The sequence below is a fragment of the Rhizobium sp. USDA 4016 genome, assembly GCF_056279705.1.
The window spans coordinates 389172-446286 of the sequence record NZ_JBWCCY010000004.1; the positions used below are offsets into that span (position 1 = coordinate 389172).

A 57115-nucleotide genomic window follows, 5' to 3' on the forward strand; every position below is an offset into this window, starting at 1 on the left:
CGCCGCTTTCGACCCTGCAGGCCTTCTGCGCTATTGCGGAGACAGGAGGCTTTGGGCGTGCCGCGGGGCGGCTGGGGCTGACACAGACAGCCGTCAGCCATCAGATCGCACAACTGGAAGGCTGGATGGGCGGCCGGCTCTTCGATCGCGGGCGGCACGGCGCCCGGCTTTCACCGCTTGGTCTCAGGCTTCATCCCGAGATTGCGAGCGCGCTTGCTTTACTTGAAAGTGCTTTGCATCAGGCACGGGAGGCAAGCGCCAGTCCGTCGCTGACGATCGCGACGACACCTGAATTTTCAAGCCAATGGCTTGCTCCGCGTCTCGAGGCTTTCTGCCGCCGCTATCCGAAAATCGAAGTCCGCACCGCCGTCGGCTATCAGCGACCGGATTTTTCGAGTGTCGATTTGGCGATCTGGCTTGGTCATGGCGGCCCGGACCTTGTAACGGAGCCGCTTCTGCTCGACGAGGAATTCGTCGTCTGCGCGCCGACTCTCTCAAGCAGGCTTCCAAGGCGTGGTGCCATTCGCGCCGCGCCGTTGTTGATCTATCGCGGCATGCGGCACACTGTGCTCGACTGGCAGCGATGGTACGAACAGGTGACTGTCCGAGACGATCCGAACGTCGAGCCGCTTGCCGGGTTCGACATCGCAAGAGCGGTCGATGAAGCGCCGGTCTTCGATACCTTCGAGGAGATGCTGCAAGCTTGCGGCAGGGGACAGGGTTTTGCGCTGGTGCGCAGTTCTCTGGTTGCCGAGCATATTGCCGCCGGAAGACTTGCGCGCTGTTTCGTCGAACGCCAGCCTGCAGCCCTGAACTACGCGATGCTTTATCCCCCCGGCGCCCTGGAAAGGTCGTCGTTGGCGCTCTTTCGGAAATGGCTTGTCAGCGAGACGGAGCATTCTTAAGTAGCCGCATATCTTGAATTCAATTCACAAGTGCTGGGCCGCTCCACCGGATTATCGACGCGGTGCCGCGCATCCATATTTGGACCCGAACAATAACCTGCGCCCGAACTTTGGGCACATCATCACGGGTCATCTCATGCCACTTGCTCTTTTTGCCTTGACGATCGCCGCCTATGCGATCGGTACCACGGAATTCGTCATCGTCGGCCTGCTGCCGACCGTTGCCAATGATCTCCACATCACTTTGCCTCTCGCAGGTCTCATTGTCAGCGTCTATGCGCTCGGCGTGACTTTCGGCGCGCCGATCCTGACGGCGCTGACCGGCCGGATCGCCCGAAAACCGCTGCTGCTCGGGCTCATGACGCTCTTCATCATCGGCAATGCCATGGCGGCGTTCAGCCCCGGTTACACACCGCTCTTGGTTGCGCGCGTGCTCTCGGCTTTCGCCCATGGCGTATTTTTCTCCGTCGGTTCGACGATCGCCGCCGATCTCGTGCCGGAGAACCGCCGCGCCTCGGCCATTGCCATGATGTTCATGGGACTGACTGTCGCGATCGTGACCGGCGTGCCGCTTGGCACTTTCATCGGCCAGACATTCGGCTGGCGGGCGACCTTTGCCGCCGTCGCGGGGCTCGGCGTCGTGGCCTTTGCCGGTATTGCGCTCCTGCTTCCTTCCAACCTCGCGAAGGCGCCGCCCGCGAGCATCAAGGATCAGGTTCGCGTGCTTGGCAGCGGCCGGTTGCTGATCGTCTTTGCCACCACCGCGCTCGGTTATGGCGGCACGTTCGTCGCCTTCACCTTTCTTGCGTCGATCCTGCAGGAGATCACCGGCTTTTCAGCGTCTGCCGTCAGCCTGATCCTCGTGCTTTACGGTATCGCGATCGCCATCGGCAACATCATCGGCGGGCGGATTGCCAATCGTGATCCGGTGAGGGCGCTGACCGGGCTCTTCATCGCCCAGGCGATCGTGCTTGTTCTCTTCAGCTTCACGGCTGTTTCGCCATGGCTTGCGATCCCGACGCTGGCTGCGCTCGGTTTTCTCTCCTTTGCAAACGTGCCGGGCCTGCAGCTCTATGTCGTGCAACTGGCAAGGCAGGTCCGTCCGGCCGCCGTCGATGTTGCTTCGGCGCTCAACATTGCTGCCTTCAACCTCGGGATCGCGGCGGGCGCCTGGATCGGCGGGTTGGTCGTCGAATCCTCGCTCGGGCTCGCCGCCACGCCTTGGGTCGGCGCGATCCTCGTTGCCGCGGCTCTTGTCCTCACCCTCACGAGCGGTGCGCTCGACCGCCGCTCTGCGCCGCTTGCCGCGCCTTTGCGCAAGGCCGCTTGAACTGGTCCTTAACAAAACGGGCGCTTCGGCGCCCGTTTCGTTTTGAGTTTATCCCTCCAGATCGCCCTTCAGTCTGTCGAGTATCGATAGTGCATGCCCCGCATAAGTACTGATCCAGCGGTCGTAGATATGCTTGATCGGCAGGCTGTTGAGGTGGTTCCAGCGCTCGCGGCCCTCCTTCTTCGGGACAACGAGGTCGGCTTCTTCGAGAACCTTCAGATGCTGCATGACTGTGCAGCGATCCATGTCTGCGAAGGTTTCGCAGAGCATGCCGGTGGTGCGCGGACCGTCTTTCAGAATGTCGAGAATTTCACGGCGCCGAAAGTGGGCCAGTGCCTTGAAAACAGGGTCGTTATCCGATTCGCTTGACATGTTATGTTTTTATAACATAATGGCGTTTATCACAATCGAAAAGAGGAGGAAGTGCAATGTCCCTCAGTATTCGTGTCGGCGGACGGATCGGACGTCCGGTCGCAGAAGTTTTCGATGCGGTGGTCAATCCGAAGAAGCTCTCGAGCTATTTCACGACCATCGGCGGGGCGAGCGCACCGCTCGTCAAGGGTACGACGGTAACCTGGTGGAAGGATTCGCCGGTCGAAGTGGTCGATCTCGTTCCGGAGCGCCTGATCTTGCTGCGCTGGGACGGTGGCACGGACGAGAACAAGGTTCGCTACAAAACGACGGTCGAGATGAAATTCGATCCGCTGGAGGACGGCGGAACGATGGTGACGATCTCCGAGAATGGCTGGCAGGAAGACGAGGCCGGCCGGCGCGGCACCTACCTCAACTGCGAGGGCTGGGCCAACATGCTCTGCTGCATGAAGGCCTTCGTCGAATACGGCATCAATCTTCGCGAGGGCATGTTCCTCAGCGAGATGCGCGGCGAGCCTGCGGAGGCTCCAGACTACGAGGCGCTCAAATGACAATACCAGCCATCATGGGAGCCGGCTTCGCCTTAATGTGATGAGACTTCGCTTGCCTGCTGCACTGTGAGTGCTAGTTTCCGGACTTATTGTATTGAGTACATTCCAGGAGATTTCAGATGCAGCTTGGCATGGTGGGTTTGGGCCGTATGGGCAATTATATGGTCCAGCGCTTGATGCGCGACGGCCATGAATGCGTCGTCTATGACACGAAGCCGGCGAGCGTCGCCGATCTCGTCGCAAAAGGCGCGGTCGGCAGCGCCTCTCTCGAGGAGTTCGTCTCGAAGCTTTCCCGCCCGCGCGCCGTCTGGCTGATGCTGCCGGCGGCCATCACCGACAAGGTGATTGCGCAGCTCGTGCCGCTGCTGCACGACGACGATATCATCATCGATGGCGGCAATTCTTATTATCACGACGATATCCGCCGCGGCGCCGAGCTGATCACCAAGGGCATCCACTATGTCGATGTGGGCACCAGCGGCGGCGTCTTCGGTCTGGAGCGCGGCTATTGCCTGATGATCGGCGGCGAAAAGGGCATCGTGCAGAGCCTTTCGCCGATCTTCGCCTCGCTGGCCCCTGGCGCCGGCACCACGCCGCCGTCGGCAAACCGCGAGCCTGACCCGAACAGCACGGCGGAGCAGGGCTATCTGCATTGCGGTGCTCACGGCGCGGGCCATTTCGTCAAGATGGTTCACAACGGCATCGAATACGGCCTGATGGCCGCTTATGCAGAGGGGCTGAACATCCTCAAGCGCGCGAATATCGGTGCGGCGGCGCAAGAATCGGACGCCGAAACCGCGCCTCTCTCCCACCCGGAACACTACCGCTACGATTTCAACCTGCAGGATGTCGCCGAAGTATGGCGGCGCGGCAGCGTCATCACCTCGTGGCTGCTTGATTTGACCTCGGACGCGCTGCATGCCGATCCGGCGCTGATGGAATTTGCGGGCCGCGTTTCAGACTCCGGCGAGGGCCGCTGGACGATCATGGCAGCTATCGACGAAAGCGTGCCGACGCCGGTGCTGAGCGCTGCGCTTTATGGCCGTTTTTCCTCGCGCGACAATGATGAGTTCGCCAACAAGGTGCTTTCCGCCATGCGCGCCGGCTTCGGCGGCCATGTGGAAAAGCCGAAAGCCTGAGGCCCCAAGCCCCAAGCGTTACAAGCCTGCATCCCCGGTTGCGGGCGTTTTCATGGGCCATTGCCTATGGCCGTGCACGCGATATGGTTGTTGCGGGATCACACCAAAGGGGCGGCATCATGTCGGGTTCAAGGTTCGTGGGGCGCGGTCTTTGGGCGTTTCTTCTCTCTTTGGTGATTTTGACGGCCCTTTGCGGCGCGACGAGTGGGCAAACGCCAGCACCTGCTGCGGATCCGGCCGGGCCGCCGCCGGACAAAGTGCGCCAGATAATGGAACTGATGCAGGCCCCCGAAGTCCAGAAATGGATGTCGGCGCAGACGAATGCGGCACCATCTGCTCCAGCCGCCGCCGCGCCCGAAGAGCAGATGTCCGCGCTTTCGGATTTGCTCGGGCACGTACGCCGTCATGTCGAGATGGTGTCGCAAGCTCCAATGGCCCTGCCGGACGAGGTCTCAAGCGCATCCGATATTGTCGACCGGGAGGTGGAGCCCGTAGGCGTCGGCCGGATTCTGGTTCAGACGCTGGCTCTTTTCCTTGCAGGTCCCCTGGCTGAATTGCTTTTCCGTGCGGTTGCGCCGCGCCCGCGCATTCGGCGCGTGGATGCCGAGGAGCCGGCGGGGCTTTATCAGGCAGGGGTCAATCTGTTCTATCGCCTCGTACCTGCTATCGTCTTCATGATTGCAACTCTCATAGCGCTTCTTGTGTTGAACTGGCCGCCGGTCAGTCAGTCGATGGCGATCGCCGTGACGATTGCGCTGGTGGCCGCACGCTTTGTTATTTCGCTTGGACGGCTGCTGGTTGCTTTGGTGACGCTTCCAAGGGCCGATGGTGAACGCGAGGTCTCTCGCGCCGAAGCGCTTTTCTGGTTCCGGCGCTCGGCGGTTTTCGTCATCTATTTCGCCTTCGGATGGGCCGTCATCCAGGTATTGGCGCCGCTCGGCTTTTCCAGTGCATCGCGCTATTTCGTTGCCTATGTTCTTGGTATCGGATTGTTTCTGATTGCCACCGAGGCTGTTTGGTCGCGACCGGCAGACGGTGCACGCCGCAGTCCTACGACATCCTGGGCGTTGACGCTTTATTTCGTGTTGCTTTGGGTGCTGTGGGTCACCGGCTTCGCCGGGTTGCTTTGGCTCGGCATCTACGCGCTGATATTGCCGAAAGTGCTCGCCATCGCCACGATTTCTGTCCGTGCGCTGCATCAGGCTGAAGCGGGCTTCCTTGCAAAGCGCAGCATGGCAGCAGTGTTGCTTGACCGCGGCGTCAGGGCGGTCATCATCGCGTTGGCAGCTGTCTGGCTGGGGCGCATGATTGGCGTCGGAGCCGATACGATGGCCGCCGGGGAGACGATGGTGGATCGCATCGCTCGCGGCGTCATCGGCGGTGTCGTCATTCTACTTGCAGCCGATCTGCTCTGGCATCTCGTGAAGGCCTTTATCAACAGCAAGCTTGCCGATGCCCCGCTTGCCGATGGCGCCACGGATGAGGAAAAGGCGAGGCGCGCGCGGTTGCAGACCCTGCTGCCGATTTTTCGTAACATCCTTGCTGTCGTTATCGCCGTTATCGCCGTCTTGATGGTGCTCGCCGGTCTCAGCATCCAGATCGCGCCCTTGATCGCCGGTGCCGGCGTCGTCGGCGTTGCGGTGGGTTTTGGAGCGCAAGCGATCGTCAAGGATGTCATCAGTGGCATGTTCTATCTGTGGGACGATGCCTTCCGCATCGGCGAATATATCGAGAGCGGCAGCCACAAGGGCGTGGTCGAGGCCTTCAGCCTGCGCTCAGTGAAACTCCGCCATCACCGCGGACCGCTGACGACCGTGCCCTTCGGCGAGCTCGGCGCAGTCAAGAACCTCAACCGCGACTGGACGATCGACAAGATCAGTCTCAACGTGACCTACGATACTGACCTCGTGAAAGCGAAGAAGGTAATCAAGCAGATCGGACAGCAATTGCTCGAGAATCCCGAATTCGGGCCGCATATCATCGAGACGCTGAAGATGAAGGGCGTCGAGCAATTCGGCGAATTCGCGATTGAGCTCCGGCTGTCGATGATGACCAAGCCAGGCGAGCAATTCGTCATCCGCCGCAACGCACTGGCGATGATCCGCAATGCCTTCAAGGAGAACGGCATTGAATTCGCGGTGCCTACCGTACAGGTCGCCGGCGAGGGGCGCGAGGCCGAGGCGCGTGCGGCGGCGGCGCGCCATGTGACACAAAAGCCGGATACAGCGAGCGAGGCCGCGAGCTGAAAATTCCGAGGCTTGTGTCGGACAGTGCCGCACGAACGCAGGCCTTGGCTGATCTTGTTCTTGGATTGTCAAACCTTACGAAAATGCAATGTTCCATTGCGTTTGACGGCGCTAATTCTGCCCCAATTCAAGCCGAGTGAGACGCAAATGACGGCGGTGGGGTATCGTCCGGTATTAGCTCGCAGAGCTTGAATGCCGCGTATGCTTCGTCTACCGGAATGATCCGCCAGACGGCAAAGCGGCAGGTAGAGATGGCGAGTGACGGCAGCTTGGAAGAGATCGAAGTCGCGGAGAGCCGGGTTGCGCGCGGGTTCCTGCGGCGCTATCGGCCCCACCTGGTGGCGCTCGCCACGCTTCTTGTTTTCTGCATCGTCGGATATGCCGTCGTCCAGCTAACCGATGAGGTGCGCTACGAGGACGTCGTCGCAGCGCTCTCCAATACGCGCCCCAGCGCCATCCTGCTTGCGCTTCTCTTTACCGGATTGAGCTTCCTGGCGCTCATCGTTTACGATCTCAATGCCATCGACTACATCGGCAAGAGGCTGCCATTTCCGCATGTAGCCCTGACGGCTTTCAGCGCTTATGCGGTCGGCAACACGGCGGGCTTCGGCGCGTTGAGCGGCGGGGCGATCCGCTATCGCGCCTATTCGCGTCTCGGCCTGACGCCGGAAGATATCGGCCGCGTCATTGCGTTCGTCACGCTGTCCTTCGGGCTTGGCCTGGCAGGGGTCGCATCGATCGCACTGATGATCATCGCGAATGAAATCGCACCTCTGGTGGGAACGAGCGCATTGCTGCTCCGGCTGGCCGCGGGCGTGATCATCGCGGCTCTTGGCGCGCTTCTCGTGCTTGGACGCGACGGTCGGGCGATGCACATCGGTCCGATCGCAATCCGCCTGCCGGATTCGCGCACATGGTCGCGCCAGTTCCTGGTGACCGCCTTCGACATCGCGGCTTCAGCCACGGTTCTTTATGTTCTGCTGCCGCAAACGGCGATCGCTTGGCCGGTGTTCCTTGCCGTCTATGCGATTGCTGTCGGGCTCGGGGTGCTGAGCCATGTTCCGGCGGGTCTCGGTGTTTTCGAGACGGTCATCATCGCTTCGCTCGGCAGCGCGGTGAATATCGACGCGGTTCTCGGCTCGCTGGTCCTTTACCGGCTGATCTATCATGTGCTGCCGCTTCTGATCGCCGTGCTCGCAGTGTCGGCAACCGAATTTCGGCGCTTCGTCGATCATCCGGCGGCTTCCAGCATCCGGCGCATCGGCGCACGGCTGACGCCGCAGTTGCTTTCGGCGTTGACGCTGCTGCTCGGCGTCATGCTGATCTTTTCGAGCGTCACGCCGACGCCGGACCAGAACCTGGAATTCCTCGCCAGCTATCTGCCGCTGCCGATCGTTGAAGGAGCGCATTTCCTCTCCAGCCTGATGGGTCTGGCGCTACTCGTTGCCGCGCGCGGTCTTGGCCAGCGGCTCGATGGCGCCTGGCTGGTGGCGGTTATCGCTGCTGTTGCTGCGCTAGCGCTTTCGCTGCTCAAGGCCGTAGCGCTTGTCGAAGCGGTGTTCCTTGCCTTCCTTATCTCCAGCCTCTTTGTCAGCCGCCGGCTCTTCACCCGTCATGCCTCACTGCTTAACCAAACGCTGACGGCATCATGGATGACGGCGATTGCAGTGATCTGCGTGGGCGCGGTCGTCATCCTGCTCTTCGTCTACCGCGATGTGGAATACAGCAACGAGCTCTGGTGGCAGTTCGAATTCGCCGGCGAGGCGCCGCGCGGGCTGCGTGCCGTTCTCGGCCTCACGATCATTTCGTCGGCAATCGCGATCTTCAGCCTGCTGCGCCCCGCCGCGTTCAAGCCGGAGCCTGCGACGGAGGAGGCGCTCCGGCGCGCGGTCGAGATCGTCAGGACGCAGAATGATGCCGATGCCAATCTCGTGCGCATGGGCGACAAGAGCATCATGTTTTCCGAGGAGGGCGATGCCTTCATCATGTATGGCCGGCAGGGGCGATCCTGGATCGCACTCTTTGATCCCATCGGGGCAAAGCACGCGAGGCCGGAACTCGTGTGGCGCTTCGTCGAGGCGGCGCGCGCTGCCGGTTGCCGGGCCGTGTTCTATCAGATTTCTCCAGCACTTCTCTCCCACTGCGCCGATGCGGGCCTGCGTGCGTTCAAGCTCGGCGAACTGGCCGTTGCCGATCTGACGGATTTCGAAATGAAGGGCGGCAAATGGGCAAACCTGCGGCAGACGGCGGCGCGCGCGCAGCGCGACGGGCTGGAATTCGAAGTCATCCCGCGCCCGAAGAGGTAACGGGTGTCATCGACGAGCTCTCTGCGGTTTCCAACGCCTGGCTCGAACATCACAACGCCAAGGAGAAAGGCTTCTCGCTCGGCGCCTTCGAGGCGGATTACGTCAGCGTCCAGCCTGTCGGCGTTTTGAAGAAGGACGGTAGGATCGTTGCCTTTGCCAATATCCTCGTCACCGAAACGAAGTCGGAAGCTACGATTGACCTCATGCGCTTTTCGCCGGAGGCGCCCAAGGGATCGATGGACTTCCTCTTCGTGCGGATCATGGAATATCTGCGAGGCGAAGGCTATACGCACTTCAACCTTGGCATGGCGCCGCTTTCCGGCATGTCCAAGCGCGAGACGGCACCGGTCTGGGACCGGATCGGCAGCACGGTCTTCGAACACGGCGAGCGCTTTTACAATTTCAAAGGCCTTCGGGCATTCAAATCAAAGTTTCATCCGCACTGGCAGCCGCGCTATCTTGCGGTTTCAGGAGGGGGCAATCCGATGATCGCGTTGATGGACGCAACACTTCTCATCGGCGGCGGATTGAAGGGAGTTGTCAGGAAATGATCAGAAGATATCTCCTCTCGGCCGTGTGCGCTTTCGCGCTGACGGCCCCGGCCGTCGCTGCCGAGGAAACCACGCAACGCTTTGAAACCGGGCTTATTCCTTCACCGCACATCTTTTTGCCGGACGGCGATGTCAAGGGCGCGGTGATGCTGATTTCGGATGGCGCTGGCTGGGGTGACAAGGAAAAGGCGGAGGCCGACAGATTGGTGCAGGAGGGAGCCGTCGTAATCGGTGTCGACTTCCCGACCTATATGGATGCCCTGCGCAAATATGACGTCAGCGAGAATGACGGCTGCATCTATCTGGTTTCCGACATCGAGTCGCTCAGCCAGCAGGTGCAGCGGGCTGCCGGCAACAGCGCCTATCATCTGCCGATCATCGCCGGTATCAGCGAGGGCGGCGCATTGGCGCTGGCGATTGCTGCGCAGACGCCGGATGCGACGATCGGCCAAACGCTGGTCGTGGATCCGGTTGCCGGCATTCCGCTGACCCAACAGCTCTGCACACCGGCATCGAAAAAGACGGTGGACGACCGGATGGTCTACGGCCTCGCCGATGGCAGCCTTCCGAACCCCATCACTGCTGCCTTCACGTCCGCTGCAACAAATGATGGGCGTGCGCATGCCGAGGCGCTGAAGAAGGATCATCCGGAAATTGAGATCCGCGATGTCGGGGATGATGCCGAAACGGCGCTTTCTGACACTCTGGACGACCTGATCGCCGCTTCTGGAAGCGCGGACAATCCGCTCGGATTGCCGCTTGCCGTGCTCGAGGCCAAGCCGTCCATGAACACCATGGCCATCATCTATTCCGGCGACGGCGGCTGGCGCGATATCGACAAAGAAGTCGGTGCGGCGCTGCAGAAAGAGGGCATTCCCGTCATCGGTGTCGACTCACTTCACTATTTCTGGTCAGAGCGCCAGCCCCAGGAGACGGCCGACGACCTGGCGAAGATTATCGAATTCTATCGCAAGCAATGGAAGGTGAAGCACGTTCTTCTGATCGGGTACTCTTTCGGTGCCGATATCGTGCCCGCCACCTACAACAGGCTCAAAGCCGCAGACAAAGCGGCGATCGCCCAGGTGTCGCTGCTCTCGCTTTCCCACGAGGTGGACTATGTGATTTCCGTCATGGGCTGGCTCGGCCAGAAGACGGAGGGTGCTGCCGGCGACCCGGTCGATGATCTGAAAGCCATCGACCCCAAGCTTGTGCAATGCATCTACGGCAAGGACGACGACGACGAGGTTGCCTGCCCCGCATTGAAGAATAGCGCCGCCGACGTCGTCGAGCTGCCAGGCGATCACCATTTCGACGAGAACTACGATCTGCTGACGAAGACGATCGTCGACCGGCTGAAGGCGCAGCTTGCCGATTAACGCATCAGCGTCTCTTCGCTCCAGCCGAGGGCGGCAATCTCAACACTGCGGAACTTCGCGTCGTCATCGACGATAAACTCGTCGAGCTGCGGCGGCTTTACGCAGGTTCCAGCGAGCATCGCATGCACCTGGCCGCGATGATGCGTCTGATGCTGGAAGAGGTGGCTCAGCACGTCGTCCACCCGCTCTTTCTGGAGGCGGCCAGCGCGCTGGAGATCGATCACCGCTGCAAGCCCTTCGGGGCTCAGGGCTTCGCAAAACGCCACGAGGCGCTGATCGACCTTGCGCTGCTCGACAGCAAGCGAGGCGACCGTATCGAAGGGCTCTTCGACCTCCCAGGCTTTCGGACCGAGCGTGCCGCCCTCGAGCGCGTCGACATAGAACCAGTCAACGGTGATGATGTGGTTGAGCGTCGACTTGATCGAGGGAAAGAAGCTCACGCGCTTCGCCTCGAACTCCCCCGGATGCAGGGACGCGCAGGCAGCCAGTAGGCGATGGTTCGCAAGCGCGTTGTTATAGGAAAGCTTGCGGAACACCCGGCACGGATCGAAACTCGGCATGGCGCATCCTCCTCATTGCGAATGGGGCGTAGCTAAGGCGCCGATCTACGTGGCGTCAATGTTTGCGGTCGGCCCAATCGTTGCCAGCTAGGTTCCCATCGCGCCAGGCAAGATGGCGCAGCGAGGCTGGCAAGGTCTCGATTTCTTCAGCGATGAAATAGGCGGAATATCCCGCGCGGACAGGGCTCGGCGTGTCGCAGGCACCCATTTTGAACTCGAGCTAATTGCCGCCATCCTCGATCCGGTGGATGATCTCGCCGGACTTGAACGGGAACTCGGGCGGGATTTCCATCAGGTCACAAATGCCCAGCTCGTGCCAGGCGCGTTTACCGCAGACAAGAAGTTCTCGACGTTCCAGAGAAGACGCTGAATTTTCAACTCGACGCAGAGATCCTCGATTATCTCGCGCTTCAGCGTCTCGGATGAGGGGTTGCTCGGACATTCCCTGTCTATCCAAGATCGACCACGACAATCTCCGGCGGGACGCCGAAGCGGATTGGCGCAATCGAACAGCCAAGGCCGCCGGAGATAATAATATTTCGTCCCTCCTCGACAACGTGGCCATAAGCGTAACGATTGCCGAAACGGGAGGGAACGACCGGCGAGTGGCCAAAAAGACGGATCTGCCCGCCGTGTGTATGACCCGAAAGCGTCAGCGATACACGCTGCGGCACTCGCGGAAAAAGATCAGGCTCATGGGCAAGCAGGATGATAGGCGCATCGTCGGAAACCTGAGCCAGCGTGCCGTCCAGATCGTCCAGGCCGAGCATGTGCGTGCGGCCCCACCTCTTGCCGGGCAAAAGCGCCAATTGGTCTTCCAGGCCCGCCAGCCAGAAGCCATAGCCATCTTTTTCGAGCCGGACGGCACGGTTGCTGTAAACCGGAATTCCGACATCGGCCAAGGCGCGATGTCCGAACGGTTCCCTGCCGTCGTTCTCCTGAGCGTCCTTGTCTTCCCACCAGTCGTGATTGCCCATGATCGCGTGAACGCCGAGCGGAGCGCGCAAGGTGGCGAGTGCCTCCGACCACTCGCTCGAATGCATGCAACGGGTCACCATGTTCATGCCGGAGGCATAGTCGCCGAGCAAGACAGGTCTCCGCTGAGTGCGTTCGCCGTAGCGCAGATCGCGGCAATACGGCTGGCGGACATCCACGGTTCGCAGGCATGCAAATCGGCAAGCGCGACGACCCTGAGTTTCAAGCCCGGCGTCCACCCTGGCGGCGTCAGTGCATAGATGTTCAGCCGCGCGAGAGGCTCATAGGCGAAGGCATAACCACCAAGCGCCACGACGCCCGCGACACTGCCGCCGAGAATCTTCAGAAATCCGCGTCGCGCGATCACTCAATCCTCTTCCTGAAACAGCCGGAACTGCGCGGCTTCCAGGTCCTTCGGTGGCTGCAGGCCGAGATGCTTCCAGGCGGTTGCCGTCAACACGCGGCCACGCGGCGTGCGCTGGATGAAGCCCTGCTGGATCATGTAGGGCTCGATGATGTCCTCGATCGCGTCGCGCGGTTCGGAAAGGCCCGCGGCGATCGTCTCGATGCCGACGGGGCCGCCGCCGAAATTGACGGCGATCATGTTGAGATAGCGCTTGTCGAGCTGGTCGAGGCCGACACTGTCGACAAGCAGACGGGTGAGCGCTTCGTCGGCTATCTCGCGGGTAACGGCTTCGGCCTTGGCGACTTCGGCGAAATCGCGCACGCGGCGAAGCAGGCGGCCGGCGATGCGCGGCGTGCCGCGGGCGCGCCGCGCAATTTCGCGGGCGCCGTCGTCGACGATCGGCAGGTTCATGAGACGGGCGCCGCGGCGCACGATCAGTTCCAGTTCTTCCACCGTATAGAAACTCAGCCGCACCGGAATGCCGAAGCGGTCGCGGAGCGGCGTGGTCAAGAGGCCTAGACGCGTGGTCGCGGCGACGAGGGTGAATTTCGAGAGATCGATCTTCACCGAGCGGGCGGCCGGGCCTTCGCCGATGATGAGATCCAGCTGGAAGTCTTCCATCGCCGGATAGAGGATTTCCTCGACGGCCGGATTCAGGCGGTGGATTTCATCGATGAAGAGGACGTCGCGCTCTTCGAGATTCGTCAGCAGCGCGGCAAGGTCACCTGCCTTGGCGATGACCGGACCCGAGGTGGAGCGGAAGTTGACGCCGAGCTCCTTGGCCATGATCTGCGCGAGCGTCGTCTTGCCGAGGCCCGGCGGTCCCACGAAGAGGACATGGTCCAGCGCCTCGCCGCGGTTCTTGGCCGCCTCGATGAAGACCTTCAGGTTCGCACGCGCCTCCGCCTGGCCGGTGAACTCGTCCAGCGACTGCGGGCGTAGCGTCACATCCAGGTCTTCGCCCCGCTTTTCCGGCGATATCAGGCGCGCGGGTTCACTCATCTTGGCAATCTTCCAGTTTGATAGGGATTCAACCCATACATGACGCAGTCCGCTTTTGCATCAAATCGCGGCGGATTTAACGCGCGAGCTCCTTGAGACCCAACCTGATCAGCTTGGCACTGTCAGCACCTTCGCCTGCCGCCTTCATGGCCGCAGCGACGGCGTTGGCGGCCTGATCACGTGAATAGCCGAGGTTCGTCAGCGCCGAGACGGCATCGGAGACCGGGGCCGAAGCAACACCTTCACCGAGTTCCTGCTTGAGGCCGATATTGATCGCCTCACCGGCAAAGGCGGGTGCCTTGTTCTTCAATTCGGTGACGATACGGACCGCAACCTTCGGGCCGACCCCCTGTGCGCGGGAGACGGCCGTTTTGTCCTGCAGTGCGATCGCATTGGCCAGTTCGCTTGGCGTCAGGATGGAGAGAACGGCGAGCGCGACCTTCGCGCCGACACCTTGGACGCTTTGCAGCAGGTTGAACCACTCGCGCTCCAGCGCGGTCATGAAGCCGAAGAGCTTCAGCTGGTCTTCGCGCACATAGGTCTCGATGAAGAGCACGCAGGCCTCTCCCGGCGAGCCGAGTCTCGATAGGGTACGGCCGGAGCAATAGGCGGCGTAGCAGACGCCGTGCACGTCGACGAGCACATGGTCGTCGCCGATTTCGTCGATGGTGCCTTTGAGCTTGCCGATCATGAAGAGGTCCGTCAGGGATGGGTTTCGGGGGTGATGAGATCGAGCGATGGGAAATAGGAACGATAGCGGACAGCGTCACGCGTCAGCAGCCGATGCCGGCGCCAATCAGCATGAGCCCCGACCAGAAAATCGGGAAGTATCCTTTCGCGCTGACCGCCGGCTCGCCGATATAGGCGGTGTGCTTTGCCGGCACGAAAGGCCGCCTCGAAAGGTACGGCTTCACGCTTCACATCGAGCCAGGACAAAGCAGACGTCAACTGCTCCTCGGACAGAGGCGAGGCGGCGAGTTCCGACCAGATAACGACGTTCGTTACCAGATCGCCGTCAATCACGCATTGCTTCAGGGACTTCAGCGACCATTGCCGTTCGGCGGTATCAGGCCCCAGGATGTCGATAAGGATATTGGTGTCAACGAGGGTCGAGATCGTCACGTGGGCCCCTCAACCATTCGATATACTCATCCGTCGTCATTCCGCCGAGATCAACCGTTCCTTGGACGCGGCGCGCCCAATCATCGAAATTGCGAATCGGATCAGCTCCGCCCTTCTCGATCTTGACGAGTACGGCGCCCGCTCCGGAGGCGATGAAATCCACTTCCGATCCAGGGCCGATCCCCAGTCGGTCGCGAATCTCCTTCGGGATCGTCACTTGGCCCTTTTCGGTGACACGCATGGTAATACCTCCTTTGTATTACCTAGCTGCAGAAAGAGAACAAGTCAAGAACGCATGTCAGCCGGCCAGTGCTGCCTGGCGCATCCGGCTGCTGCCGCGGTTATGGGCGTGGCAGATGGCGATGGCGAGCGCGTCAGCGGCGTCGTTGCCCTTGAATTCGACTTTCGGCATCAGGATTTTCAGCATCAAGTGGATTTGCTGCTTCTCGCCGTGGCCGACGCCGATGACGGCTTTCTTGACGGCGTTGGGTGCATACTCCGATACCTGGAGCCCGGCGCGTGCCGGCACGAGCATCGCGATGCCGCGGGCCTGACCGAGCTTCAGCGTTGCAACCGCATCCTTGTTGACGAAGGTCTGCTCGACCGCTGCCTCATCCGGCTTGTAGCCATGCACGATTTCGGCAAGCCCGTCATGCAGCTGGCAGAGGCGAGAGGCGAGGTCCATCTCGCCGTCCGAGGTCACCGTTCCGGAGGCCACGAAGCGCAGCGAATTGCCGAGTGTGTCGATAATTCCCCAGCCGGTGCGGCGAAGGCCCGGGTCGATGCCGATGATGCGAATCGTATTTTGCATGGCTCACCTTATTGCGGTTGCAAAATAACTGCCACCGATATGTGAACAAAACAAAAACATTACGTCCCTTTATAAGGCGCCGTTTACCACGAATTAAATCCAATGCCTGAAAGCTACCCCTTCAAATGTGAGAGGAGCTGCCTTTTTGCAAAAGGTTAAGGCTCCCCGTGTTCTGTTTTCGGTCAAGGTGGCAGGTTTTGCTGCCGGCAAGCCGCTCCGGAAGGGTTCGTTGTCATGGCTCAGAGATTTCAGTCCCTGTCCTTTAAGGTTATCGCGACATTTATCCTGCTCACGGCACTGGCTGTGAGCACGATCAGTGTTCTTGGTTACTTCACCAGCAGCCGCATTTCAGATGCGCAGGCGCTGAAGGCCAAGGAAAGCGTTCTCATCTTCCGCGGCGACATGCTGCAGGATCAACTGGGGCAGCTCGAAAATCAGGCGAGTTCCATTGCGCGCATCGAGGCGCTGCAGATGTCGATCACCAGCCTGAAGAGCGGCTGGAAGACGATCGAAAAATCGTCGGGCGACGCGCGCGGCGAACTCAAGAAGGTGTTCATCACCAACAATCCGAACCCGGCCGATCAGCGTGAAAAGCTGATGAAGCCGGAAGGACCGAGCGGCTTCTACTACTCCAACCACGAAAAGACGCAGGGCGAAGTTGCGCGCGACCTGGAAAATACCGCCTTCAGCGACCTGCTGATCGCCGATCTCGATGGCTCGGTTCTCTATTCCTACAAGAAGGACGACAATTTTGCCGAAAACCTGAAGGCTGATGCATGGAAGGCGACAGGTGCGGGTATTGCGTTTGCAAAGGCGATCGAGAACACGGCCAAGGCGACGGACGATTCCGCGCCGACCGCATTTTCGGGCCTGCGCGTTGATGCCTCCAACGGCAAGTCGGCGATCTTCTACGCAGTGCCGATCATCAAGCTCGGACAGCCGAAGGGCATCATCCTCTTCAAGGTTCGCGACGATATCATCACCAGCATCCTGGCAAAGGGGATCGTTTCCGGCAGCACGGCTCAGGCGGCCATCATTTCCACTGACGGTTCTGCCGTGGGGCTCAATGCCGAAGGCCGGCTTGCGACGCTCGACACGGCGCCGTTCACCTTCATGAAGGATGCGCTTGCAAGCAGCAACGGCATGACGGTCGACAACTTTGCGCGCCCCGACGGCACCGCCCGGGCCTATGTCCGCTCTATCACCTATCAGGGCGAGCGGTTCCTCGTCGTCGAAAGCGTGCTCGTCAGCGAGCTCAATGCTGGTTCGATCGAGATCGCGACGCTGCTGACCATGATCGGCCTTGCAGCGCTTGTCGTCATGGCGATCGCCACCGGCCTCATCACCAAGCTGCTCTTCTCGCCGCTCGCTCGCCTCGCTGGAAATACCCGCGATGTGGCCGACGGCAAGCTGGATGTCGAGATCGGCAGCCAGACCCGCCAGGACGAAATCGGCACGATGGCCAAGGCGCTCGCCCGCTTCAGGCAATCACTGATCGAAAGCCGCGAGCTGGAAGCGGCAAGCGCCGAAACCCGCGCCCGCGCCGAGCGCGACCGTCAGGAAAACCTTGCTCTGCGCGAAGCGGAAGCGAGAACCTTGCAGGATGTCGTCCAGGCACTGGACGAGGGTCTGGACCATCTGGCGAACGGCGATCTTGCCTATCAGATCGAAACGCGCTTCCCCAACGAACTTGAAAGCCTGCGCGTCAACTTCAACGAGGCGCTCGCCACGCTCAGCGAAACGATGACGGCGATCGGCGGCAACTCTATGGCTGTACGGTCGGGCTCGGAAGAGATGCGGACCGGAGCCGACGACCTTGCCGGACGTACCGAGCGCCAGGCTGCATCGATCACCGAAACGGCCAATGCGATCGACGCGATCACCCAGTCCGTTCGCGTCCAGATCCAACGCGCCGAACAGGCGGAGCGCATTGCCCGTGACGCGAAGAAGGAGACCACCGGCTCCAGCCAGATCATGCGCGAGACAATCGCAGCGATGGAAGCAATCCAATCCTCCTCGCGGCAGATCAATACGATCATCTCCGTCATCGACGACATCGCCTTCCAGACCAACCTGCTGGCGCTTAATGCCGGCGTCGAAGCCGCCCGCGCCGGGGAATCCGGCAAGGGGTTTGCGGTTGTGGCAATGGAAGTGCGCGAGCTGGCGCAGCGCTCATCGAGCGCAGCCAAGGAAATCGCGAGCCTGCTGCAGAAGTCGACCCGCGAAGTCGAGACCGGCGTGGCGCTTGTCGAGCGGGCAGGGGTGGCTCTGACCGGCATAGGCAGCCATGTGGAAGCGATCAACGGCCAAATCAACGAGATCATGGAATCGACCCGCGAAGAGGCGGATACGCTCCGCCAGATCAACACGTCCGTTTCCGAGCTCGATTCGATGACGCAGCAGAATGCCGCCATGGTCGAGGAAACGACAGCCGCGATCCACCGCCTTGCGGCCGAGGCTATGGAGATGGACCGTCAGCTCGGCAATTTCACGCTGCCTCACGACCATTACCATCACAGCGCCGAGGTTCATGTTCTGAGGCAACGCCGATAAACGGAGCAAACGAAGCGAAGAGATCGGGGGTCGGGAAACCGGCCCTTTTCTTCGTTCGCGGGATTTGGAATGAGCGATTCCAGAACCTACATAGACCTGTCCTTCCAATCACCGGCAGGTTTTCCTATGGTTCCCTTTTCCATTCTCGATCTTTCGCCCGTTGCCGAAGGCACGACGATCCAGCAATCCTTCGAAGGCTCGGCGCGCATGGCGCAGAAGGCGGAAGAGTGCGGCTACAAGCGCTTCTGGCTGGCGGAGCATCACGGCATGCCGGGGGTTGCAAGTGCCGCAACCGCGGTGGTCATCGGCCATGTCGGTGCCGCAACGAAACGGATCCGCATCGGCTCGGGCGGAATCATGCTGCCCAATCACTCACCGTTGGTGATCGCCGAGCAGTTCGGCACATTGGCGGCGCTTTTCCCGGGCCGGGTCGACCTCGGGCTTGGCCGCGCGCCGGGTACGGATATGCGCACGGCACAGGCGCTCCGCCGCAATCTGGAGACAGGCGCCCACAACTTCCCGAACGATATCGTCGAGCTGCAGCAGCTATTAGGCGCGCCGGTCGAGAACCAGGCGATCCTTGCCGTTCCGGGCCACAATTCGCATGTGCCGATCTGGCTTCTCGGCTCCAGTCTTTATAGCGCCCAGCTCGCGGCGATGCTCGGCCTTCCCTATGCCTTCGCCTCGCATTTCGCGCCGGATTCGCTGCTCGATGCGATCGATATCTACCGCAGCAAGTTCCAACCCTCGGCCTCGCTCGACCAGCCCTACGTCATGGCCGGCGTCATGGGTTCCGTCGCGCAGACGGACGAGGAGGCGCAATATCATTTCACCTCTGCCCAGCAGCAGTTCGTCAATCTGCGCCGTAACGTCCGTGGCCCGTTCCCGCGGCCGGTCGAGGACATGGAGGGCTTCTGGTCACCGATGGAGAAACTGAATGTCGAGCACACGCTGCGCTATGCGGTCGTGGGCTCGCCGAAGACGTCAGAGGCGAAGCTCACTGAATTCCTGAAGGAGACCGGGGCCGACGAACTCATCATCTCGATGCCGATCCACGACATCGAGGCGCGGCTGAAGTCGGTCGAGCTGTTTGCGGGACTGGGGAATTTCATGCGTGTTGCGGCTTAAGGTCCTGGAGCTGCAAAGCGCTCCGCGGCTTCTTCCCTCATTGCTGTGAAAAGTCTTCCGCGACCAAGGACGTGGGCGTGCTGGACCCCCTGTGACAAGCACAGGAGTGAGGGAGCCCAAGAGGTAGCGGGTGGTTCGCATATAGGCTGCGTCGCTCTGCGCCCAACATCACTCCTGAAAACAAAAGACCCGGTAGCGTTTCCGCAGCCGGGTCTTTTCTTCGTTCGTTCGAATGCTCAGGCCGAAAGCTTGGCGAGCACTTCCTCGGAAACCTCGAAGTTCGAATAGACGTTCTGCACGTCGTCATCGTCTTCCAGGCTGTCGATAAGCTTCATCAGCGACTGGGCCCTTTCCTCGTCCACCGGCACGTTGTTCTGGGAGCGCCAGACGGCCTTGACGGTTTCAGCTTCGCCAAGCGCGCCTTCCAGGGCCTTGGCGACCTCGCCGAGGGATTCGAAGGCGCAGGTGATGGTGTGGCCTTCCTCGTCAGTCTCGACGTCATCGGCGCCGGCTTCGATCGCGGCTTCCATGACCGTGTCGGCATCGCCGGCGGATGGCTTGTAGGTGATCTCACCGACGTGGTCGAAGGAGAAGGAAACCGAGCCGGTTTCGCCGAGCGCGCCGCCGGCCTTCGTGAAGATCGAGCGGACGTTGGATGCGGTGCGGTTGCGGTTGTCGGTCAGCGCTTCGACGATGATCGCCGTGCCTCCCGGACCGTAACCCTCGTAGCGGACTTCGTCGTAATTCTCGCTATCGGCGCCTGCGGCCTTCTTGATGGCGCGGTCGATGTTGTCCCTCGGCATGGACTGTGCCTTGGCGTTCTGGATTGCCAGGCGCAGGCGGGCGTTCATCGTCGGGTCGGGCAGGCCGGCCTTGGCGGCAACGGTGATTTCGCGCGCAAGCTTGGAGAACATTTTCGACCGCACGGCATCCTGACGGCCTTTGCGATGCATGATGTTTTTAAACTGTGAATGGCCAGCCATGGCACCCCTGTTCACGTCTCATTGTTCGGAATGGACGGCCTTATAAGAGCGAAGCGGGCTGCATTCAAGAAGAAAGCAGCTTGTCTCTGTGTCCCGAGGAAGGCGAAAAGCTACGGAACAAAGCGGCAGACGTGACGTTTGAAGGCTTGAAAAGCCCGAACGGAAGGGGAAGGCCATGGCAAGCTTTAGTGAAGCGCGCGATCATCCGGCACGGCAGCTTTGGGATCAGGTGAACGATGTTTCGGCAGGGATGCTCGGCATCGATGGTGCCGACATGCACATGCAGCCGATGGCTCCGCATGCCGATCCGAAGACCAATACCATCTGGTTCTATACCAAATCGGATGCCGACATCGTACGCGCCGTCAAACCGGGAATGCGGGCGCATTTCTGCGTCGTCGGCAAGGATCACGACTACCACGCGTGCCTGGCAGGCAAGATCGAGGTCCGGCCGGATCCTTCGAGGATCGAGCAATATTGGAATTCGGTGGTTGCTGCCTGGTACGAGGAGGGCAAGAAAGATCCGAACCTGACGATGCTTGTCATGCATGTGGACGACGCCGAAATCTGGGTTTCGACCGGCAGCAAGCTGAAGTTCGGCTGGGAGATCGCGAAGGCCAATCTCAGCGATGACAAGATGCCGGAAGTGGGCATCAAGCGGCATCTGCAATTTGCCTGATACGGGCAGAACCCGGAGGTCTCAGACTTTCGGGTCTTCTCTATTGAGCGCCCTTCATCACATAAATGAGCGGCTTCTTGGGGAGGGAGCGCATGGAAACGGTGATCGTGTCGTCGGGCGCGTAGCTGATATCGAAATCCTTGCCGAACATCGACACGAAGCGCGCGACCGGCGGACCGCGGCGGTGCATCGGCAGTATCAGCGACGAGCGAAGCCGCTTGATGATGCGGCTCATGCTGTCGGCGCCCATGGTCAGGCCGCCATCGACCGGCACCATGACGATGTCCAGGCGGCCGATCTCGGTGTAGTGGGCATCGGTCAGCTCATAGTGCAGATGGCCGAGATGGCCGATGCAGAGCCCGGCGCTCTCGAAGACGAAGATCGAATTTCCATCCTGCTGCGCAGCACCGTAGCCGCCGCGGATATCCGTCGTGACGTTGCGGATGTAGGTGTCGCCGACCATCAGGTCGATGTCGGCCTTTTCGCCGGGCACATCGCTCCAGCCGTGCAGCACGTGCTTGATCGCCGGATCCGGGGTCAGCGTGTAATGCGTGGAGTGCGCCCGGTTCATCGTCACCACGTCGGGTGTCACGACCGGCCGGTACCAGCCGTTGAAATCCGTTGCGATGACGATGCCGCCCGGCGTTTCGATTTCGAAGGTGGAATGTCCTAGGAAGGTCAGCTTGACATCCTCGCCTTCCGAAACCGCGGTCACGATGGGCATCTCACCGGAAAAGCTTGCGAATTTGGCCTTGGGGATTGCCTGTGCGATCGCCTGGCATTGGCTAACGGGCTTCCGTTCCTCTTGTGCGGCGGCTGCACGGGGCAGGGCAAGAGGCACAAGGCATGCGATAGCGAGGATAAGCAATTGCGGCTTCATGCCACCCTCCGGCGCTTTCACGGTGCGGCGAGGATGCGACAAGGGGACGCATCGGTCCAGCCGAAATCAGGCAGGGCCGCTCACAATTGCGTGTTGCCGGCGGGTGTTCTCAGCGCCAGAAATCCGGGATGGTTTCGGAAAGCCGCGGGCCAATCCGCAGCGGCGCGATCTTTTCGGCAAGCCCCGTGGAGTCGGAAATCTCCACGCCAACACCGCAGATCGTGGCAGGTCCAGTGGCGGCTTCCATACGTCCCTTCGGCATCTTGGATATGAAGCGGTTTAGCGGCTCTTCCTTGTCCATGCCAAGCGAGGAGTCGTAGTCGCCGCACATGCCGGCATCCGACATATAGGCCGTGCCTCCGTTGAGGATCTGGTGGTCGGCGGTCGGCACATGGGTATGCGTGCCGATGACGAAGCTGGCGCGTCCATCGACGAAATGGCCAAAGCACTGCTTCTCGCTGGTGGCCTCCGCATGGAAATCGAAGATGATCGCATCGGCTTGTTCCTTCAGCGGGCAGGCATCGAGGATCGCTTCGGCGGATTTGAAGGGATCGTCGAGCTCGGGATGCATGAAGACGCGGCCCATGATGTTTGCCACGAGCACGCGTGCTCCGCTTCGCGCATAAAAGAGCCCTGAGCCGCGGCCGGGCGTTCCCTGCGGATAGTTCGCCGGGCGCAGGAACTGGTCGTGGCGGCCCGCGAAGGCGACCGCTTCCTTCTGGTCCCAGACGTGGTTTCCGGTTGTGACGACGTCGGCGCCGGCGTTGATCGTCTCGAGGAAGATGTCCTCCGTGATGCCGAAACCGCCGGCAGCATTTTCGCCGTTGACGATCACGAAGTCGAGTTTCAGGTCTGAAACCAAGCCGGGCAGGCGATCCCATACAGCCGTGCGCCCCGTCTTGCCGACCATGTCACCCAGAAAAAGCAGACGCATTCCTTATCCGATCCAAGAAGCAAAAAAGCGAAGGCCGCTTTCTGTCAGGATGGCATCCAGGCTTATGTCATGCGGCTCGTCGGGCACATGTGCCACTTCCTGGCAGTCGAATGCAATGCCCATCAGCTTCGGATGCATGCCTTTTTGCCGCAAACGGCCGATCGCGCGGTCGTAGTGGCCGGCGCCATAGCCGATGCGATGGCCGCGATCGTCAAAGGCCGACAGCGGCACGAGCATGATTTCCGGATCGAGAACGGTGGCCTCTTGTCCCGGTCCGGCAGTGCCGAAGCCCGTTGCAACCAGCGGCGCGCTGCGCAGGAGTTCACGGAAGACGATCGTCTGCCTGTCGAGGATGGCGGGAACGCAGAGGCGGGCGCCGCGTGCCTCAAAGCGCGCCATCAACGGCCGGATATCGGCCTCCGAGCGGATGGGCATGAAGCCCGAAATGATCGTGCCGGGATCGAAAGCCACGGCCTCGCCGGCGTGCTCGGCCATTGCCAGGCTTTTTTCGATCCGCGTCTCTGGCGGGATTGCGTCGCGCAGCGCAAGCCGTTCGGCGCGCATCTGGGCTTTCAGTTCTTTGGATATCGTCTGCTGCATAATGCGAACCATAAACGGCTGGGGGGCCATTGCAATCCCGTGAAGCAGCTGGAGTTTACTGTCGCAAGTGCTGCAATGGGGCCACCAGTTGCCGGACCGTCTGTTCGAACAGGGCCTTGCCGCCCGGAAGCCAGCCGAGCGCTTGCAACTTTTCGGTGCTCATCCGATTGATGGCAGACTTGTCTGCCGAGGCAGGCAGAGGATTGGGACAGCCGGTTTGCTGTTGCACGACCGACAAGATATCGCGGGTATCGGCGAGAAGATCGGAAACATTGAAGACCTCGCCGGATATGCGGGCGCTTTCCGTCTCCAGCATCAGCCGCACGGCGCGGCCGAGGTCGCGGCCGTGAACTTCCGTTCCGGCTCGAACGGGCGTCGGCCTACCGCTCAGGTAATCCTCGATGAGACCCGTCCATTTGTTCGGGAGCAAGTCGCCGTAGACCCCCGTGGCGCGCAAGCTGGCCGCTGCAAAGCCCGGTCCGGCCAGATGGGCGAGCGCTCGCTCGCCGGCGAGCTTCGCCTCTCCGTAAAGCGTATCGGGCTCCGGCAGCATGTCTTCGGTGAGAACAGTGCCGGGCGCTGCATCCTGATAGGCGGCGCGGCTGGAGATGAAGATGCAGCGGCGGGTACCGGCGCGCCTGGCGGTGTCGAAGAGCTTCACAGTGCCGTCGAGGTTTAGGCGACGGAAGCCGCCCGGATCATCGCCTTCGCCGCCACGATATTGACCGGGTAGGTGGCTGAGCGCGGCATGCACGAAGAAATAGGCATCGTCGAAGGCCTCGATATGGTCCTTGTCGGGATCGAGCGAAAGCGGTGCGAATTCGACGGGACGGGAGAAGAGGCGTGGCAATGGCGCGCGGCGTCCGCCAATGATGACCGAATATCCGGCGGCAAGCAGCTCCTCGACGATATAGCGACCCACCAAGCCCGTCCCGCCGGATACCAGTACCTTCATTTCGCCTCCGGGTTCATCATGGACGCAAGGTCCGGCAGGTCGTTGCCGGCATGGACGGAGTGCCAGAGATCGATCAGCGGCTTGAGCCTGGCCGCCTTCGGATGATCCTTCTCCCATGGCTTTTCATATTGGTAATGCAGGACCGAAATGCTCTTCCAGTCCCAAAGCGCGGGCATGGTGAACCATACATATTGCAGCATGTTGAAATAGACGGGTAGGCCGTGCCAATCCGGGAAGAAGGCTTCGAGGAAGGTCTGGTCTGTCCGTCGCCAGAAGGCATCCGGCTGGTCGAGCATGGCAAGTATCCGGCCAAAGGTTTCCTCGGAAGGTCTTGCGACGAAGACGCCGGAATTCATGCGGCGGAAGTCGGCAAGCGTTTCATAGACATTCGGTGCTGCGGAAAATTCGGGGTAGCCGAAGAGTTTGTCGATATTCTTCAAGACGATAGCATCGGCATCGATGAAGACGGTGCGCTCGTATTCGGTCAGCTGCCAGAGGCGAAGCTTGCAGAAATTGTCGAGCGGCGAATGAAAATCAGGCTTGCGGCCCTTAGTGAAGGGGGCGGCGGAATGAAGCTGGCCGCGGGCATGACGCTCGTTGAAGGCGCCGGAAAGCGGCAGGTGCGCGACTGCGATGAGGCGGCAGCCAAGATCGGCAAGCGGGGCAAGCGCGATCCCATCCACGCCGCCGGTATGCAGCACGACGATATTGGCCGCCGTTTTCGTAAGCCGAAGGGAGCGCACAAGCGCGGTCGCACCCTTGGCATAGTCGGCATTCGTGACGAGGGTGATGTAGGCGTAACGCTGAGGCGACTCTGCTAGTGAGATGGCCGCTCCGGTCTCCGTCACATCCATGCTCATGACACCGATTTCAGCCGCTTGCCTTCCGGGTCGCGGTCGATCGTGGCGGCGATGTCCTTCGTCCAGGCGGAGACGGCGGGAACGCGGGAGCGGTCGACGCGGTAAGCGAATTTCATGGCGACGTCGACGATCTCGCTGAGCAAGCCCGCCTCGAGCGTGATTGGATCGAGCCCCAGATCGCGGAATTTCTCGTTCCTGACGATCAGATCGTTTTCCGGCGCTTCCTTGCGCGGGTTGGGAAGCCAGGCGATCTTCGCGCCGCTCATCCTGGCGATCATCTCGGCAAGATTGCGCACCCGATGCGTCTCGGTCATCTGGTTGAAGATCTCGACACGGGAGCCGCGCGCAGGCGGGTTCTTCAGCGCAAGCTCGATGCAGCGAACCGAATCCTGGATATGGATGAAGGCGCGCGTCTGGCCGCCTGTGCCGTGCACAGTCAGCGGGTAGCCGATCGCGGCCTGGATGAGAAAGCGGTTCAGTACGGTGCCGTAGTCGCCGTCATAGTCGAAACGGTTGATCAGTTGGGGATGGCGGCAGGTCTGCTCCGTATGTGTGCCCCATACGATGCCCTGGTGCAGGTCGGTGATGCGCAGCGCATCGTTTTTCGCATAGAACTGCAGGAGCAGTTGATCCAGGCACTTGGTCATATGGTAGATCGAGCCGGGATTGGACGGATAGAGGATTTCCTGTTGCGCCATGTCGCCATCCGCCGTTTCGACGCCGACGGTCAGGTAGCCCTCGGGGATCGCCGCGCCGACAGTCGAATAGCCGTAGACGCCCATCGTGCCGAGGTGGATCAGATGAGCGTCGAGCTGTAATTCGACGAGCGCATTCAAAAGGTTATGCGTAGCGCTGACATTGTTGTTGACGGTGTAGTTCTTGTGCCGGTCACTCTTCATCGAATAGGGTGCCGCGCGCTGCTCGGCGAAATGGACGATGGCGTCCGGCCGGTTTTCGGCAAGCCAATTCTTGAGAAGCTCGTAATCCTTGGCGAGGTCGATCAGATTGAAATGGATGCGCCGCCCGGTTTCGGCATGCCAGATGCGGGTTCGCTCCTGAATGGAATCCATCGGCGTCAGCGATTGCACGCCGAGTTCGGTGTCGATCCAGCGCCGCGAGAGATTGTCGAGAATGTGGACGTCGTGCCCCGCGTCTGAGAGATGCAGCGATGTCGGCCAGCCAATGAACCCATCTCCGCCCATCACCGCAATCTTCATCGCATTGCCTCCTGCATGTTCATCCACTATCGGGAATACTCAAGTACTGTGACGATTGTTCAAAGCTAGGGCATTGCTGCGCCTCGCCAACAGGCATGCGAGTTTGGAGAAAATTATGGCGGATAACGGCTTTTCGATTTCTGGCGCGCTGACGCAGACGGGGCACCAACTGATCCAGCGCGTCTATTACGAAGACACCGATTTCTCCGGTCTCGTCTATCACGCGCGCTATCTGCATTTCCTCGAGCGCGGCCGCACCGACTATCTTCGCTGCCTGGGCGTCGAGCAGCGCGAGCTGATCACCGCCGACGAGGAAGGGCTCGTTTTCGTCGTTCACCGCATGGAGATCGACTTCAGGAATCCGGCGCGCATGGATGATGTTCTCACCATCGTCACGCGCACCGAGAAGGCAGGCGGCGCGAAGATGGTGCTGCAACAGGACATCCGCCGTGGCGAGACGCCGCTTATCGCCGCCAAGGTCATCATTGCCGTCATCAACGCGAAGGGAAGACCGCGGCGGTTGCCCGAGGCGCTGGCAAAGCAGATGCAAATCGAGACGCAGGAGGGCTGAAAGTGCATCCCAGACATGCCAAAATGACCAAACGCAAGTCTTGCAAAAACATGACTTCGTGTGAAGGAATCCGGCGCTGCAAGGATTGCGCGGTACTCCGTCGTCGGATTTCGGTCTCTTCGTGCCAAGCCGGGAAGAAAAATTCAGCTGGTAAAGCTTTGCCGTCATACTCTGGCACTAACGATCTATTAACCATAATAGTGTCTTACTCTGAAAGTCAGAGATTGTGCGGTGCACGCCTTCCTTTGACCAAATTTGACGGCAAGGAAGGCGGAAGAAGAGCTTTAAGCTTGACCAGGGCTTTGGGCGACGGTCGCCAGGCAATTCTTGCGAGATCACTTTCTGTGCCGCCCGGTCAAGCACCGGGCGTTTGGATTCGGGGATTTTGATAAATGGAACAAGTAGGATTGGCAGCAGCAACGGCCGACGTCAGCCTCTGGTCGCTGTTCATGCAGGCAGGCATCGTCGTCAAGCTGGTCATGCTCGGGCTGATCGCAGCCTCCGTCTGGACCTGGGCAATCGTCATCGACAAATATCTGGCCTATGGGCGCGCCCGGCGCCAGTTCGACAAGTTCGAACAGGTTTTCTGGTCGGGTCAGTCGCTGGAAGAGCTCTACAGGACACTTTCCGAACGCAACAATACCGGGCTTGCTTCGATCTTCGTCGCAGCCATGCGCGAGTGGAAGAAGTCCTTCGAGCGCGGCGCACGCTCGCCGATCGGCCTGCAGATGCGTATCGACCGGGCAATGGATGTGACGCTCGCCCGTGAAACCGAATATCTTTCCGCCCGCCTCGGGTCGCTCGCGACGATCGGTTCGGCCGGTCCGTTCATCGGTCTCTTCGGTACGGTCGTCGGTATCATGACTTCGTTCCAGGCAATCGCCGGATCGAAGTCGACCAATCTCGCGGTCGTTGCACCCGGTATCGCCGAGGCGCTTCTCGCCACTGCGATCGGCCTCGTTGCCGCTATCCCGGCGGTTATCGCCTACAACAAGTTCTCCGCGGATGCCGGCAAACTCTCTGGCCGCATGGAAGGCTTTGCGGACGAATTCTCCGCCATACTTTCGCGCCAGATCGACGAGAAGCTGCAGCCGCGTCAGGCCGCACAGTAAACCAACGGAGTACACGACCATGGGTATGGCTGTTGGAGGCAATAACGGCGGAGGCGGAGGACGCCGCCGCCGTGGTGGCCGGAACAAGGGTGTTATTTCCGAGATCAACGTGACGCCGCTCGTCGACGTCATGCTCGTGCTGCTCATCATCTTCATGGTGGCGGCCCCGATGATGACCGTCGGCGTGCCGATCGACCTGCCGGAAACGCAGGCCAAGGCGCTCAATTCCGAAACGCAGCCGATCACCATTTCCGTCAAGAACGACGGTGCGGTGTTCCTGCAGGAAACGCCGATCCCGGCCGAAGAGATCGCCGCCAAGCTCGAAGCGATCGCGACCACCGGCTACAATGAACGCATCTTTGTGCGTGGCGATGCGACGGCGCCCTACGGCGTGATCGCCGACGTCATGGCGCGCATCCAGGGCGCGGGCTTCAAGAATATCGGTCTCGTCACGCAGCAGAAGAAGGACCAGTAGAAAGCAAGATGAAGACCAGTGTCGTCACATCTGCTGTTCTGCACGGCTTGGTGCTCGCCGCGGCTCTGGTGACCATTGGTTCGCCGGAATCGTTCAAGGTCGATGATTTCGAAGCGATGCCGGTCGATCTGGTGCCGGTCGAATCCATCACCCAGATGCAGCAGGGTGACAAGACGGCAAAGCCCAACGACAAGCCGGCGCCGAAGCCGACGACAAAACCCGCTGATGTTGCAGACGCCGAAAACCTCGGCGACAACAAGATCGATTTGAAGACGCCGCCGATCCCGAACGCCAAGCCCAACAACAACGAAAGCACTGCCGCGCCGAAAGCCGCCGAGAAGCCGCTTCCCCAGAATGATCCCGTCCCCAACGAGGTGAAGGAGATCATGAAGGAGGACACGGTGGTCGATGAGCCGAAGGAAGTCGCATCGATTCCAGAAACCAAGCCGGAAATTGCGCCGACGCCGCCGAAGCCGGAAGAAATGCCTGCCGAACAGGCCGAGCCGCCGAAGCCGGAAGCCGAAGCGCTGCCGGACAATGTTCCGACTCCGGTGGCCAAGCCGCAGGTGAAGCCGCCCGAGCAGAAACCCGCTGAAAAGCCGCCGGAAAAAACGCAGGACCAGCAGAAGACGGCTGACAAGCAGCCGGACAAGAAGAAAGCCGACAAGGCCCAGGAAAAGGCGAAGGCCTCGTCCTCGAAGCAGAGCGATTTCAACGCCGACGACATCGCGGCACTGCTGAACAAGCAGGAGCCTTCCAACGGCGGCGCCAAGCGCTCGACCGAAGTCGCTTCTCTGGGTGCCAAGAAGTCGAATAACACCGGCGCCAAGCTCAGCATGAGCGAGATGGATGCGCTGCGTAATGCGATTGCCGGCAACTGGCAGATCATTCCCGGTCTTGCGGACATGGACCAGGTCCGTATCACCGTCCACATGAAGCTGGACGAGAATGGCGAGATCATCGGAGATCCCGAGGTCGAAGCGACCGGCGGCAACGAATCCACACGCCGTGCACTTGCAGGCGGTGCCTATCGTGCCGTCAAACGGTCTGCGCCGTTCACCAACCTTCCGAAAGACAAATATGACGCGTGGAGCGAAGTCATCGTGAACTTCGATCCCAGTCAGATGGCCCTTTAAATGCTGAAAGGCTTGCTCCTCATGACCAAGTGTTCCCTCATCCGCGCCTTCATGGTGGCTCTCGGCATGGCTGTGACGGCGGCTATCGCGACGCCTGCGCACGCGCTTGTCGAGATCAACATCAACAAGGGTAACGTCGAGCCGCTGCCGATCGCCATTACCGATTTCCTGCAGGGCGACATGGGCGCGCAGGTCTCTCAGGTGATCGCCGCCGATCTGCAGCGCTCCGGCCTCTTTGCGCCGATCAACAAGAACGCCTTCATCGAGAAGATTTCCAACCCCGATGCCGCTCCGCGTTTCGAGGACTGGAAGGTCATCAACGCGCAGGCGCTCGTCACCGGCCGCGTCACGCAGGAAGGCGATGGCCGACTTCGCGCCGAGTTCCGTCTCTGGGATTCCTTCGCCGGTCAGCAAATGACCGGCCAGCAATTCTACACGCAGCCGGAAAACTGGCGCCGCGTTGCCCACATCATTGCCGACGCGATCTATAAGCAGATCACCGGCGAAGAGGGCTATTTCGATACCCGCGTCGTCTTTGTCTCCGAGTCTGGCACGAAGCAGCAGCGCAAACGCCAACTCGCGATCATGGACCAGGACGGCTTCAACGTGCGCACGCTGACGGATGGCAGCGACCTCGTTCTGACGCCGCGCTTCTCGCCGAACCGGCAGGAAGTGACCTACATGTCCTTCGCCAACCAGCAGCCGCGCGTCTACCTGCTGCAGCTCGAAACCGGACAGCGTGAAGTTGTCGGCAACTTCCCGGGCATGACCTTTTCGCCGCGCTTTTCGCCGGATGGCCAAAAAGTGGTGATGAGCCTTCAGCAGGAAGGTAACGCCAATATCTACACGATGGATCTGCGGTCGCGCACGACGACGCGCCTGACGTCGACAGCCGCGATCGATACCTCGCCATCCTATTCGCCGGATGGCGGCCGGATCGTTTTCGAAAGCGACCGCGGCGGCAAGCAGCAGATTTACGTGATGAATGCCGACGGCTCCGGCCAGACGCGTATCTCCTTCGGCGACGGCAACTATTCGACGCCGGTCTGGTCGCCACGCGGCGACCTGATCGCCTTCACCAAGCAATCGGGCGGGAAATTCTCGATCGGCGTGATGAAGCCGGACGGTTCGGGCGAGCGCATCCTGACGACGGGTTTCCACAACGAAGGCCCGACCTGGGCGCCGAACGGGCGTGTGCTGATGTTCTTCCGCCAGCCCGCCGGTGCAGGCGGCCCGCAGCTCTATTCGATCGATCTGACGGGTTACAACGAGCAGGTCATCAAGACGCCGACCTACGCATCCGACCCGGCCTGGTCGCCGCTGCTTGAGTAGTGGATGAGCCGGATTTCGCCTTCTTGTCGCCGCAAAGTGCTGGAATTGGCCGATGTAGGGACAATCAACAAATTATTAACCATACTTCTTGAGCGCCGATTAACCCAGTACGGTTACAGTCCGGCAACCCTGATAAATCGCAAGGAGACCCGGCCATGAGCCGAATTCACACCCCGGCAATGAGCCGCATGCAGAATTTCGCCCGCAACCCTGTCATGATCGCACTCGTTGCCGGTCTGGCGCTTGCTGGCTGCGCCAACAAGAAGACGCCGAACAGCGCTGGCGAGCTCGGCCTCGGTGCAGGTGCCGCAACGCCGGGTTCGGCTCAGGACTTCACCGTCAACGTCGGCGACCGCATCTTCTTCGACACTGACTCGACCTCGATCCGTGCCGACGCTGCCCAGACACTCGACCGCCAGGCACAGTGGCTGGCTCGCTACCCGAACTATGCGATCACCGTCGAAGGCCATGCCGACGAGCGCGGCACGCGCGAATACAACCTCGCTCTCGGCGCCCGCCGTGCTGCCGCCACCAAGGATTACCTTTCTTCGCGCGGCGTTCCGGCTCAGCGCATGAAGACGATCTCCTACGGCAAGGAACGTCCGGTCGCCGTCTGCGACGATATTTCCTGCTGGTCGCAGAACCGCCGTGCAGTCACTGTTCTCGGCGGCGCCGGTATGTAATCCTTTCAAATATATTGTGTTGCGAAAAGGCGGCTCCTTCGCGGGCCGCCTTTTCTTTTTGAACACACTTTGGCCAGACTCCGTTGCTTTTTGAAGGTAATTGGAAAAATCTCCTGTTCGTGCCATCCAGGCGCGAAGAATCACTGGGACAGGACGAAACCTATGAAGAAACTTGTCGTGGCAGGCTTGCTCTGCCTCGCGGCCGTTACCGGAACCGAGCGAGCGGCTTATTCCGCTTCGTTTCTCGGCATGAACTTTGGCGGCAAGCCTGCGCAGAGCCAGACGCAGACGCCGCCGGCCGTCAACGTGCAGAGCAGCAGCGCGGAAATGCGCGTGCAGCAACTCGAAGAGCAGCTGCGCCAGCTGAACGGCCGCATCGAGGAAATGAGCTTCCAGATCCTGCAGATGCAGGAATCGCTGCGCAAGACGCAGGAAGACAACGAATTCCGCTTCCAGGATCTGGAAAAGAGCGGCGGTGCCGCTGGATCGAAGGGCAACACGAAGAAGAGCGAGGCCGATCTGCAGCCTCCGGCTTCCGGGCAGGCCGATGCACGTCCCCAGCGCCAGAACGACGATGTCGCGACGATCATCGAAACACCACAGGGAGCCGAAAGGGCTCCCTCCAACGACGTTCCGTCGGACAGCGGTTTCGGTCGGCCGCCGCAGCAGCTGGGCTCGATCCAGTTCGATCAGAACGGCAATCCGATCGGCGGCAGCGTGAATGAGAACGCGGAGGTCGGTTCAGCGCCGCTTCCCGACGTAAATGCCGGGACGTCGCCGCAGCAGACCGCATCTCTCGGCAGCGAGACCGATCAGTACAAGGCCGCTTACGGTCACGTCCTTTCCGGCGACTACGCGATTGCTGAAGAGCAGTTCACCCGGTATATCGCGCAGTATCCGGGAAGCGCTCGGGCTGCCGATGCCAACTTCTGGCTGGGCGAAGCGCTCTATTCCCAGGGCAAGTTCAATGAGGCCGCCAAGACCTTCCTGAATGCCCACAAGAAATACGGCTCGTCCGAAAAGGCGCCCGAAATGCTGCTGAAGCTCGGCATGTCGCTGGCAGCACTCGACAATAACGACACCGCCTGTGCGACGCTCAAGGAAGTCACCAAGCGTTACCCGAAGGCTTCGCGCGCTGTCATAAGCAAGGTCGCGAGCGAACAGAAGCGCCTCTCCTGCTGAGGCTTCCGGTTTGTCTCCGGAAACCGTGCTTTCGCCCGAGGCAGCGGCCCGCCGCTTTCTCCGTTCGCTTGCCAGCCCGACGCGTATTCTCGTCGCGATCTCCGGCGGCAGCGATTCGACCGGTCTGCTTCTTGCATTTTTTGAAGCGCTGAAGGCCGAACCCAATTCCCAAATTTCCCTATGCGCCGCCACGATCGACCACGATCTGCGCGCAGAATCGGCAGATGAGGCGCGCCATGTCGCAGCCTTATGCAAATCGTTCGGCATTGCCCACGGGATCCGTGTCTGGCGCGATCCCAAACCAAAAACCGGCATCATGGCGGCCGCCCGCGAGGCACGTTACGAACTGCTCGCAGATGCCGCGGCGGAACTTGGCGCTAATCTCATCGTGACGGCGCATACGCTGGACGATCAGCGGGAGACGCGAGCGATGCGCGGCGCGCGCAGCGACAATTCCTCCACCGGAATCGCCGATGCCGTTCTCTTTGAGCGCCGGGTCTGGATCGCCCGGCCGTTTCTTTCGTGCCTGCGCGCCGATATCCGCGCATTTCTCTCGGCCCGCGCCGTGCCTTGGCTCGATGATCCAAGCAATGAGGATCTTAAATATGAGCGCGTACGGACGCGCGCGGCATTGGCCGGTGAGGGCGCCCCGGAGGCAGAAGCTTACGGCGCCGACGTCCGCTTGGAGCTTTCACGGCAGGCGGCCCTATGGCTCGGCCGTCATTTTACCCTTGCGTGCGAAGGGCTGGGCTGCGTGGAGAGAGATGGACTTGAGGCGCCCCTGGACGTGCTCGGTTATGCGCTCGGCCGTCTTGCGGCCGTTTTCGGCGGACAGCGCTTTGCGCCAGGCCGCATGCAGATGGATCGCATTCTCGGTTTCGTAACCGCCGGCACGCCCGGACGCATGACCGCAAGCCGAGTGGTTTTCGATCTAAGACGCGACGGCCTTTACCTTGCCCGCGAAAGCCGCGGCATCTTGCCACTGCTCGTTGCGCCCGGACAGCGCGGCATTTGGGATGGCCGGTTTGTTGTCGAGAATAGCTCATCGTTCGATCTGACGATTATCGCACGGCCCGCCAACCCCTCCCTCATTCCCGTGCTTGGCACGGCAATCCAGCCACGGCGGGTGGCGCATTTGCCCAAAGCTGCGCTCAAGCGGGCCTTGGCAGCTCAGCCACGCATTTCAGTCGCCGCTGACGCGAACTCGTGCATGAATTCTCATCCGGATGTCACTCTCACGCGGTATTTTGCGCTGTTCGACCGCTTTTTGACACGATTTGATCTCATCTTTGCTGAAAGCCTCGCGGCGGCTTTTGGAATGCGCCCCTATCCAAGCCCGCCTTTAGGTCTTATTGACGGAAAAGCCATCTGACAGAGTGTATCGCCTTGGCAACGGCACAGCGGCAACCCTATGTTAGAAGCCAAATAAGACGGCTGCCATGAGGCGGTTGTTGCAGTGCTGGGGAGTTCAATGAACCCTAACTTACGTAATTTCGCCTTGTGGGCAATCATAGCGCTTCTGCTGATTGCCCTTTTCAGCATGTTCCAGACGACGCCGGCGCAGACCGGCTCGCGCGACATACCCTATTCGCAGTTCTTGCGTGAGGTCGATGCGGGCCGCGTCAAGGAAGTCGTCGTCACGGGCAACCGTGTGTCGGGAAGCTATGTTGAAAACGGCACCACCTTCCAGACCTATTCTCCTGTCATAGATGACAACCTGCTCGAGCGCCTGCAGTCGAAGAACGTCCTGGTTTCGGCCCGGCCTGAAACCGATGGTTCGTCAGGCTTCCTGAGCTATCTCGGCACGCTGCTGCCGATGTTGCTCATTCTCGGCGTCTGGCTGTTCTTCATGCGGCAGATGCAAGGCGGCTCGCGCGGCGCGATGGGCTTCGGCAAATCGAAGGCCAAGCTGCTCACGGAGGCGCATGGCCGCGTCACCTTCGATGACGTTGCAGGCGTCGACGAAGCCAAGCAGGACTTGGAAGAAATCGTCGAATTCCTCCGCGATCCGCAGAAGTTCCAGCGCCTCGGCGGCAAGATCCCGCGCGGCGTGCTGCTTGTCGGCCCACCGGGTACCGGTAAGACGCTGCTCGCCCGCTCCGTTGCCGGCGAAGCCAACGTTCCGTTCTTCACCATCTCGGGTTCCGACTTCGTCGAAATGTTCGTCGGCGTCGGCGCAAGTCGCGTCCGCGACATGTTCGAGCAGGCGAAGAAGAATGCGCCATGCATCATCTTCATCGACGAAATCGACGCCGTCGGCCGCCATCGTGGCGCCGGTCTCGGCGGTGGTAACGACGAACGCGAACAGACGCTCAATCAGTTGCTGGTCGAGATGGACGGCTTCGAGGCCAATGAAGGCATCATCCTGATCGCCGCGACCAACCGCCCTGACGTTCTCGACCCCGCGCTGCTGCGTCCGGGCCGTTTCGACCGTCAGGTTGTCGTTCCGAACCCGGATATCGTCGGCCGCGAGCGCATCCTCAAGGTACATGCCCGCAACGTTCCGCTGGCGCCGAATGTCGACCTCAAGGTTCTAGCCCGCGGTACGCCCGGCTTCTCCGGTGCTGACCTGATGAACCTCGTCAACGAAGCCGCCCTGATGGCCGCACGCCGCAACAAGCGCGTCGTCACCATGCAGGAGTTCGAAGACGCCAAGGACAAGATCATGATGGGCGCCGAGCGCCGCTCTTCGGCGATGACCGAAGCGGAAAAGAAGCTCACGGCCTATCACGAAGCCGGCCATGCGATCACGGCGCTCAACGTCGCCGTCGCCGATCCGCTGCACAAGGCAACGATCATTCCGCGCGGCCGTTCACTCGGCATGGTCATGCAGCTGCCCGAAGGCGACCGCTACTCGATGAGCTATAAGTGGATGGTCTCGCGCCTCTGCATCATGATGGGCGGCCGCGTTGCGGAAGAACTCACCTTCGGCAAGGAGAACATCACCTCCGGTGCGTCTTCGGATATCGAGCAGGCCACCAAGCTTGCCCGCGCCATGGTCACGCAGTGGGGCTTTTCCGACCAGCTCGGTCAGGTTGCCTATGGCGAAAACCAGCAGGAGGTCTTCCTCGGCCATTCCGTATCGCAATCGAAGAACGTTTCGGAGGCCACGGCTCAAAAGATCGACAACGAAGTGCGTCGGCTTATTGACGAGGCATACACGCAGGCGCGCGATATCCTCACCGAAAAGCACGACGATTTCGTCGCGCTTGCCGAAGGCTTGCTTGAGTACGAAACGCTGACCGGCGAGGAAATCAAGGCGCTGCTGCGCGGTGAAAAGCCGGCTCGCGACCTTGGCGACGATTCGCCGCCGAGCCGCGGCTCGGCCGTGCCGAAAGCCGGCGCACGCCCGGCTTCCAAGGGCGACGAGCCGGAAGCAGGGCTCGAACCCCAGCCGCATTGACGGAAAGCAACTCGAACGAACAAGGCCGGATTTTCCAGCAGAAGATCCGGCCTTTTTTCCGTCGGTAACGGGATATAATAAATTTTCTTGGTAATTTACGTGATGGCGCCTAGGATTTGTGGCATGCCGCTATCATGAAGAGGCCGCAATGAGGCTTTGTATTGGGGCGAGTCGTCTCTGCGGCCTGAATTGCTTGGCGCAACGCGCTGCCTTCTTGGCGCGCTGAAAGCATAGGGGAGCATATGAAAAGACGTTACTTCGGCACAGACGGCATTCGCGGGCAGTCGAATATCTTCCCGATGACGCCGGATCTGGCGATGCGGGTCGGCATTGCAGTCGGTACGATCTTCCGCCGCGGCAATCACCGCCATCGCGTGGTCATCGGCAAAGACACGCGTCTCTCCGGCTATATGCTGGAAAATGCCATGGTGGCGGGCTTCACGGCCGCAGGTCTCGATGCATTCGTTCTTGGCCCGATTCCGACGCCCGCCGTCGCCATGCTGACACGTTCGCTGCGTGCCGATATCGGCGTCATGATTTCCGCCTCGCACAATCCATACGAGGACAATGGCATCAAGCTCTTCGGCCCCGACGGCTACAAGCTTTCCGACGATATCGAAATACAGATCGAAGACTTGATGGAGAAGGATCTCCACACGCAACTTGCCAAATCTGACGACATCGGCCGTGCCAAGCGCATCGATGGCGTGCATGACCGCTACATCGAGCATGCGAAGCGTACGCTGCCGCGCGATGTCACGCTGCAGGGCCTGAGGATTGCGATCGACTGCGCCAATGGTGCCGCCTATAAAGTGGCACCGGCCGTGCTTTGGGAACTCGGCGCCGATGTCGTTACGATCGGCAACGAGCCGAACGGCATCAACATCAATCTCAACTGCGGTTCCACCAGCCCCGTCGCTCTGCAGAAGAAGGTCGACGAAGTGCGGGCCGATATCGGTATCGCGCTCGATGGCGACGCCGATCGCGTCATCATCGTGGATGAAAACGGCACGATGATCGACGGCGACCAGCTGATGGCGGTGATCGCCGAAACCTGGGCGGAGAACCAGCAGCTTCGCGGCAACGGCATCGTTGCGACCGTGATGTCGAACCTCGGCCTCGAACGCTTTCTCGAAGGCAAGGGGATGGGTCTTGCCCGCACCAAGGTCGGCGACCGCTATGTCGTCGAGCACATGCGCCAGCACAATTTCAACGTCGGCGGCGAACAGTCCGGACATATCGTGCTCTCGGACTACGGCACGACCGGCGATGGCCTTGTTGCCGCGCTGCAGATTCTTGCTGCCGTCAAGCGCACTGGCAAGACCGTCAGCGAAGTCTGCCGCCGCTTCGAGCCGGTGCCGCAGCTTCTGCGCAATGTCCGAATTTCCGGCGGCAAGCCGCTGGAAGACCTGCAGGTGCAGCAGGCAATCGCCGATGCGGAAGCCGAGCTTTCCAAGAACGGCCGCCTCGTCATCCGCCCCTCCGGCACCGAACCGCTGATCCGCGTCATGGCGGAAGGCGACGACCGGGCGCAGATCGAGCGCATTGTCAACGAGCTGATCGGCACGATCTCGGGCGTCCGTACCGCCGCTTAGTTCTGCCTTCGATGATCGATCACAGCCGGCGCCAATGCGCCGGCTTTTTTTATGCCCGCGTCATTCGCTTCAGCACAATCTTATTGGATGAATTGACTTATCGGCGTGGAGGCATAGCTTTTTCTTGATCGCACAAGTGTCACCCGCCTGCAGCGGCGACAACACGGCAAGCCATATTGCGATAGAAAGATGGCGCCGGCCGTCGTTTCAGGCAACCTGGGAGGATTGGGTTGTCATGCGGTATCGCGTTCTTTTAGCCGGCTTATGTGTTGCCATGCTTCCTGCTTTTGGCGTGAATGCCCAGGAGGGCGATGCCACGGCGGGCGCTACTGTTTTCAAAAAATGCGCCATATGTCATGTAGCCGATACGGACAAGAACAAGGTCGGTCCGTCGCTGAACCGGATTCTTGGCAGGAAGGCGGCGACGCATCCGAATTTCAGCTATTCTCCGGCAATGAAGAAAGCAGGCGAGGGCGGGCTCGTTTGGGACGAGGCAACACTGCGCGACTATCTCCATGATCCCAAGGGGAAGATAAAGGGAACGAAGATGGTGTTTGCCGGGCTGAAGAACGACAGCGAGATCAACAATCTCATCGCTTACCTCAAGCAGTTTTCCCAATAGATGTGATGCGAATGCCTGACGGTCACCGCAGCGTCGCTTTCGCCGTCATCATTGTCCACACGACTTGTTCGTGAGATAATGCTAAAAATACACCGACGGATTGCGGATTTCGCCCTGTGGCAAGTCACGGTTCAAGGAGCAGGCAATGGCTATCGTGCTGGTTCTGGTTCTGCTGGTCGTGGGATCCGTCGTGTTCCATTTGCTGAGCCCGTGGTGGTGGACGCCGATCGCCTCCAACTGGAGCTACATCGACGACACCCTGCTGATCACCTTTGCGATCACCGGTCTGGTGTTCGTGGCGGTGGGTTCCTTCATGGCCTATTGCGTATTCCGGTTCCGGCACAAACCCGGAAACCGGGCCGCCTATGAGCCGGAAAACAGGCGGCTGGAGATATGGCTTGCGGTGGTGACCTCCGTCGGGGTTGCCGCGATGCTTGCGCCCGGGCTCGTCGTGTGGAACCAGTTCATCACCGTGCCCGCCGATGCGCACCAGATCGAGGTCGTCGCTCAACAGTGGCAGTGGAGTTTCCGGATGCCGGGCGCAGACGGACGGCTGGGGAAAGCCGATACCCGTGAGGTCAGTCCGGAAAATCCCCTTGGCCTGAACAAGAACGACACCGCAGGGCTCGATGACGTGATCGTCGAGGGAGGTGAATTGCACCTGCCGATCGGCAAACCGGTCAAGGTCCTGCTTCGTTCGATCGACGTCCTTCATGATTTCTACGTGCCTGAGTTCCGGGCAAAGATGGATATGATCCCCGGCATGGTGACCTATTTCTGGTTTACGCCGACGCGCACGGGAACGTTCGAAATCCTTTGCGCCGAGCTGTGCGGCGTCGGGCATTCGCAAATGCGCGGAACGGTCATGATCGATGAGGAGGTCGCCTACCAGGCCTGGCTGGCGGAGCAGACGACATTCACGCAGATGCTGGCATCGGGGGAAGCGCAGCCGGCAGAACAGGCGCAGTAACTATCGGAGGAACAGGGAGGACGGACATATCATGGTCGATATTCGATCGGGCGCCGAGGAGGTCATCCCGCCTGCAGAAGTCGAAGATGTGGAACTTTACCATCCGAAGAGCTGGTGGACAAAATATGTCTTCAGCCAGGATGCCAAGATCATTGCCGTCCAATACTCGGTGACGGCGATGGCGATCGGTTTCGTGGCGCTCGTCCTGTCCTGGTTGATGCGCCTGCAGCTCGCCTTTCCCGGTTACTTCGCTTTCATCGACGCGGAGCACTATTACCAGTTCATCACCATGCATGGCATGATCATGGTGATCTATCTTCTCACCGCACTGTTTCTCGGCGGTTTCGGCAACTACCTCATTCCCCTGATGCTCGGCGCCAGGGACATGGTGTTTCCCTATGCCAACATGCTGAGTTACTGGATTTATCTGCTCGCCGTGCTGGTGCTCGTCGCCGGATTTTTCGCGCCCGGCGGACCAACCGGGGCCGGCTGGACGCTCTATCCGCCGCAAGCCATTCTTTCGGGCACGCCGGGGGGACAGGACTGGGGCATCATTCTCATGCTGTCGTCGCTGATCCTGTTCATCATCGGCTTCACGATGGGCGGCCTGAATTATGTCGTGACCGTGCTGCAGGGACGCGCGCGCGGCATGACGCTGATGCGCATGCCGCTGACGGTCTGGGGAATTTTCACCGCGACGGTCATGGCGCTGCTTGCCTTTCCCGCACTTTTCGTTGCCGCCGTGATGATGCTGTTCGACCGGCTGCTCGGGACGAGCTTCTTCATGCCTGCCATCGTGGAGATGGGCACGCAGCTGCAGCAGGGCGGCGGCAGTCCGATCCTTTTCCAGCATCTCTTCTGGTTCTTCGGTCATCCCGAGGTCTATATCGTGGCGCTTCCCGCCTTCGGGATCGTTTCCGATCTCATTAGCACGCATGCACGAAAGAATATCTTCGGCTACCGCATGATGGTCTGGGCGATCCTGATCATCGGGGCGCTCAGCTTCATCGTCTGGGCGCATCACATGTATGTCAGCGGCATGAACCCGAATTTCGGCTTCTTCTTTGCCGTCACGACGCTCATCATTGCGGTACCGACCGCCATCAAGGTCTATAACTGGGTGCTGACGCTCTGGCGCGGCGATATCCACCTGACGCTGCCGATGCTTTTTGCGCTCGCCTTCATTCTGACTTTCGTCAATGGCGGCCTGACGGGGCTGTTCCTCGGCAATGTGGTCGTCGACGTGCCTTTGTCCGATACGATGTTCGTCGTGGCGCATTTTCACATGGTGATGGGCGTGGCACCGATCCTGGTCATTTTCGGTGCGATCTATCATTGGTATCCGAAGGTGACCGGACGCATGCTGGACGAGACGCTGGGGCACATCCATTTCTGGACCACGTTCATCGGCACCTATGCGATCTTCTTTCCCATGCACTATCTCGGCCTGGTGGGCGTGCCGCGCCGCTATTACGAGATGGGCGAGACGGCTTTCGTTCCGCCGTCCGCCGATACGCTGAACGTTTTCATCACCGCTGCCGCGCTGATTGTCGGGGCAGCGCAGATCGTCTTCCTGTTCAATCTGGTCTGGAGCCTTTTCAGAGGCCGGGAAGCCGGCGGCAATCCGTGGCGTGCGACAACGCTGGAATGGCAGACGCCGCAGACCCCGCCGGTGCATGGCAACTGGGGCAAGGAACTGCCGGTGGTCTACCGTTGGGCGTATGATTACAGCGTGCCGGGCAATAGCGAGGACTTCCTTGCGCAGAATGATCCGGGCACCGCCCGGACGGCGGCGGGAGCAGCTTCATGAGCGTCATGATGATCTTCCTGGCGGTCATCGCCGTCATCGTCCTATGGTGGATGACCCAGCACCGGCTGACATCCAAGCCGTGGCTGGAAGTGGGACTGGTGACCGAGTCGGCTGGCCATAAGCGCTTGCCGATCGCGCCCGCCAGGGTCGGGCTCGGCATTTTCCTCGCCGTAGTTGGCGCGCTCTTTGCGCTTCTGATCAGCGCCTACTTCATGCGCATGGCGGCAGCCGACTGGTGGGCGACGCCCATTCCCCGGCTGCTCTGGGTCAACACCGCCGCGCTTGCGCTCAGCAGCGTCGCGCTCGAATGGGCAAAGGGCGAGGCACGCCGCGGTCGTAGCGACATCATGCGGGTTGCGCTCCTTTTGGGGTTGGCGACGGCATTCCTCTTTCTCGCTGGACAGGTGATGGCGTGGCGGGAGCTGGCGGCGGCCGGTTACGTGCTTGCCGACAATCCTGCCAACAGCTTCTTCTACATGCTGACCGGCCTGCACGGCCTGCACATTCTGGGCGGTCTGGCGGTGCTCGGCCGCACGACGGGCAGGGCCTTCGACAGTCGTTTCCCTGCCCGCAGGCTGCACCTCAGCCTCGAGCTCTGCGCCGTCTACTGGCATTTCATGCTTTTCGTCTGGGTGGTTCTCTTCGCACTCTTTGCCGGCTGGGCGAATGATTTCGTCGATCTCTGCCGCCAGCTGATTTCGTGAGGGATGAAGGATGGCTGAATATACGCAAGCGCAAACCGGCGGAACACTCCAGCGGCCCGAAGGCCTGCGTGGGATCGCGGCCGATCTGTCTTCCGACCAGCGGGCGTTCAAGAACGTCTCGTGGGGGAAGGCCATGATGTGGATCTTCCTCCTCAGCGACACCTTCGTCTTCGGCTGCTTTCTGCTTGCCTATATGACCGCGCGCATGTCTACGCCTGTCGATTGGCCGAATCCCAGCGAGGTCTTCGCGCTTCATATCGGTGGGCAGGAATTGCCGCTGATCCTGATCGCCATTATGACCTTCGTCCTCATCAGCAGTTCCGGCACGATGGCAATGGCTGTCAATTTTGGATATCGCCGCGAACGCGGACGGACGGCTGCCCTGATGCTGTTGACAGCGGTTCTCGGCGCGACATTCGTCGGCATGCAGGCGTTCGAATGGACGAAACTGATCTCGGAAGGCGTACGGCCCTGGGAGAATCCCTGGGGTGCGGCGCAATTCGGTTCGTCGTTCTTCATGATCACCGGATTCCACGGCACCCATGTCACTTTCGGCGTGATCTTTCTTCTGATCGTCGCCCGCAAGGTCTGGCGCGGTGATTTCGACACGGAGCGGCGGGGCTTCTTTACCAGCCGCAAGGGTGATTACGAGATCGTTGAGATCATGGGTCTCTACTGGCACTTCGTCGATCTCGTCTGGGTGTTCATCTTCGCATTCTTCTATTTGTGGTGAGGACTGCCATGGCACATGCGCAAACGCATTCCGGACAACAACACCCCGTCAAGCTCTATCTCCTGGTCTGGGGGTTGCTTTTCGTCCTCAGCACCTTCTCGTACCTGGTCGACTATTTCGCCATCCAGGGCTATGCGCGGTGGTTCCTGATCCTGTTCTTCATGGTGCTGAAGGCAGGACTGATCGTCGCCGTCTTCATGCACATGGCGTGGGAGCGGCTGGCACTTGTCTATGCAATCCTGGTGCCGCCGGTTCTGGTGCTTGTTTTCGTCGCCATGATGGTCTCGGAATCGAACTATACGATCTTCACGCGGCTGACCTTCTCCAGTGTGGGCCTCTGACGCGATCACTTGTCGAACCTTAGAAGATCGAAGAATTGTTTGGCTCCGACATGTTTCCGTTAACTTCAACGGGTTGCTCAGCCATGTTGCTTGGCAAAAAACGTAGTTAATTTTTACAGTTAAGCAGCTTTTAACGTTTCCAATTCATTATCCATGCAAAGCCTTTCAGATTGGCAGGGGGTCCGCTCTGCCGATGCAACTGGATTTTGGAGTGGATCATGAAAAGAAGCTTGTCCGGCATCTTTGCCGCATTGCTTGTCACATCAAATGCTTTCGCCGCCGATCTCGCTCCTATCGAGCCCGCGCCGGAAATGCCGCCGGAAGTCACGGTAACTGAATCGACCGGCTGGTATCTGCGCGGCGATGTCGGCTACGGCTTCACCGACATGCGCGGGGCCCGCTACTTCCAGGGAAGCAACGCCAATGAGGTCGATTTCGACAAGGCCGAGCTACGCGACTCCTGGACGGTGGGCGGCGGCGTTGGTTACCAGATCAACAATTACTTCCGCACCGACCTCACGCTCGACTACCTGACCAAGGCTGATTTCCGCGGCTCAACGACCGGCCTGTGCGGCGCCCCACTCGAGGCCTGCACGTCTCGCGACGTCTCGTCGCTCACGGCCTGGACGCTGATGGCGAATGCCTATGTCGACCTCGGCACTTACGGCGTCTTCACGCCTTATGTCGGCGGTGGCATCGGCGGTACCTATGTCAAATGGAAAAACCTTCGTAACGTCTCCTGCCAGGATGATGGCGGCGGTTGCGATGACGAAGTGATCCATGGCGGCCGCGGCAACTGGCGCTTCAGCTACGCGCTGATGGCCGGCGCCTCGATCGACGTCACTTGTAATGTCAAGGCGGATGTCGGCTATCGCTTCCTGCATGTCGACGGCGGCAGCATGTTCGGTTACGCGAGCAATGGTGGTCCTGGCCGGGACAAGGGCTTCAATGTTCATGAAGCCCGCGTCGGCGCCCGTTACCTCTTCGGCGGTTGCCAGCAGGCAAGCTACGAGCCGCCGCCGGAAATTCCGCTGCAGCCGTCGGTCTACAAGTGATCCGCAGTCTCAGCTACTGATCGAAAGCCGCCCGTTGGGGCGGCTTTTTTCGTCATGGGTGCAGATCGAGTACGTTCAGAAGTCTACTTTCGAGGTGTGCCATCGTCTGCGCATCAAGTGCGCCTACGCGGGTCTTCAGGTCGAAAGCTGGGAACTGCCGATATCTTATCGCACATAGCAGGACAGACTTTCATCGGGTCGTTCTTCCCCGGTCGGCCCCCGCATGGATGAAGCGGTCTTGATCGCGCCTGCGTCAAAAAATCCTCCGGATGCGACACTTCCACGTTGACTATAATGCGCGTCATCTATATCCACGGCGGCGGGACACTCCTCCCCAACGAGGAGCTATCTATCTGGAAGGATAGCACATGGCGAAGACCGCAAAGCCGGACGTACGTCCGCAAAATACTCATTTCTCTTCTGGCCCCTGCTCAAAGCGCCCCGGTTGGACGCTCGATGCCCTTTCTGACGCGGCTCTCGGCCGTTCGCACCGCGCGAAAGTCGGCAAGGCAAAGCTGAAGCAAGCCATCGATCTTACCCGCGAAGTCCTGGAAGTGCCGGCGGATTACCGCATCGGCATCGTTCCGGCTTCCGATACCGGCGCCGTTGAAATGGCGCTCTGGTCGCTGCTCGGTGAGCGCGGCGTCGACATGCTCGCCTGGGAAAGCTTCGGCGCCGGCTGGGTCACCGATGTCGTCAAGCAACTGAAGCTCAAGGACGTCCGCAAGCTCGAAGCCGGTTACGGCGAGCTGCCAGACCTTGCCTCCGTCGATTTCGACCGCGACGTGGTCTTCACCTGGAACGGTACCACCTCGGGCGTTCGCGTTCCGAACGGTGATCTCATCCCGGCCGACCGCAAGGGACTGACGATCTGCGACGCGACGTCTGCCGCTTTTGCGCAGAACCTCGATTTCGCCAAGCTCGATGTCGTCACCTTTTCCTGGCAGAAGGTTCTCGGCGGCGAGGGCGCGCATGGTGTCATCATCCTTTCACCGCGCGCGGTTGAGCGCCTGCTGACCTATACGCCGGCCTGGCCGCTGCCGAAGATCTTCCGCATGACTTCCGGCGGCAAGCTCTCCGAAGGCATTTTTCAGGGCGAGACGATCAACACGCCTTCGATGCTCTGCGTCGAGGACTATCTCGATGCACTTTTTTGGGCAAAGCAGCTCGGCGGCCTCAGGGCGCTGATGGCGCGTGCCGATGCGAATGCCAAGGTCATAGCCGATTTCGTTGCGGCCAACGACTGGATCGCCAACCTGGCGGTGAAGCCGGAGACCGCGTCTAACACGTCGGTCTGCCTGAAGATCGTCGACAAGGATGTTGCGGCACTCGACGCCGACGGCCAGGCGAATTTTGCCAAGGGCATCGTCTCGCTGCTCGAGAAGGAAGGTGTCGCCTACGACATCGGCCATTATCGCGACGCGCCCTCGGGCCTCCGTATCTGGGCAGGCGCCACGATCGAAACCGCCGACATGCAGAAGCTGATGCCCTGGATCTCCTGGGCCTTCGAGACGCAGAAGGCGACGCTTTCCCAGGCTGCTGCCTGACGTGATCGCATCCGGCTCCGCTCACTGAGCGGGGCCTCCGCATTCATCTATCATCGCTGAACACTTTTGAAGGAAGCCCCCAATGGCACCTCGCGTTCTCGTATCCGACGAATTGTCGGAAACCGCCGTCCAGATCTTCCGCGACCGCGGCGTCGAAGTCGATTTCCAGCCGCAACTCGGCAAGGACAAGGACAAGCTCGCCGAAATCATCGGCAACTATGACGGTCTTGCCATCCGCTCCGCCACAAAGGCGACGGAAAAGCTGATTGCAGCCGCGACCAACCTCAAGGTCATTGGGCGCGCCGGCATCGGTGTCGACAATGTCGATATCCCGGCTGCCTCGCGCCGCGGCATCATCGTCATGAACACGCCCTTCGGCAACTCCATCACGACCGCCGAACACGCAATCGCGCTGATGTTCGCCGTTGCCCGCCAGCTGCCGCAGGCTGATGCATCGACGCAGGCCGGCAAGTGGGAGAAGTCGAAGTTCATGGGTGTCGAAATCACCGGCAAGACGCTTGGCGTTATCGGTGCCGGCAACATTGGCTCGATCGTCTGCGCTCGCGCCATTGGTCTCAAGATGCACGTTCTCGCCTACGACCCGTTCCTGTCCAAGGAGCGAGCTGAGGAAATGGGCGTTGTCAAGGTCGAGCTCGACGAACTGCTTGCCAAGGCTGACTTCATCACGCTGCATGTGCCGATGACGGACAAGACGCGCGGTATCCTCAACAGGGACGCACTGGCGAAGACGAAGCCGGGTGTGCGCATCATCAACTGCGCCCGCGGCGGTCTCGTCGATGAGGCTGCGCTTGCAGACGCGATCAAGTCCGGCCATGTCGCCGGTGCTGCCTTCGATGTTTTCGAGGTCGAGCCCGCCAAAGAAAGCCCGCTCTTCGGTCTGCCAAACGTCGTCTGCACGCCGCATCTCGGTGCGTCGACCACGGAAGCGCAGGAAAACGTCGCCCTGCAGGTTGCCGAGCAGATGGCGGACTACCTGGTCAAGGGTGCCGTTTCCAACGCTATCAACATGCCGTCGATCACGGCTGAAGAAGCGCCGATCCTGAAGCCGTTCATCAGGCTCGCCGACGTTCTCGGCGCCTTCGTCGGCCAGGTCACCGAGGAGCCGATCAAGGAAATCGAGATCCTCTACGACGGCGCCACGGCGAACATGAATACCCGGGCGCTGACGAGCGCGCTGCTTGCCGGTCTGATCCGCACGCAGGTTGCCGACGTCAACATGGTTTCGGCCCCGATCATGATCAAGGAAAAGGGCATCGTGCTGTCCGAGGTCAAGCGCGACAAGACCGGCGTCTTCGACGGCTACATCAAGCTCACGGTGACGACCGAAAGCATGACGCGCTCGATCGCCGGTACCGTCTTCTCCGACGGCAAGCCGCGCTTCATCCAGATCAAGGGCATCAACCTCGATGCCGATGTCGGCAGCCACATGGTCTATATTGCCAACACCGACGTTCCCGGCATGATCGGCTTCATCGGCACGACGCTCGGGGAAGCCGGTGTGAACATCGCCAACTTCCAGCTCGGCCGCGACAAGCAGGGTGGTGATGCGATCGCGCTCCTCTATGTCGATGGTCCGATCGGCGACGACGTTCTCGCGAAGTTGACGGCCCACCGGGCAATCCGCCAGGCCAAGCCCTTGGTCTTCGCGGTCGATTAAGATTTCCTCCCAAGGAAGAATGCGAATGCCCGGCGCGGGGGACTGCGCCGGGCAAAGCTTTCAATCAGATCGAAAAGTTGGCGCTGTTCGGAATCTGACCTTGTGGTGTCAGGTCATCGACGGCCTTCGGTAGGTCTTTTGAAAGGCGTTTGAGGATTTCATCCTCACGCAAGCCCGTCTTTGCAGAAAGTTCTTCGAGAACGTCCGCGCCGAGCGCTTGCGAGAGCTGCCGGTCGTCGATCGGCTTGTTCGCGCCGGGCGATACCCATGAATCCGCCGTTTCGCCATAGCCGTTCTTGGTGAACTGATGGAGTAGGCCGCCAAGGCCGCCACTCAGGATACCGCCGGCGGAGCCGCCCTTGACGAGGTCACCAAGACCACCGCCTGCAAGGCCGCCGAGAAGTCCGCCCAAGCCTCCTCCAGAAGATTGCGAGGGCACTCCGCCGGGCTCCGTGCCGGCAGTTTGCGGCTGTGCGCCGCCTTGCGTGAGTTCGCGGAGTGCTGCGGCGATTTTTTCGCGGTTCTGGTAGCCGGCGACGGCAAGTATGCCGAGCAATGCCGTAAGATTTCTGCGATCCATGATATCCTCCCCATCGAGATTTGCCCGGGCGCCGCATTCGACGAATACAGCCCGAATGCGGGAATGCGCGGACGGCAACATGGTTCCCGTGTCATCGAAAATTCATGACAAGCTGTGGTTGGCTCGCTATCGCACCGGACGTAGCAGTTGCAGCGCATTGAGTGTCACCAGCACTGTTGCGCCCGTATCGGCGAGGATTGCGGGCCAGAGGCCGGTGAGGCCGATGACGGTCGTGACGAGGAAGACCGCCTTCAGGCCAAGCGCGATGGCGATGTTTTCGAAGATGTTACGCATCGTCCGCTTGGAAAGCTCGATCATCGCCGCCACGTCGCCGACGCGGCCGTGCAAGACCGCCGCATCCGCGGTCTCCAGCGCTACGTCCGTGCCGCCTCCCATGGCGATGCCGACATCTGCGGCCGCCAGGGCAGGGGCGTCGTTGATGCCGTCGCCGACTTTGGCGACAATGAAGCCTTCGCGCTTCAGTTCGCCGACAATACGCTGCTTGTCTCCGGGCATGAGTTCGGCTCGGACATCGATACCAAGCTGTTCACCGATCGCCTTTGCTGTGCGCTCGTTGTCGCCGGTCAGCATGACGATCCGGACCCCGGCATCGGTCAGCATCTTGAGGCCGGCTTTTGCGTCCCCGCGCGGCTCGTCGCGCATGGCGATGAAACCGGCGGCTTTGCCGTCGACGAGGAGAACCGATACGCTTTTGCCCTGTTCGTTCAATGCAGCGATGCGCTCGTCCTGTTCGGCCGTCAGGGCGCCCGTCGCGCGAGCGGCAGACGGAGAGAGAAGATCGAGCCTTTCACCGCCGACGCGGCCGGTCATGCCCTTGCCGGGAATGGCTTCCACCTCAAAGGCCGGCGGTACGGGTACCTTGTCGCTCTTTGCGCGATCGAGGATCGCCAGTGCGAGAGGGTGGCTGGAGTTTCTTTCCAGGACGGCCGTGCGCGAAAGCACTTGAGCCCCCGTCAATTCGAAAGGCACGATGTCGGTCACCCTCGGCTTACCTTCGGTCAGCGTACCGGTTTTATCGAGCGCGACGGCGGTGACCTTGCCGAGCGTTTCCAGCACGGCACCACCCTTCATCAGCAATCCGCGCCGCGCGCCTGCCGACAGAGAAGCGGCGATTGCAGCGGGCGTCGAGATCACCAGAGCGCAGGGGCAGCCGATCAGCAGGATCGCAAGCCCCTTGTAGATCCATTCGTCCCAGGCGCCATCAAAAAGGAGCGGCGGGATGATCGCGACCAATGCCGCGGCCGCGACGACGCCTGGCGTATAGTAGCGCGAGAAGCGGTCGATGAAACGCTCGGTGGGCGCCTTCGATTCTTGCGCTTCCTCGACGAGTTTGATGACGCGGGCGATCGTGTTGTCGGCACTTGCCGCAGTTACCTTGATACGGAGCGCGGCATCACCGTTCACCGTTCCGGCAAAGACCGTGTCATCGGTACCTTTGCGCACCGGAACGCTTTCCCCCGTCACAGGCGCCTCGTCGATCGCGCTTTCGCCCGAGACGATGACGCCGTCAGCGGAAATCCGGTCGCCCGGGCGGACGAGGATGGTGGAGCCAACAGCGAGCGTTTCCGCCGGCACTTCGCGCGTTTGGCCGTTTTCCTCCAGCAAGGCGTTCTTCGGCACGAGCGCCGTCAGCGATTGAATGCTCGCCCGAGCACGTCCGGCGGCAACCCCTTCCAGCAACTCGCCGACCAGAAAGAGGAAGATGACGGCTGCGGCCTCCTCTCCGGCGTCGATGATAACGGCGCCGACGGCCGCGATCGTCATCAGCATCTCGATCGAAAACGGGGTTCCGGAAAGTGCCGCCGTGATCGCGCGGCGGGCGATCGGTACAAGACCGATCAGCACGGCGGCAACAAAGGCGTAGGATGCGATCGCCGGCATGAGATGCCCGGCAGCATAAGCCACGGCAAGAGCCGCACCGGCTGCGATCGTCAGCCGCCCTTTCCTGCTTTGCCACCAGAGGCCGCCCATCTGCCCATGGTCGTGGCCGTGCAGCCCTGTGATGTCCTTTTCAGAATGAGTATGTCCATGGTGATCATGATCGGTATGACCATGATTATGGCCTTGCGCAGCGTGATCGTGATCCGGCGCCTTCGCCGGCATCGCCACGACCGAATAGCCGAGACCGGTCACCTTCTTCTCGATCGCGTTCAGATCACTGGTACCGTCATGGCTGATGGTCATCGTGCCGGCGGTCACGGAAACGGAAACCTCCTCGACGCCGGCGATGCGGCGGACTGCCGTGTCTATCTTCGCCGCGCAGGATGCGCAGTCCATGCCGCCAACTTTGTATTTCGCCCGAGCCGCTTCAGCCATTTCGGATTTCCTTGTTCTTCAGCAGCATTCTTCCTACATGCTCTAGCGACTAGAGGTGCAAGAGGAAAATCATGAAAAAGATCACGATCGGCGATGCAGCCCGCCAGAGCGGGGTGAAGGTTCCGACGATCCGCTACTATGAGAGCATAGGGCTGCTGGCGGCGCCCAGCCGCAGCGACGGCAACCAGCGCTCCTATGAACCTGCCGATATCCGCCGCCTTGCCTTCATCCGCCATGCCCGCGAACTCGGCTTCGAGGTCGGTTCCATCCGAACCTTGCTGGCGCTGCAGGATGATCCCGATCAATCCTGCGCTTCAGCCGATGCGATCGCCAAAGCGCGGCTCATCGAGGTCGACCAGCGTATCCGCAGCCTCATGGCATTGAAAGCCGAGCTGGAGATCATGGTCGAAGGCTGCGGCCACGGCCGTGTGGATCAGTGCCGGGTCATCGAAGTCCTTGCCGATCACGGCCAGTGCATGCATCCGCACCACTGAACTTAAACGGCGCAGATCGTTTCTCATGGGATCGCATGGTCAAGGTCCATACCGATCGCCCTCACTACTGGACTGGCAAGAACGTGGAGAAGTGGTGCTGAAGCCTCAATCGCCTCAGCCCTTCGGGAGGTCGCCGTAGGCAGTCCTTGCAAGCAACTCGGTGACCTCACCATCGCTGGTCTGATTGAAATCGTCATAGTGAAGGCTGACCGCCTGGAGGTCTTCAGGCGCGGATAGACAGAAGACTTCGTCGACTTGCGCCCTCAGTTCCTCGATTACCATCCGCGGCGCAACCGGAACCGCAAGCGTGATATGGGCCGCACCCGCCTGGCGGAGCGCCTTCAATCCAGCCTTTACCGATGCGCCGGTGGCAATGCCGTCGTCGACGAGAATGACGCTCCGGTTCGCAAGATCAGTCGGTGGGCGATCGCCGAGGTAAACCTTTCGGCGCCTCTCTATCTCTTCGAGCTGGCGGGCTGCCTCTTTCTCGAAATAATCGAGGGACGCGCCGCAATAGGCAAGGACGTCTTCGTTCATCACACGTTGTGGATTTTTGCCGTCGACGACAGCGCCGATGGCATATTCCGGATAGCCAGGCGCCCCGATCTTGCGGACGAGGAGGATATCGAGCGGCGCGTGCAGGCAGCGCGCGAGTTCGAATGCCACAGGCACGCCGCCGCGCGGCAGACCGAGCACGACCGGGTCATCGCTTCGTGCGCCAATGGCCTCGGCGAGCCTTCTGCCCGCGTCGGCACGATCGTGAAAGCGGAGAGCGCTCTGCATCGTCACAGTCCGAACGGATAGGTTTCGGGCACACCGTGCGGGCGCACGGCAGCAAGCGGATTGACGGCTTTCGTTTCTTCGAACCAAAGGTAGCAGTCGAACTGTTCCGGAAGCACCGCTTCGAAATAGTGGCTGTAGAATTCGCTTTCCGGCCGGTAGACAACGCCGATGGCGCGTTCAAGTCGGCGTTCCGACAATATCTCGCGCACTGCCCGATCGCGGGTTCCGCGCAGGTCGGTCAGCGATCTCGGTATCGCGGTCTGCCGGAATACACGCTCGTAAGAGTCCGGACGCGAAGGATTGACGGTCTTGACTTTTACCGGCTGATCCCAGTCGTCGGCGGCCGCCACAGTACCGCGGTCCGTCCCGAAGCCCACGAGAAGGGCCTCCTCGCCATAGGCGATCCGGGCAAGCTCACCGATGTTGAACTGGCCGTCCCAGCCCAAGGCGGTGGCAGCCGCATTGCCGATGTGCGAATTGTGGGCCCATACGACAGCCTTTGCATCTGGCCGATACTCCATCAGCTTCTGGAGCGTTTCGAACATGTGCTTGTCGCGCAGGTTCCAGGAATCGTTGCCGCTCCGGTACATCGCCCGATAATAGTGTTCGGCGGTTGCGACGATACGCGCATTTTGAGCTGCATCGAGAAAGTCCTCGCCGTCAGCGGCGGCATAATCGAGCTCGCGGGCGAGCAGTTCCTGCAACTGTGCGACGACGGCCGGTTCGCATTCCTCCTGAACGCCGGAAAGGATGGCATGGGCATAGCCCGCGGGCCGCTCTTGCCATGGCGTCAGGCAGGCATAACGGCGGCGGGCTTCTATCGCCTCCTCGGGATCGATACGCTGGAGGTAATCGAGCACGGCTTTGAGCGAGCTATTCAGTGAGTAGATATCCAAGCCGCGGAATTCGACGCCCCGATCCGGCGCGAGGCTCTCATTGTAGCTGCGCAGCCATGAGACGAACTGCTCGAACTCGGCGTTCCGCCACATCCAATCGGGAAAACGTATAAACGACTCTGCGTCGTAGGTTCGCACGTTCCGGTGGCGCACATGCCGGTCGATCCTTTCGGCGTCGGGCCAATCGGCTTCGACGGCGATAATGTTGAAACCGTGATTTTCGATAAGGTTTCGGGTGATTGCCGCGCGCGCCTGGTAGAACTCGGCGGTGCCGTGCGACGCCTCGCCGAGGAGGACGACCTTCGAGCCGTCGATATATGGATCGAAGAAGACGCCGAATTCGATCATATGAGCGGGATCAGGCAGCAGTTCGCATGCATGGCGAATTGCATGCGCGATGCCGTCCGCCTGGTTCGGTTTAAGTTCCAGGAGAGTCACATGAGCCTCCTTTTCGAAATGTGATCGGTTATTTGTGCGTTGTTCGTAAGGGCGGTTCGACGCCTTCGTTGGCTCCGTATCGTCTCACTAGAAACAAATTGCCGCAGGGATTGTTCCTGCGGCATCAAACGGCTTCCAATTGCCTAATCAACATTCTTCCGCCTAAAGTTCAGGCGATCTATGATACTGATTTTATTTATTTTTTCCTCTATAACCAGCCGGATGTTTCCAGCTATCTTCGCGCCTTCGCCTTCGCCTTCGACAAGATTAAGCTCGATCGCAGCTTCTGGCCGGTATCGAGAGCGATGCCGGCATTCTCGCCATCATCCGCGCAGTCGGCATCGCTCCGGGCTTCAATGCGCGACGCCTGCCGAAGGTGTCGAAACAAAAAAGTAGCTCAAGAGGCTCAGGTAGGAGGTTTCGGGGAAATCCAGAGCTATCTGCTCGGCAGGACCATGCCACGGCGCAGACCGAAGAATTGATATACGGCACTTAAAAGCTGCGCATCGCCGTCAACGGCTCAGATCTCGCATCGAAAGGCTCCGCGGCCTTGCTGCGCTGCAAGCGGTCGCATGAATTTTTACCCTTTTCCATATTGCAATGCACCCTAAGTGCCGGTTGATGTCCGACCTTGTGAACGATATTCGCGGCCAAGGCATCTGGCTGCCTGATTGGGTGGCAAGCATTGGCACCTTCGCTATCGTGGTGGCGTTCTCGCTTTTCTTCCATCGCGTGGCTTTCCGGCTTCTCACACGCCTCGTCGCCTCACACGATCTTTTCTGGCGGTCGCTTGTCTCCCGGCTCGAGGGCATGGCGCGGCTGGCAATCCTAGCTGCGGCGCTGGGCTTTGCCGCCACGATCTCACCGCTCACGGAATATCAGGCCTCGACGCTGCGTCACGTGCTGCTGATCGCCTTCATCATCCTCGTTGCCTGGATGGCGAAGACCGCCAAGCATATCTGGATGACGGTCTATCTGCGGCGCTTCAAGCTGGACGCCGAGGACAATCTTCTCGCGCGCAAGCATGTCACGCAGTCGCGGATCATCGAGCGGATCGCAGACATGATCATCGTCGTCGTGACGATTTCCGCCTGCATGATGACTTTCGACGCGGTCAAGCAATATGGGGTGAGTCTGCTCGCATCCGCCGGCGTTGCCGGCATCGTCGTCGGTCTGGCTTTGCAGCCGGTCCTGAAAAATCTCTTCGCCGGCATTCAGCTTGCGATCACGCAGCCGATCCGCATCGACGATGCGCTTCTGGTCGAGGGCGAATGGGGCAATGTCGAGGAGATCACCTCGACTTACGTCGTCGTGAAAATATGGGACTGGCGCCGCCTCGTCCTGCCGCTCAGCTATTTTATCGAGAACCCGTTCCAGAACTGGACGCGCGAGAGCGCATCGCTGATCGGCACGGTCATGATCTATCTCGACTACAGCGTGCCGGTTTCCGCGATCCGCGCCAAGGCGGAGGAGATACTGTCTGGCTCCAAGCTCTGGGATCGGAGGGTGGCCAACGTCGCCGTCACCGATTTCAGGGAGAGCGTCATGGAAATCCGCATCCTCGCCTCAGCCTCGAATTCCGGGCGAACCTTCGATCTGCGCTGCGAAATCCGCGAAAAGCTGATCGATTTCATCCAACGCGAATATCCGCAGGCCTTGCCGCAGCTCAGAGCGATGCTGGAGGGCCGGGAGGAGAGAGGGCGCAAGGCGGCAGCGGAATAGCGCGGCGTGGCTGCAAATCCCCGCCTCTTGCGCGAAGCCGCAATCCTTTCTATATCCACGGCCACCAAAGCCCGGCGAACGAGCCTGCCGGAAGAGCAGGAAATCCGCCGCATTTGCAGGGCAAACGGCGGGGCGAAACAAGCACTGAACTGGCAGCACCCGTGAACACACTGGATTTTGACAAGAAGCCGGAAGATACGCGCGTTGTCGTCGCCATGTCGGGCGGCGTCGACAGTTCCGTCGTTGCCGGCATCTTGAAGCGCCAGGGCTACGATGTGCTCGGTATCACGCTGCAGCTTTATGACCATGGCGCGGCCGTTCACCGCGCCGGCTCCTGCTGTGCCGGGCAGGACATCGACGATGCGCGCCGCGTCTGCGAAACGCTCGGCATTCCGCATTACGTGCTCGATTACGAGAAGCGCTTCCGCGACACCGTCATCAATCCCTTCATGGAAAGCTATGTCGCCGGCGAAACGCCGATCCCTTGCGTGTCCTGCAATCAGACCGTCAAGTTCGCTGATCTTCTGGCGACCGCCAAGGAACTCGGCGCCGATGCGCTGGCGACCGGCCATTACATCCGTTCGCGCCCGAATCCGGCATCCGGCAACCCCAGCCGCCGCGCGCTTTACCGCCCGGCCGATGCCGATCGTGACCAGAGCTATTTCCTGTTTGCAACCACCCAGGAGCAGATCGACTATCTTCGCTTCCCGCTCGGCGGGTTGCCGAAGGCCGAGACCCGCAGGCTTGCCGAAGAGATGGGGCTCGTCGTTGCCAGGAAGGCCGACAGCCAGGACATCTGTTTCGTGCCGCAGGGCAAATATTCCGATATCATCACCAAGCTGAAGCCGAACTCGGCGCTGGCGGGCGAGATCGTGCATCTCGACGGCCGCGTGCTCGGCAGCCATGACGGTATCCTTCATTATACGATCGGCCAGCGCCGCGGCATCGGCGTTGCGACCGGCGAGCCGCTCTATGTCGTCTTTCTCGATGCGCGCTCCCGCCGTGTCATTGTCGGTCCCAAGGAAGCGCTGGAGACACACCGCGTCTATCTTCGCGACCTCAACTGGCTCGGCGACGAACCGCTTTCCGAAGCTGCGTCCGGCGAAGGTTTTGCCTGCTACGCGAAGGTTCGCTCTACCCGGGCGCCGGCACCGGCCATTCTCCGTGCCGATGCGCGCGGCATCTATGTCGACCTGACCGTCGGCGAAGCCGGCGTGGCGCCCGGCCAGGCCTGCGCGCTCTATTCGGCGCCGGGCGATGACGCCCGCGTCTTTGGCGGCGGCTTTGTCGAGCGTTCAGAGCGCGAGCCGGCGGCCGAAGCCTCGCTGAAGGCCCTGCTTTCCAGACCCGTCGCCGCCTGAACCGGACGCGAAACGGCGTGCAACAAAGCTCGCCGTTTTCTTGATGTCACCTGCTTGACACCAAGCCGGACCGCACCTTATAAGCCGCTCATCCCACGAGCCGTCGCTTCGCGAACGGCATCGTTGACCAGTGGCGGAGTAGCTCAGTAGGTCAGAGCAGAGGAATCATAATCCTTGTGTCGGGGGTTCAAATCCCTCCTCCGCTACCAGTCAACTTCCTGATTTTGTTGACTTATTTGAAACGGTAGCTTGAGCGCACCGTGTTGCGGTGTTGCAAGCTAAAACAGCGCATTTCCGAGCTTTTCAATGTGTTGCAGTTTATTACTTGCAACACGGATGCAACACGTTTGGACGCCGCATACCTGCGCCCAAGATTCGGACAACCTCTGTATAATTTCGCAAGGTGCCGTCTGCTGATAGGTTCCCTTCATCGCCTCATTATTTCCCCCCACCCCCCCGATGAGGCGAGCAGCAGCGCCTCGGTGGCTTCGGCGTCCACGCACCGTGGCCGACGGATAACGCATCCGTCTTGACCGTCTCGACTGGCCAGGTTGAGGCGGTCTTTCTTTCGCGTATGCCACACGAATGAAAACCGCCCCGGTGGTGAGTCGCAGCGGTTTTTCTGGCGCTGTGGTGGTCGTCGGAACTCCGCTCTGGAAGCGAGGCACGATTGCTTCGGAACCGGACTTATGGGTTGACGAGCTTCCGCTTTTTCGCGTTGACACGGCTACCACCAGTGGAATGTCCGGCTCGCCGGTCATTGTGCGAGCAAACACCGCTCGGATGGAGGATGGTGTCCTGGTGACAAAAATAGGGGAGCCGATGACCCGTTTCATTGGTGTTTATAGTGGACGAGTCGGCAGCTGCGCCCGGAACAGGATTGTGATTTCGAGCGCAGTGGATTGTAGGTTAGGATTTGCCGCGAGCCAGAAGGAGAAGACCATGAAGATGCTTCTAATAATGGCGGCGGCCATTGGCCTATCCGCTCCAATCGCGTTTGCCGACTGCGCCTACCACGCCAAGAACAACGCGGCCGTCGACAAAAAAATGACCACAGCGACCGTCACGACGGACAATCAGACGAAATCTGATGAGCTTGTTTTGCTGAAGAAGA

At 60.6% G+C, this 57115-nt stretch carries 52 protein-coding genes, 1 tRNA gene and 3 pseudogenes (2 of these 56 only partly in view); 36 read left to right on the forward strand and 20 right to left on the reverse strand.

Going from position 1 to position 57115, the window contains the following annotated elements; translation table 11 throughout:
* A protein-coding gene (locus ACZ9DP_RS17110; protein WP_476202996.1) for a LysR substrate-binding domain-containing protein crosses the window boundary here: on the forward strand, positions 1-905 show its 3' portion. It extends 19 nt beyond the left edge of the window; the window shows 905 of its 924 coding nt (coding positions 20-924); its start codon lies off the left edge, out of view; it ends in the stop codon at positions 903-905.
* Between the two features lie 136 nt (positions 906-1041).
* On the forward strand, positions 1042-2235 hold the full coding sequence (locus ACZ9DP_RS17115; protein WP_239597034.1) for an MFS transporter: 1194 nt from the start codon (positions 1042-1044) through the stop codon (positions 2233-2235).
* Positions 2236-2283: 48 nt separating this feature from the next.
* On the opposite strand, the gene ACZ9DP_RS17120 is transcribed toward ACZ9DP_RS17115, so the two are convergent.
* Positions 2284-2607, reverse strand: a complete 324-nt coding sequence (locus tag ACZ9DP_RS17120) for an ArsR/SmtB family transcription factor (RefSeq protein ID WP_074069613.1) — start codon at positions 2605-2607, stop codon at positions 2284-2286.
* 56 nt (positions 2608-2663) lie between these two features.
* Between ACZ9DP_RS17120 and ACZ9DP_RS17125 the strand changes: the two genes are divergently transcribed.
* The 5 genes and pseudogenes from ACZ9DP_RS17125 (at position 2664) to ACZ9DP_RS17145 (ending at position 10776) form a co-directional block, all read left to right on the forward strand.
* The gene (locus tag ACZ9DP_RS17125) at positions 2664-3158 is read left to right on the forward strand and encodes an SRPBCC domain-containing protein (protein ID WP_074069612.1); all 495 of its coding nucleotides are present in this window, start codon (positions 2664-2666) and stop codon (positions 3156-3158) included.
* Positions 3159-3277: 119 nt separating this feature from the next.
* Entirely contained in the window at positions 3278-4297 is a 1020-nt protein-coding gene (gnd, locus tag ACZ9DP_RS17130; protein ID WP_476202998.1) for a phosphogluconate dehydrogenase (NAD(+)-dependent, decarboxylating), read from the forward strand.
* Between the two features lie 119 nt (positions 4298-4416).
* Positions 4417-6543 carry a mechanosensitive ion channel family protein gene (locus ACZ9DP_RS17135; RefSeq protein WP_476203000.1) on the forward strand — a complete coding sequence of 709 codons (2127 nt, stop codon included), beginning with the start codon at positions 4417-4419 and terminating at the stop codon, positions 6541-6543.
* 251 nt (positions 6544-6794) lie between these two features.
* A pseudogene (gene mprF / locus ACZ9DP_RS17140) lies at positions 6795-9400 on the forward strand (bifunctional lysylphosphatidylglycerol flippase/synthetase MprF).
* Positions 9397-10776, forward strand: coding sequence for a virulence factor family protein (locus ACZ9DP_RS17145; protein ID WP_476203002.1), 1380 nt, complete (start codon positions 9397-9399; stop codon positions 10774-10776). Before mprF ends, ACZ9DP_RS17145 begins: the two are co-directional and overlap by 4 nt.
* Here the strand turns inward: ACZ9DP_RS17145 and ACZ9DP_RS17150 are convergent.
* The 8 genes and pseudogenes from ACZ9DP_RS17150 to ruvC all read right to left on the reverse strand — a co-directional run bounded on the left by ACZ9DP_RS17150 (position 10773) and on the right by ruvC (position 15652).
* Complete coding sequence (locus ACZ9DP_RS17150) at positions 10773-11336, reverse strand: DinB family protein (protein WP_476203003.1); 564 nt, start codon at positions 11334-11336, stop codon at positions 10773-10775. The two genes, ACZ9DP_RS17145 and ACZ9DP_RS17150, sit on opposite strands and share 4 nt — an antisense overlap.
* Positions 11337-11391: 55 nt before the next feature.
* A pseudogene (locus ACZ9DP_RS17155) lies at positions 11392-11762 on the reverse strand (NUDIX hydrolase); the annotation flags it as partial.
* A 23-nt stretch (positions 11763-11785) separates the two neighbouring features.
* Positions 11786-12678: pseudogene (locus ACZ9DP_RS17160) on the reverse strand (metallophosphoesterase).
* Positions 12679-13719: a Holliday junction branch migration DNA helicase RuvB gene (ruvB, locus tag ACZ9DP_RS17165; RefSeq protein ID WP_074069606.1), complete on the reverse strand. Its 1041-nt coding sequence runs from the start codon at positions 13717-13719 to the stop codon at positions 12679-12681.
* 76 nt (positions 13720-13795) lie between these two features.
* On the reverse strand, positions 13796-14410 hold the full coding sequence (gene ruvA / locus ACZ9DP_RS17170; RefSeq protein WP_476203004.1) for a Holliday junction branch migration protein RuvA: 615 nt from the start codon (positions 14408-14410) through the stop codon (positions 13796-13798).
* A gap of 11 nt (positions 14411-14421) precedes the next feature.
* The gene (locus ACZ9DP_RS17175; protein WP_194728142.1) at positions 14422-14841 is read right to left on the reverse strand and encodes a type II toxin-antitoxin system VapC family toxin; all 420 of its coding nucleotides are present in this window, start codon (positions 14839-14841) and stop codon (positions 14422-14424) included.
* A complete protein-coding gene (locus ACZ9DP_RS17180) occupies positions 14819-15082 on the reverse strand; it encodes an AbrB/MazE/SpoVT family DNA-binding domain-containing protein (protein WP_074069603.1) in 264 nt (87 codons plus the stop codon). The genes ACZ9DP_RS17175 and ACZ9DP_RS17180 overlap by 23 nt, the downstream gene beginning before the upstream one ends.
* A gap of 57 nt (positions 15083-15139) precedes the next feature.
* A complete protein-coding gene (ruvC, locus tag ACZ9DP_RS17185) occupies positions 15140-15652 on the reverse strand; it encodes a crossover junction endodeoxyribonuclease RuvC (protein ID WP_074069602.1) in 513 nt (170 codons plus the stop codon).
* Between the two features lie 234 nt (positions 15653-15886).
* Here ruvC and ACZ9DP_RS17190 point away from each other — a divergent pair, with 234 nt between their 5' ends.
* Positions 15887-18205, forward strand: coding sequence for a methyl-accepting chemotaxis protein (locus tag ACZ9DP_RS17190; RefSeq protein ID WP_476203006.1), 2319 nt, complete (start codon positions 15887-15889; stop codon positions 18203-18205).
* Between the two features lie 126 nt (positions 18206-18331).
* Positions 18332-19333: an LLM class flavin-dependent oxidoreductase gene (locus ACZ9DP_RS17195; RefSeq protein ID WP_283072401.1), complete on the forward strand. Its 1002-nt coding sequence runs from the start codon at positions 18332-18334 to the stop codon at positions 19331-19333.
* 236 nt (positions 19334-19569) lie between these two features.
* Here the strand turns inward: ACZ9DP_RS17195 and ACZ9DP_RS17200 are convergent, their stop codons facing one another.
* Positions 19570-20316 (reverse strand): YebC/PmpR family DNA-binding transcriptional regulator, encoded by a 747-nt coding sequence (locus ACZ9DP_RS17200; RefSeq protein WP_039846027.1) that lies wholly within the window; start codon positions 20314-20316, stop codon positions 19570-19572.
* A gap of 175 nt (positions 20317-20491) precedes the next feature.
* On the opposite strand from ACZ9DP_RS17200, the gene ACZ9DP_RS17205 reads away from it, so the two are divergent.
* Entirely contained in the window at positions 20492-20995 is a 504-nt protein-coding gene (locus tag ACZ9DP_RS17205) for a pyridoxamine 5'-phosphate oxidase family protein (protein ID WP_074069598.1), read from the forward strand.
* Positions 20996-21035: 40 nt separating this feature from the next.
* Here the strand turns inward: ACZ9DP_RS17205 and ACZ9DP_RS17210 are convergent, their stop codons facing one another.
* The 6 genes from ACZ9DP_RS17210 to ACZ9DP_RS17235 form a co-directional block, all read right to left on the reverse strand.
* Positions 21036-21875 (reverse strand): MBL fold metallo-hydrolase, encoded by an 840-nt coding sequence (locus ACZ9DP_RS17210; protein ID WP_194728139.1) that lies wholly within the window; start codon positions 21873-21875, stop codon positions 21036-21038.
* Positions 21876-21984: 109 nt separating this feature from the next.
* Positions 21985-22809, reverse strand: a complete 825-nt coding sequence (locus ACZ9DP_RS17215) for a TIGR00282 family metallophosphoesterase (protein ID WP_074069596.1) — start codon at positions 22807-22809, stop codon at positions 21985-21987.
* A 3-nt stretch (positions 22810-22812) separates the two neighbouring features.
* The gene (locus tag ACZ9DP_RS17220; protein WP_074070417.1) at positions 22813-23409 is read right to left on the reverse strand and encodes a 5-formyltetrahydrofolate cyclo-ligase; all 597 of its coding nucleotides are present in this window, start codon (positions 23407-23409) and stop codon (positions 22813-22815) included.
* 55 nt (positions 23410-23464) lie between these two features.
* Positions 23465-24364 (reverse strand): NAD-dependent epimerase/dehydratase family protein, encoded by a 900-nt coding sequence (locus tag ACZ9DP_RS17225; protein ID WP_476203008.1) that lies wholly within the window; start codon positions 24362-24364, stop codon positions 23465-23467.
* Entirely contained in the window at positions 24361-25218 is an 858-nt protein-coding gene (locus ACZ9DP_RS17230) for a glycosyltransferase (protein WP_476205387.1), read from the reverse strand. Before ACZ9DP_RS17230 ends, ACZ9DP_RS17225 begins: the two co-directional genes overlap by 4 nt.
* 2 nt (positions 25219-25220) lie before the next feature.
* On the reverse strand, positions 25221-26441 hold the full coding sequence (locus tag ACZ9DP_RS17235; protein ID WP_476203009.1) for an NAD-dependent epimerase/dehydratase family protein: 1221 nt from the start codon (positions 26439-26441) through the stop codon (positions 25221-25223).
* Positions 26442-26556: 115 nt separating this feature from the next.
* On the opposite strand from ACZ9DP_RS17235, the gene ybgC reads away from it, so the two are divergent.
* From ybgC to serA, 19 genes are all read left to right on the forward strand, one after another.
* Complete coding sequence (gene ybgC, locus ACZ9DP_RS17240; RefSeq protein WP_194728136.1) at positions 26557-27012, forward strand: tol-pal system-associated acyl-CoA thioesterase; 456 nt, start codon at positions 26557-26559, stop codon at positions 27010-27012.
* Between the two features lie 392 nt (positions 27013-27404).
* The gene (gene tolQ, locus ACZ9DP_RS17245; protein WP_022715757.1) at positions 27405-28124 is read left to right on the forward strand and encodes a protein TolQ; all 720 of its coding nucleotides are present in this window, start codon (positions 27405-27407) and stop codon (positions 28122-28124) included.
* A gap of 19 nt (positions 28125-28143) precedes the next feature.
* Positions 28144-28599 (forward strand): protein TolR, encoded by a 456-nt coding sequence (tolR, locus tag ACZ9DP_RS17250; RefSeq protein WP_022715756.1) that lies wholly within the window; start codon positions 28144-28146, stop codon positions 28597-28599.
* A gap of 8 nt (positions 28600-28607) precedes the next feature.
* Positions 28608-29735, forward strand: coding sequence for a hypothetical protein (locus ACZ9DP_RS17255; RefSeq protein WP_476203010.1), 1128 nt, complete (start codon positions 28608-28610; stop codon positions 29733-29735).
* 21 nt (positions 29736-29756) lie between these two features.
* Positions 29757-31067, forward strand: coding sequence for a Tol-Pal system beta propeller repeat protein TolB (gene tolB / locus ACZ9DP_RS17260; protein ID WP_028739716.1), 1311 nt, complete (start codon positions 29757-29759; stop codon positions 31065-31067).
* A 155-nt stretch (positions 31068-31222) separates the two neighbouring features.
* Entirely contained in the window at positions 31223-31750 is a 528-nt protein-coding gene (pal, locus tag ACZ9DP_RS17265; RefSeq protein WP_074069591.1) for a peptidoglycan-associated lipoprotein Pal, read from the forward strand.
* Positions 31751-31912: 162 nt separating this feature from the next.
* Positions 31913-32932 carry a tol-pal system protein YbgF gene (ybgF, locus tag ACZ9DP_RS17270; RefSeq protein ID WP_074069590.1) on the forward strand — a complete coding sequence of 340 codons (1020 nt, stop codon included), beginning with the start codon at positions 31913-31915 and terminating at the stop codon, positions 32930-32932.
* A gap of 10 nt (positions 32933-32942) precedes the next feature.
* Positions 32943-34304: a tRNA lysidine(34) synthetase TilS gene (gene tilS, locus ACZ9DP_RS17275; protein WP_476203012.1), complete on the forward strand. Its 1362-nt coding sequence runs from the start codon at positions 32943-32945 to the stop codon at positions 34302-34304.
* A gap of 99 nt (positions 34305-34403) precedes the next feature.
* Positions 34404-36335 (forward strand): ATP-dependent zinc metalloprotease FtsH, encoded by a 1932-nt coding sequence (gene ftsH, locus ACZ9DP_RS17280; RefSeq protein ID WP_022715750.1) that lies wholly within the window; start codon positions 34404-34406, stop codon positions 36333-36335.
* 242 nt (positions 36336-36577) lie between these two features.
* Complete coding sequence (glmM, locus tag ACZ9DP_RS17285; protein ID WP_194728134.1) at positions 36578-37930, forward strand: phosphoglucosamine mutase; 1353 nt, start codon at positions 36578-36580, stop codon at positions 37928-37930.
* A 235-nt stretch (positions 37931-38165) separates the two neighbouring features.
* The gene (locus ACZ9DP_RS17290; protein ID WP_074069587.1) at positions 38166-38552 is read left to right on the forward strand and encodes a c-type cytochrome; all 387 of its coding nucleotides are present in this window, start codon (positions 38166-38168) and stop codon (positions 38550-38552) included.
* A 145-nt stretch (positions 38553-38697) separates the two neighbouring features.
* A complete protein-coding gene (locus tag ACZ9DP_RS17295; protein WP_074069586.1) occupies positions 38698-39522 on the forward strand; it encodes a cytochrome c oxidase subunit II in 825 nt (274 codons plus the stop codon).
* Positions 39523-39553: 31 nt separating this feature from the next.
* Positions 39554-41332 (forward strand): cytochrome c oxidase subunit I, encoded by a 1779-nt coding sequence (ctaD, locus tag ACZ9DP_RS17300; protein ID WP_194728133.1) that lies wholly within the window; start codon positions 39554-39556, stop codon positions 41330-41332.
* The gene (locus ACZ9DP_RS17305) at positions 41329-42036 is read left to right on the forward strand and encodes a cytochrome c oxidase subunit 3 (protein ID WP_476203013.1); all 708 of its coding nucleotides are present in this window, start codon (positions 41329-41331) and stop codon (positions 42034-42036) included. Before ctaD ends, ACZ9DP_RS17305 begins: the two co-directional genes overlap by 4 nt.
* 10 nt (positions 42037-42046) lie before the next feature.
* Positions 42047-42769, forward strand: coding sequence for a heme-copper oxidase subunit III family protein (locus ACZ9DP_RS17310; RefSeq protein WP_039846011.1), 723 nt, complete (start codon positions 42047-42049; stop codon positions 42767-42769).
* Between the two features lie 8 nt (positions 42770-42777).
* On the forward strand, positions 42778-43110 hold the full coding sequence (locus tag ACZ9DP_RS17315) for a cytochrome C oxidase subunit IV family protein (RefSeq protein WP_039846010.1): 333 nt from the start codon (positions 42778-42780) through the stop codon (positions 43108-43110).
* A gap of 218 nt (positions 43111-43328) precedes the next feature.
* Positions 43329-44165 carry an outer membrane protein gene (locus ACZ9DP_RS17320; RefSeq protein WP_074069582.1) on the forward strand — a complete coding sequence of 279 codons (837 nt, stop codon included), beginning with the start codon at positions 43329-43331 and terminating at the stop codon, positions 44163-44165.
* Between the two features lie 368 nt (positions 44166-44533).
* Entirely contained in the window at positions 44534-45712 is a 1179-nt protein-coding gene (locus ACZ9DP_RS17325) for a phosphoserine transaminase (protein ID WP_476203016.1), read from the forward strand.
* Positions 45713-45794: 82 nt separating this feature from the next.
* Positions 45795-47390, forward strand: coding sequence for a phosphoglycerate dehydrogenase (serA, locus tag ACZ9DP_RS17330; RefSeq protein ID WP_074069580.1), 1596 nt, complete (start codon positions 45795-45797; stop codon positions 47388-47390).
* 64 nt (positions 47391-47454) lie between these two features.
* Here the strand turns inward: serA and ACZ9DP_RS17335 are convergent, their stop codons facing one another.
* Both ACZ9DP_RS17335 and ACZ9DP_RS17340 read right to left on the reverse strand, forming a co-directional pair.
* Positions 47455-47970: a YidB family protein gene (locus ACZ9DP_RS17335; protein WP_476203018.1), complete on the reverse strand. Its 516-nt coding sequence runs from the start codon at positions 47968-47970 to the stop codon at positions 47455-47457.
* A 126-nt stretch (positions 47971-48096) separates the two neighbouring features.
* Positions 48097-50307 carry a heavy metal translocating P-type ATPase gene (locus ACZ9DP_RS17340; RefSeq protein ID WP_476203019.1) on the reverse strand — a complete coding sequence of 737 codons (2211 nt, stop codon included), beginning with the start codon at positions 50305-50307 and terminating at the stop codon, positions 48097-48099.
* Between the two features lie 71 nt (positions 50308-50378).
* Between ACZ9DP_RS17340 and ACZ9DP_RS17345 the strand changes: the two genes are divergently transcribed.
* Positions 50379-50801, forward strand: a complete 423-nt coding sequence (locus ACZ9DP_RS17345) for a MerR family transcriptional regulator (protein ID WP_476203020.1) — start codon at positions 50379-50381, stop codon at positions 50799-50801.
* 114 nt (positions 50802-50915) lie between these two features.
* Here ACZ9DP_RS17345 and ACZ9DP_RS17350 read toward each other — a convergent pair whose 3' ends face one another.
* Positions 50916-51584 carry a phosphoribosyltransferase gene (locus ACZ9DP_RS17350; protein ID WP_239597085.1) on the reverse strand — a complete coding sequence of 223 codons (669 nt, stop codon included), beginning with the start codon at positions 51582-51584 and terminating at the stop codon, positions 50916-50918.
* A 2-nt stretch (positions 51585-51586) separates the two neighbouring features.
* Positions 51587-52918: an erythromycin esterase family protein gene (locus ACZ9DP_RS17355; RefSeq protein ID WP_476203021.1), complete on the reverse strand. Its 1332-nt coding sequence runs from the start codon at positions 52916-52918 to the stop codon at positions 51587-51589.
* Positions 52919-53016: 98 nt separating this feature from the next.
* Here ACZ9DP_RS17355 and ACZ9DP_RS17360 point away from each other — a divergent pair, with 98 nt between their 5' ends.
* The 6 genes from ACZ9DP_RS17360 to ACZ9DP_RS17385 form a co-directional block, all read left to right on the forward strand.
* Positions 53017-53400, forward strand: coding sequence for a hypothetical protein (locus tag ACZ9DP_RS17360; protein ID WP_476203022.1), 384 nt, complete (start codon positions 53017-53019; stop codon positions 53398-53400).
* Positions 53401-53539: 139 nt separating this feature from the next.
* Entirely contained in the window at positions 53540-54640 is a 1101-nt protein-coding gene (locus ACZ9DP_RS17365; protein WP_476203023.1) for a mechanosensitive ion channel family protein, read from the forward strand.
* A gap of 6 nt (positions 54641-54646) precedes the next feature.
* Complete coding sequence (locus tag ACZ9DP_RS17370) at positions 54647-54805, forward strand: hypothetical protein (protein ID WP_476203024.1); 159 nt, start codon at positions 54647-54649, stop codon at positions 54803-54805.
* Positions 54802-56001, forward strand: a complete 1200-nt coding sequence (gene mnmA, locus ACZ9DP_RS17375) for a tRNA 2-thiouridine(34) synthase MnmA (RefSeq protein ID WP_476203025.1) — start codon at positions 54802-54804, stop codon at positions 55999-56001. Before ACZ9DP_RS17370 ends, mnmA begins: the two co-directional genes overlap by 4 nt.
* 132 nt (positions 56002-56133) lie before the next feature.
* A tRNA-Met gene (locus ACZ9DP_RS17380) sits at positions 56134-56210 on the forward strand.
* 376 nt (positions 56211-56586) lie between these two features.
* Positions 56587-57115: the 5' portion of a hypothetical protein gene (locus tag ACZ9DP_RS17385; protein WP_476203026.1), read on the forward strand. The gene runs 38 nt beyond the window's last position; the window shows 529 of its 567 coding nt (coding positions 1-529); the start codon lies at positions 56587-56589; its stop codon lies beyond the right edge, outside the window.

Coding starts and splice junctions, on each gene's coding strand:
- ACZ9DP_RS17115 (WP_239597034.1), top strand. CDS start 1,042: ATGCCACTTGCTCTTTTTGCCTTGACGATCGCCGCCTATGCGATCGGT.
- ACZ9DP_RS17120 (WP_074069613.1), bottom strand. CDS start 2,607: ATGTCAAGCGAATCGGATAACGACCCTGTTTTCAAGGCACTGGCCCAC.
- ACZ9DP_RS17125 (WP_074069612.1), top strand. CDS start 2,664: ATGTCCCTCAGTATTCGTGTCGGCGGACGGATCGGACGTCCGGTCGCA.
- gnd (WP_476202998.1), top strand. CDS start 3,278: ATGCAGCTTGGCATGGTGGGTTTGGGCCGTATGGGCAATTATATGGTC.
- ACZ9DP_RS17135 (WP_476203000.1), top strand. CDS start 4,417: ATGTCGGGTTCAAGGTTCGTGGGGCGCGGTCTTTGGGCGTTTCTTCTC.
- ACZ9DP_RS17145 (WP_476203002.1), top strand. CDS start 9,397: ATGATCAGAAGATATCTCCTCTCGGCCGTGTGCGCTTTCGCGCTGACG.
- ACZ9DP_RS17150 (WP_476203003.1), bottom strand. CDS start 11,336: ATGCCGAGTTTCGATCCGTGCCGGGTGTTCCGCAAGCTTTCCTATAAC.
- ruvB (WP_074069606.1), bottom strand. CDS start 13,719: ATGAGTGAACCCGCGCGCCTGATATCGCCGGAAAAGCGGGGCGAAGAC.
- ruvA (WP_476203004.1), bottom strand. CDS start 14,410: ATGATCGGCAAGCTCAAAGGCACCATCGACGAAATCGGCGACGACCAT.
- ACZ9DP_RS17180 (WP_074069603.1), bottom strand. CDS start 15,082: ATGCGTGTCACCGAAAAGGGCCAAGTGACGATCCCGAAGGAGATTCGC.
- ruvC (WP_074069602.1), bottom strand. CDS start 15,652: ATGCAAAATACGATTCGCATCATCGGCATCGACCCGGGCCTTCGCCGC.
- ACZ9DP_RS17190 (WP_476203006.1), top strand. CDS start 15,887: ATGGCTCAGAGATTTCAGTCCCTGTCCTTTAAGGTTATCGCGACATTT.
- ACZ9DP_RS17195 (WP_283072401.1), top strand. CDS start 18,332: ATGGTTCCCTTTTCCATTCTCGATCTTTCGCCCGTTGCCGAAGGCACG.
- ACZ9DP_RS17200 (WP_039846027.1), bottom strand. CDS start 20,316: ATGGCTGGCCATTCACAGTTTAAAAACATCATGCATCGCAAAGGCCGT.
- ACZ9DP_RS17205 (WP_074069598.1), top strand. CDS start 20,492: ATGGCAAGCTTTAGTGAAGCGCGCGATCATCCGGCACGGCAGCTTTGG.
- ACZ9DP_RS17210 (WP_194728139.1), bottom strand. CDS start 21,875: ATGAAGCCGCAATTGCTTATCCTCGCTATCGCATGCCTTGTGCCTCTT.
- ACZ9DP_RS17215 (WP_074069596.1), bottom strand. CDS start 22,809: ATGCGTCTGCTTTTTCTGGGTGACATGGTCGGCAAGACGGGGCGCACG.
- ACZ9DP_RS17220 (WP_074070417.1), bottom strand. CDS start 23,409: ATGCAGCAGACGATATCCAAAGAACTGAAAGCCCAGATGCGCGCCGAA.
- ACZ9DP_RS17225 (WP_476203008.1), bottom strand. CDS start 24,364: ATGAAGGTACTGGTATCCGGCGGGACGGGCTTGGTGGGTCGCTATATC.
- ACZ9DP_RS17230 (WP_476205387.1), bottom strand. CDS start 25,218: ATGGATGTGACGGAGACCGGAGCGGCCATCTCACTAGCAGAGTCGCCT.
- ACZ9DP_RS17235 (WP_476203009.1), bottom strand. CDS start 26,441: ATGAAGATTGCGGTGATGGGCGGAGATGGGTTCATTGGCTGGCCGACA.
- ybgC (WP_194728136.1), top strand. CDS start 26,557: ATGGCGGATAACGGCTTTTCGATTTCTGGCGCGCTGACGCAGACGGGG.
- tolQ (WP_022715757.1), top strand. CDS start 27,405: ATGGAACAAGTAGGATTGGCAGCAGCAACGGCCGACGTCAGCCTCTGG.
- tolR (WP_022715756.1), top strand. CDS start 28,144: ATGGGTATGGCTGTTGGAGGCAATAACGGCGGAGGCGGAGGACGCCGC.
- ACZ9DP_RS17255 (WP_476203010.1), top strand. CDS start 28,608: ATGAAGACCAGTGTCGTCACATCTGCTGTTCTGCACGGCTTGGTGCTC.
- tolB (WP_028739716.1), top strand. CDS start 29,757: ATGACCAAGTGTTCCCTCATCCGCGCCTTCATGGTGGCTCTCGGCATG.
- pal (WP_074069591.1), top strand. CDS start 31,223: ATGAGCCGAATTCACACCCCGGCAATGAGCCGCATGCAGAATTTCGCC.
- ybgF (WP_074069590.1), top strand. CDS start 31,913: ATGAAGAAACTTGTCGTGGCAGGCTTGCTCTGCCTCGCGGCCGTTACC.
- ftsH (WP_022715750.1), top strand. CDS start 34,404: ATGAACCCTAACTTACGTAATTTCGCCTTGTGGGCAATCATAGCGCTT.
- glmM (WP_194728134.1), top strand. CDS start 36,578: ATGAAAAGACGTTACTTCGGCACAGACGGCATTCGCGGGCAGTCGAAT.
- ACZ9DP_RS17290 (WP_074069587.1), top strand. CDS start 38,166: ATGCGGTATCGCGTTCTTTTAGCCGGCTTATGTGTTGCCATGCTTCCT.
- ACZ9DP_RS17295 (WP_074069586.1), top strand. CDS start 38,698: ATGGCTATCGTGCTGGTTCTGGTTCTGCTGGTCGTGGGATCCGTCGTG.
- ctaD (WP_194728133.1), top strand. CDS start 39,554: ATGGTCGATATTCGATCGGGCGCCGAGGAGGTCATCCCGCCTGCAGAA.
- ACZ9DP_RS17305 (WP_476203013.1), top strand. CDS start 41,329: ATGAGCGTCATGATGATCTTCCTGGCGGTCATCGCCGTCATCGTCCTA.
- ACZ9DP_RS17310 (WP_039846011.1), top strand. CDS start 42,047: ATGGCTGAATATACGCAAGCGCAAACCGGCGGAACACTCCAGCGGCCC.
- ACZ9DP_RS17315 (WP_039846010.1), top strand. CDS start 42,778: ATGGCACATGCGCAAACGCATTCCGGACAACAACACCCCGTCAAGCTC.
- ACZ9DP_RS17320 (WP_074069582.1), top strand. CDS start 43,329: ATGAAAAGAAGCTTGTCCGGCATCTTTGCCGCATTGCTTGTCACATCA.
- ACZ9DP_RS17325 (WP_476203016.1), top strand. CDS start 44,534: ATGGCGAAGACCGCAAAGCCGGACGTACGTCCGCAAAATACTCATTTC.
- serA (WP_074069580.1), top strand. CDS start 45,795: ATGGCACCTCGCGTTCTCGTATCCGACGAATTGTCGGAAACCGCCGTC.
- ACZ9DP_RS17335 (WP_476203018.1), bottom strand. CDS start 47,970: ATGGATCGCAGAAATCTTACGGCATTGCTCGGCATACTTGCCGTCGCC.
- ACZ9DP_RS17340 (WP_476203019.1), bottom strand. CDS start 50,307: ATGGCTGAAGCGGCTCGGGCGAAATACAAAGTTGGCGGCATGGACTGC.
- ACZ9DP_RS17345 (WP_476203020.1), top strand. CDS start 50,379: ATGAAAAAGATCACGATCGGCGATGCAGCCCGCCAGAGCGGGGTGAAG.
- ACZ9DP_RS17350 (WP_239597085.1), bottom strand. CDS start 51,584: ATGCAGAGCGCTCTCCGCTTTCACGATCGTGCCGACGCGGGCAGAAGG.
- ACZ9DP_RS17365 (WP_476203023.1), top strand. CDS start 53,540: ATGTCCGACCTTGTGAACGATATTCGCGGCCAAGGCATCTGGCTGCCT.